Genomic DNA, 51,989 nt, shown 5'->3' with positions numbered 1-51,989 from the left:
GCCCCCCGCAGACCACGGGATCGATAGACCAGACCTAGAAGACTAGTAATAGTCGCAGGGAACTGGCACTAACCGGCCGAAAACTTACACACACCCCAACGGGTAACAAAACCCCAACTGTGGAAATCGTGTGTAACACCACAAACATGCCTCGCAACCACGAAACACGAATCAACGAAACATCACACCCCACCACCAAAAACACCACCACCAAAATGGTGTTTTGACCAAGACACGGGGCTTAATTAAATAGAGTTACGGCGGCAACAGCGGCAGGGAAACGCCCGGACCCATCCCGAACCCGGAAGCTAAGCCTACCAGCGCCAATGATACTACCCATACGGGTGGAAAAGTAGGACACCGCCGAACACCCATTAACCTGTACCCCCCAATTCCGATTGGGGGGTACAGGCATTTCTGATTCAATTCGAATTATCAGTCGAATAGCGTAGCCACTGGAGCAATTCGATTCTTCTCCATTTCGAGCAGGCTCTTCTTGCGGTGCAATCCGCCGCCATAGCCAGTCAAGCTGCCATTCGCGCCTATGACACGGTGGCACGGAACGATGATGCCGATCGGATTGTGTCCATTGGCCAATCCAACTGCGCGGGACGCCGACGGTGAATCGATCTGTTGAGCGATCTGGCCGTATGACCGCGTCTCGCCGTACGGAATGGTAAGCAGTGCTCCCCAGACCCTGCGTTGAAATTCCGTGCCGACGAGATCGAGCTCCAAGTCGAACTCGAGCAATTCGCCTGCGAAGTACGCGTCGAGTTGAGCGACCGCGTCGGCGAACGCCGCGTCGTCGCGCTCCCATCCTTGGCGGCTGGGCTCGTAAGTCTGATCGACCATCCGAAGGTGCTTCAGCCGGCCGTCCGTGCCTGCAAGGGTGAGTGGGCCGACGGGGCTGTCGACGGTGCGAACTTGTATGGCCTCCATTAGTTTTCCTTTCGCGTGGCCAGTGGCGGCCAGTCGTTGACCTCGTGATCGAGGGCGGTCCATAGGTGTTGGGTCGCGTAGGCCCGCCAAGGTCGCCAATGCGCGCTGTGTTCGATGAGTGAGCGGGGCTCACTCGGTAGGCCCAACTGTTTGGCCGCGAGTAACACGCCGAGGTCGCTCGCCGGAAATGCGTCGGGGTCGCCGAGTGCGCGCATGGCGATGACTTCCGCTGTCCACGGGCCGATCCCTGGAATGGCGAGCAGCTGCGCGCGTGCGCGATTCCAGTCGCAGCCCGGGTCGAGCACGACGTCGCCGTCGGCCAGGGCCCGGACGAGCGCGACGAACGTGCGCTGCCGTGCCTTCGGGAACGCGAGCAGCGCCGGGTCGATGTCGGCCAACTGAGCGACGCTGGGAAAGACATGGGTCAGGCCGCCGCTCCCGTCGTGAAGCGGAGATCCGTATGCCTCGACTAGCCGACGGGCGTGGGTGCGCGCCGCCTTAATCGACACCTGCTGGCCGATCACTACCCGTAGGGCGAGTTCAGATTCGTCGACGGTGCGTGGAATCCGTTGTCCCGGTGCCTTCGCAACCACTGCGGCGAGGCGAGGGTCCGCGCTCAGTACGTCGACTGCCGCTTCGGGGTCGGCATCCAGATCCAGTAGTCGCCTGCATCGTGCGATGGCCGTCGATAGATCGCGGAAGTCGTCGAGTACCAGCTCGCAATGGACGTGGTCGGGCCCTGGCGTCAGGCTCACGATGCCGTTGCCCGATGCCAGTCGAAGTGTGCGTCGGTATGCGCCGTCGCGCACTTCCTCGACGCCTGGCACTGCGGTCGCCGCGAGGTGTCCGAACAGTCCCTCGTAGGCGAACGGTGTACGCACCGGCAGTCGTAGCGTGAGGACCCCAGATCCCGTGGATTGATTGCGGCCGAACTTGTTTCGGGATCGCTCGCGCAGTGCCGTCGGCGTCAGCGCACATACGGCGCGGACGGTGTCGTTGAACTGGCGGATGCTGGAGAAGCCGGCGGCGAAGGCGACGTCGCTGAATGGCAGCTCGGTCGTCTCGATCAGCACCCGCGCGGTTTGCGTGCGCTGTGCACGGGCCAACGCGAGCGGATTGGCACCGACCTCGGCCTGAAGTAGGCGTTCCAGTTGCCGGGTCGTATAGCCGACGCGGGCCGCCAGGCCCGTCACTCCGTCGCGGTCGACCGTGCCGTCCGCGATGAGCCGCATGGCCCTGGCCACGACGTCGCCGCGGACGTTCCACTCAGGTGAGCCGGGCGACGCGTCCGGGCGGCAGCGCTTGCAGCCCCGGAAACCCGCCCGCTGCGCCGCCGCCGCTGTGGGATAGAACCGCACGTTGCGGGCGAACGGTGGCCGTACCGGACAGCTGGGCCTGCAGTAGATCTTCGTCGTGAGTACGGCGGTGACGAACCAACCGTCGAAGCGGGCGTCCTTGGACTGGACGGCCCGGTAGCAGCGGTCGAAATCCTCGTACATGCGTCCACACTTACATGTGAGCACCGACATGACTGGCGGAAAACCGACATGGATGTCGAGCGTCCTGCTACAAACACCTCCCGACAATCAGTTCGCGTTGGCGACGTTTGCACCCTCCAGGTAGGTGCAGAGCAGTTCCCGATGGTGGATGGCGTCGCCATAGAGGAGTGCGTTGGTACGCGCGCGGCGCAGATAGAGGTGTAGATCGTGTTCCCAGGTAAAACCAACGCCGCCGTGTAGCTGCAGGGCCTCGCCTGCGACCTTGGGGATCGCCTCGGATGCGCACACCTTCGCCACGCTGACCGCTTGTGCACGATCGGAGGTCTGTGCGTCGACCGCCATCGCCGCGTAATAGCTTGCTGCGGTGGCGGATTGCACCCACATGCGGATGTTCGCGCATTTGTGCTTGACGGCCTGATAGCTGCCCACCGGCCTCCCGAACTGAACTCGTTGGGCGACGTAATCGAGTGTCAGCTCTTGCAGCTTCTTTCCGACCCCAGTCAGTTCGGCGCAGGCCAGCACGAGGTTGACGTGGGATGAGCGCGCAATCTCGGTCTGCGCCACGTCGCCTGCCGCGTACATTGCGTCGTCGGAGACGGTGACGCCGTCGAAGATGACGTCGCAGTACTTTCGCGTGACGTCGAGCGTGTGCTGACGCTCAATGCGTATCCCGGCCGAATCCGCAGGCACGATGAACCGGGCGGGCTGGGCGTCGACGAGGGCGTCAACCAGTAGCCACTGCGCGGAATCGGCATCCTGCACATTGGCTTTCGTACCGTTGAGTACGTAGCCCGTCGACCGCTTGTCCGCCGTGGTCTGGATGCCATCGGGAGACCACGGCTGCCCGGGTTCGGCGAAGGCCCACGCTGCCGTTGCCGAACCTTCGGCGATCGACTGAAGCATCTTCGACTTGCCGGAGATGTCGGATCGAGCGACTGCGTCGGCAACCACCACAGTGGGGATGAAGGGGGTCGGCGTCAGACTGCGCCCGAGTTCGTCGGCCACCAGTGCAAGGTCGACGAGTTGCTGGCCCAGACCGCCGTCGGCCTCCGGGATCGCAAGCGCCGGCCAACCGACTTCGACGCCGAGCCGCCACAACTCGGGGTCGAAACCGGCTGTCCCCTCGATGAGCTTGCGCGTGGCCTCGAGTGGGGCCTTGGCGGCAAGTAGGGATCGGGACGATTCGACGAGTCCGCGTTGCTCGTCGGTGAGCTCGAAGTCCACGCAATGCTCCTTGGATGAAGGACGGAATCGGCAACCGCATTGCCAAGATAACAGTACACTGATTAAGGTGATACCCAGTGCCACGGCGGTCGAAAGGGGGAGGAATGCGCCTTAATCAGGACAGCGAGCTCGTTGACCTGCGGCGACGGGTTCATGACCTCGCCGCCCGATATGCCCCCAGTCAGCACGACCGAACGGGCGTCCGCGCTCCAGAGGCACACGAAGTCCCAGCGTTGCGCGAATGGACCGCCAGGCTGTTCTCCGAGGGACTTCTCGGCGCGAATTGGCCGACCGAGTACGGCGGTTTGCTGAAACCGCACCCGCTTCACCAGTCGGTGGTAAGCCAAGAGTTGATCCGCGCTGGCGCGCCGGGACCCGTCGGGGGCGGTCTGCTCGCTGCGTCGGCGATCATCGACTTCGGGACAAAGGCGCAAAAGGAGCGCTTCCTACCGAGGATACGGTCGGGTGAAGACATCTGGTGTCAACTGTTCAGTGAGCCCGACGCCGGCAGCGATCTCGCCAGCTTGCGAACGCGAGCGCGCCGCGACGGCGACGCCTACGTCGTCGACGGGCAGAAGGTCTGGACCACCAACGGCCAACACGCCGACTTGGGCTATTTGCTTGCCCGCACCGATCCAGACGCGCCCAAGCACGCGGGTATCACCGCCTTCGCAATGGACATGCACGCCCCGGGAGTCGAGGTACGGCCACTGCGCGAGATCACCGGCACCTCGGACTTCAATGAGGTGTTTCTCGATGGCGTTCGGATTCCCGCCGACCGCGTGATCGGGGTTGAGCACGAAGGGTGGGCGGCGACCACCGCGAGCTTGGCCAGGGAAAGGTCCGGCGCGGGAGCCGGTGTCGCGTTGTTCGGCGCCATCGAGCGGCTGCTCGGGCTGGCACGCCGAGTGTCCAGGGACGGGAAGCCGGCCATCCAACGGCATGACGTGCGTCAGGCGATCGGCGGGCTCGTCGCCGACGTCCACGTGAACTCGCTGGTCTCGGCATTCGGCGAATCCCGGGCACTGCATGGGTCAGGTGATGCCGGCGACGCCGCGGTGTCGAAGATCCTCTTCAGCGAGGTCAACTTGGCGCTGCACGAGTACGGCATGACCCTGCAGGGCCACGACGGCATACGCGTCGAAGGCGACCGGCACGCGTACGACGACGGCTGGTGGCAGGACGCGTTCCTGTACGGCCGGGCGTACACCATCGCCGGGGGCACCAACGAGGTACTGCGCAACGTCATCGCCGAGCGGGCCCTGGGGTTGCCGCGCGGATGATGGGGACACACGGGCTCGTGTGTCCAACTAGCTCAAATGAATTAGCGAACAAACGAATTGGCGAACAGTAGACAACCCGCTGGAGGAACTTATGCCGCTGCAGGACTGGATGAAGATCATCTCGGTCGACGACCATGTCATCGAGCACCCTCAGGTCTGGCAGGAGCGGCTGCCTGCTGAACACCGTGAGCATGGCCCCCAGATCATCGAGACGTCGGCGGGTCACCAAGTGTGGCGCTACGAAGGCCAGATCTACCCGCAGATCGGCCTGAACGCGGTCGCCGGGAAGCCTCCGTCGGAGTACGGCATGGAGCCGGTTCGCTACGACCACATGATCCCGGGTTGCTACGACCCCGTCGAGCGGGTCAGGGACATGGACATCGACGGCGTGCATGCCGCGTTGTGCTTCCCTTCGTTCCCTGGCTTTGGAGGCGGCGTTTTCCAGCGGTCCAACGACAAAGACCTTGCCCTGCAATGCGTCCGCGCATGGAACGACTTCCAGGTCGAGGAATGGTGCGCGAGCGCGCCCGATCGATTGATACCACTGGGGATCCTGCCGACATGGGATCCGGCGTTGGCCGCCGCCGAAGTCCAACGGCTGGCTGGCATCGGCACCAAAGCGGTGTCCTTCCCCGACAGCCCGGTGCCGCTCGGGTTGCCGTCCTTCCACCATGAGACTCACTGGGAGGTGCTGTGGGACGCGCTTGAAGCCGCGGACATGCCGGTGTGCCTGCACTTTGGCGCAGGCGGCTACGTACCGGGGTTCTCGTTCGCCAGCCCCCAGTCACCCGAGGACACCGCCCCGTTCGCGGTCGCCATCGCGACGTTCTCCACCAACTTGATGTGGTCAACGGCAGACTTGGTGTATTCCGGTATGCTGCAACGCCATCCGAACCTGAAATTCATGCTGTCCGAGGGCGGTGTCGGCTGGATTCCCTACCTGCTCGAACGTTTGGACTACACGTGGGAGCGGCACCGTTGGTATCAAGACATCAGCAGTACCGATCGGCCATCTGACCTCTTCCGTCGACACATCTGGGGATGCTTCATCGATGACGTCCACGGAGTGGCGTCCCGGGACGCCATCGGCATCGACAAGATGATGATCGAAGTCGACTATCCGCACTCGGACTCCAACTGGCCCAACAGCCGCAAGCGAATCGCGGAGAACCTCATTGATGTGCCGGATGCGGATGCTCACCGCATCGTCGAACTCAACGCGCGCGAGCTACTGCACTTCGGCGACGGTGGCTCGTGACAGCTGGTCATCCGCACACCGATCAGCCCGTCGAGCGACCGGACGGCGACGACTACGACCTGTTGACCTTCGGCGAGGTGGCGGCCCGGCTGGCCGAGGAACTGGCGGCAGAACAGCATGAGCTGAACCAATTACGCCGCCAAGGGGATCCGGACGCGCGGCGCATTCAGTTGCTCGAAGAGCGGATCGCACTGCTTACGGCCAGTGAGGCCCGATATCGCGAGCAGGAGCACGCCAATACTGCCTATGCCCGCCGATTCGGGACCACGCCGCCGACTGCCAGCGCCGACGCGCAGCCGAACTGATCGAGTCGAGACGAGGCCACGGAGTCAATGACGACGCCACCCAAGACGGTAACCGAGTCATCAGTCGGGCTGGCCGACCCCACGCCACCCAAGACGGCGACCGAGGCACCACCGGTTCCGGACGAGGCCGCGGAATCGACGACGACGTCGCCCAAGCCGGAAACCGAGTCGGCGACCGGTGAGATCGGCGAATGGGCCCGCGGGTACGTCCGTCGTCACCCGATCGCATCGCTGGAAACCGTTGGTGGCCAATGCATATTAGGGCTTCGGGCATTGCAGTACCTGTTCGTCGACATCGTGAGGTGGCGATTCCCCTTCGGTGAGTTCGTGCATCAGGCGGCGTTCATGGCCTCGACGGCGGTCCTTCCGACGATGTGCGTAGCGATACCCATCGGCGTCACGCTGCAAATCCAATTCGCCCTACTCGCGGGGCAGGTCGGGGCAACCTCGTTGGCCGGCGCGGCCAGTGGACTCGCCGTCATCAAGCAAGGTGCGCCACTTGTCGCCGCGCTGCTGATGGCCGCCGCCGTCGGTTCCGCGGTGTGCGCCGACCTGGGCTCCCGCACGATCCGCGAAGAAGTCGACGCCTTGGAAGTACTCGGCATCTCGGCGATACGTCGGTTGGTTGTTCCGCGGCTGGCCGCCGCGATCGTGGTGGGGCTGTCGTTGACCGGTCTGGTCTGCTTCATCGGATTCCTCGCGGGCTATCTGTTCAACACCTACGTCCAGAACGGTGCCCCCGGCAGCTTTCTGATGACGTTCGCGTCGTTCGCGACGGTCGGCGATCTGGTGCTTACGCTCATCAAGGCGGTGGTGTTCGCCGCGATCGTCGCGGTGGTCGCCTGCAACAAGGGATTGAGCACGAAGGGCGGGCCTGCCGGGGTGGCCAACTCCGTCAACGCCACCGTCGTGGCGTCCATCTTGCTGCTGATGATCACCAACGTCGTCTTCACCGAAATGTATGTCCTGCTCTTCCCGAAGGTGTCGCTCTAGATGGCCGCGCCCTACTACCCGCGCGGCCTGCGGCCCCTTGTCCTGGCGACCCGACCGGTCGTCGACGGTGGTGTCCGGCTCGGCCACATGTTCTCGTTCTTCTGGCGCGCCGTCGCCTCGATACCGCTGACGTTGACGCGTTATCGACGGGAGTTCCTACACACGCTCTCGGACGTCACCTGGGGTAACGGCTCGATCGTGGTGGGCGGTGGCACGGCCTGGGTCATCATCCTGCTTGGTGCGTCGGCGGGCGCGATCGTCGGCATCGAGGGATACCAGGCGTTGCACCTGCTCGGCCTCGAGCCCGCCACCGGGCTGGTGTCGTCGACGGTGGCGACCCGTGAACTCGCTCCCATCATGGCCTCGCTGGCCTTCGCGTCGCAGGCGGGCTGCCGGTTCACCGCCCAACTGGGCTCGATGCGGATCTCCGAAGAGATCGACGCGCTGGAATCACTGGCCATCCGGCCCATTCCGTATTTGGTGACGACTCGCTTGCTGGCATCCTCCGTCGCGATCATTCCGCTCTACATCGTCTGCCTGGTGGTGAACTACCTTGCCGTGCAGACCCTCGTGACGTTCTCGGGTGGAATGTCCAGCGGCTCCTTCGAGCATTACTTCCGCTTGGTGCTCAACGGCACTGACATCGTGTATTCGGTGATCAAGGCGGAGATCTTCGTCATCATCACGTCGACGATCCAGTGCTATTACGGCTACTTCGCGACCGGTGGCCCCCAAGGCGTCGGGATCGCGGCCGGCCGGGCGATGCGCGCCAGCATCTCGGTGATGATCATCGCCAACTTGCTACTCACCGTAGGTCTTTGGGGCATCGGTTCCGGCGCGAGGCTAGGCGGCTGATGACCCAGAGACTCGAGTCGGCGGGCAAGGAGGTCTCGACGGCGCAGCACTTCCTGCGGGGCGTCGTGTTGGTGGTGGCGGCCGCGCTCCTGACCGCCTTCGCGGTGGCCAAGTCCGAGGGCGTGTTCAACAAGTCGGTCGGCGTGACCGTGCTGCTCACGAACATCGGTGACGGGCTGCCCGCCAAGTCCGATGTCAAATTCCGCGGCGCGCTCGTCGGTGTGGTCGATGACGTCACCCCCGCGACGAGCGGGCAGCCCAACACCGTGCGGGTCAACCTCGACCCCCGATACGCCGACATGATTCCGAGCTCGGTGACCGCACGCGTGGTGCCTAGCAACGTCTTCGCCGTATCGTCGATCCAGTTGATCGACAACGGCGCTGCCCCGGCGTTGCGCCGCGGCGCGGAAATATTCGAAGACCAGAGCCTGGCCACCGTGCAGTTCCAGACGGCGCTGACGAAGCTGCGCGACATCGTTGCCGCGACCAGTCGGCCGGCTCAACACAACACCTTGGGCATTCTGGCCGCGGTTGCCGAGGCGACCAACGGCCGTGGCGACTCGATAGCCGCTGCCGGCGGGGGCGCCAAACGGATTGTGCACGAACTGAATGCAGTGATGGCGTCCGACGGAACACCGTCTACCCTCGGCACGCTGTCGGAGGCTTTGCAGGGCCTGCAGACCTCTGCGCCGGACCTACTGGACAGCCTTCACCAGGCCATCGTGCCGATGCGCACGATCGCCGAGAAGCGGGACGAGCTCGCCAATTTCTTGTCGACTGGGCTGAATACGCTCTCCACCGCTGCCACCGCGTTCGAGAACAACACCGACCACCTCATCGTGATCACCTCGCAGCTGTCGCCGGTACTCGGTGTGATCGCCGACGGTGGAAGCCAATTCAGCACGATCGGCAGCCGGATCGAGCACGTGTCCAACAAGTTCATGGAGGAGGTCTGGAAGCCAGGGAGGAACGTCGCACTTGGCAAGTTCATGGTCGTGTTCACGCCGAACCGGATGTACACCCGCCAGGACTGCCCCCGTTACGGTCAGATGGAAGGCCCAAGCTGTCGGACCGCACCGGAAACGGCCCTGCCGCCCGCGATGCCACAGGGACTGAATCCCCGGAACTATCCCATCCCGCCCGAGATCGCCGGAGGCAACGTCGGCTCGGTGGGCAGCCCGGAGGAACGCCAACAGCTGCAGCAGATACTGGGTCCGGATACCAACCCCGCCTCCGAACTGCTGCTCGGCCCGGTAGCGCGCGGCAACACGGTGCAACTCGTGCCCGACCAAGGCGTGCCGCCGGACCCAGGGCCAGCGCTGCCCGCCGAGGCGCCGGGACCCCCGCCCGATCCGCTCGCCACGCCGCCCAATCCCGGACAGGGGTAACAGATGTCGTATCGCAAGCCACTGATCGGGCTGTGTGTCTTCGTGACCATCTGCTTCGCGCTGATCTGGTCGGTGTTCGTCACGCTGCAACGAAACGTCGACGGCGCCACGAAGTCCTACTCCGCTGTGTTCACCGACGTGTCAGGTCTGAAGGTCGGCGACGAAGTACGGATGGCGGGGGTTCAAGTAGGCCGGGTCGATTCCGTGAAGCTGGACGGCACCCTGGCTCAGGTGGGGTTCCGCGTGCAATCCGAACAGACGCTGTACGGCAACACCAAGGCCTCGATCACCTATCAGAACATCATCGGACAACGCTATGTGGGCCTTTCCCTCGCCGACTTCGGCGCACCCAAGCCCCTGCCTGCGGGAGCCCAGCTCCCCGTCTCGCACACCGAGCCGTCCTTCGATATCTCCGGTCTGCTCAACGGTTTTGAACCGCTGTTCACACTGCTCAATCCGCAACAGGTGGACAATGTCACCACCGCGATCGTGCGGGCGCTCCAGGGTGACACCGGGTCGATCACCACGCTGATCGCCCAGACCACCCAACTTGCGGAGTCGTTTTCGGGTACCGACCAGATCCTTGACGGGGTGCTCACCAACCTGAACACGGTCGTGCATTCGATGGCCGAACGCAGCAGCGACCTCGACGGCACGATCACCCAGGCCAAGGCGGTCTTCGACGGATTGGCGCAGCGCCGCAACGAATTGGTGAACAATCTTGATCAGGTTTCCATCGTCGCAGGCAGGATCGCCAACGTAGTCGGCGATGTACAGCCCGATCTCGATGCGTGGCTGAATCGGCAGCCGGGCTTCGCGCAGCACTTCATGGACAACAAGCAGGGCTTCGCATACCTCGGCTACAACGTCCCGCTGCTGCTGAAGGGGTTGTCCCGGTTCAGCCAGAACGGGTCATACCTCGACGTGTATGCCTGCGACCTGAGGATCACCTTGTTCCCGCGCCTGACCAGATTGATCCCCTGGATCGTGGAACACGCAACTCCCGGTGGCCAAATCAAACACAGCCCGATCTGTCGATGAGGATGGCGATGGACAAGATCAAGCACTTCCTTCACCGCCCGATCGAGCAGTACGGCGCGCTTCGACTCGGGATCATCACCGTCGTCGCCATCGTCGTGACGCTGGCTACCGCACTGGGTCTTTCGTCGATCGGGATCGGCAAGACCAGTTATCAAGCGGAGTTCGCCCAAGCGGCCGGACTGAGCGACGGCGACTTGGTCACCGTCGCGGGCATTCATATCGGGGCGGTGGAAGGTGTTGCGCTCCACGGCGACCGCGTTCTGGTGACGATGAAACTTCAGGACGACGTGCACATCGGCGACCAGACACAGGCCTCGATCAAAATGACCACGCTCCTCGGCTCCCGTTATGTCGAGCTGCGGCCAGCCGGCGCTAAGGACCTTCCGAATCGGCGGATCCCGTTGTCCAACACCGTCGTTCCCTACGATCTGCAGCAGACGCTGCAGGACGCCACTACGACGTTCGAAGCGGTCGACGCCGAGAAGATCGCCCAATCCCTGACCACGTTGGCCGACCAGGTGAAGGGCACCCCCGAAATCCTGCCCGAGGCCCTGCGCAACGTCGAACGCCTCGCGTCCGTCATCTCGGGACGCCGCGACCAGGTCGGTGCGCTGCTGACGAGCAGCGAACAGATCACCGGCCTACTCGGCAGACAGCAGCAGAGCCTGGGCGTCCTTGTCAGACAGGGGCACGAGGTGGTGGGCGATCTGGCGGCGCGCCGCCAACTCATCGTCCGGCTCATCGACGCCACCACCAAACTGGTCAACCAACTGCAGCCGATCCTGGTCGGGGATCGGCATCAGATCGACGAGCTACTGGCCAACCTCAACGGAATGTTGCAATCGTTGGGAAAGAACGACGCGCTGTTCCGCAGCATGCTGCAGATGACTCCGGTGCCGTTGCGGAACTTCGCCAATGCGACCGGCAGCGGCAACGAGTTCGACTTCACCTCATCGGGAGGCGAATTGCTGGACTCGTGGATGTGCGCGATCAGCGGACGGGCCGAGCAGTTCAACCTGCCCACCTACTTCCAGGACTGCAAATGAGCCGTATCGATCGCATCGTCAAGTCGGTGGCGCTCATCGTCCTCGCGGTGGTCGCCGCAGGCTGCTCCAGCTCCCCGCTGGCGGGTCTGACCGCTCCGGGAATGACGCTTACCGCTCAATTCGACAACGCCAACGGGCTTTACGAAGGAAACTCGGTGGCGATCCTGGGCATGCCGGTGGGAAAGGTCACCAAGATCGATCCCAAAGGTGCCTACGTCGAAGTCACGATGCACGTCGATGGAGGGGTCAAAATCCCGGCCGACGCCCAGGCGGTGACGGTGTCCACGTCGATCCTGACCGATCGGCACATCGAATTCACCCCCGTGTACAAGGGCGGACCGACACTGTCCGACCACGACACTCTGAGTCTTCGGCGAACCAAGACGCCCGTTGAGTTCGACCGGGTGCTGGCGATGGCCGACCGGTTGGCCGTGCAGCTGCAAGGCGACGGGCACGGACAAGGACCGATCGCGGATCTGCTCAACGTGGGTGCGGCGATGACGAACGGCAAGGGTGTCGACATCAAGAACTCGCTCGGCAAGTTGTCCGAGGCGTTGAAGCTGAGTGCGGATCGAGGGGCGCCGACCAAGGACGCCATCACCACCATCGTCACCAGCCTGGACAACCTGAGCGCTGCCGCGGTCGCAAATGACCAGACCATCCGCGAATTCGGTACCTCCATCAGACAACTCAGCGCGGTGCTGGCTGACGAGCAGTTGGGCAGCGGGTCCACCGGTGCGCGGATCAACACGATATTGACCCAGACCGCGGACCTACTCGAAAAGAACCGCGACACACTGCATTCAACGGTCTCCAACACTCAAACGGTGACGAAGGCGATGTCGGACTACCGCCGAGAGCTTTCCGAGACGCTCGACTTGCTGCCGATGTTGCTGGACAACGTCTACAACATGGTCGACCAGGGCAAGGGGGCCATCCGCGCTCATCCCACACTCGACAAGATCATGCTCAACGGCCAACTCACGAAGGAAATGTGCAACCTGTTGGGAATGCGACAGCTGGGCTGCGCCACCGGGACGATTCAGGACTTCGGTCCCGACTTCGGCCTGACGAGCATGCTCGAGGGCCTGGCGGGACTACCCAAATGAGTACACCAGTCTTCTCCGCGGGGATCCGTACGAAGCTCGCGGCCTTCGCGGCGATATCGGTGATAGGTACTGCCACAGCATGTTCAGCTGGCCTCGAGAGCCTGCCGCTTCCGGCTCCGACCGCGGGTTCGGACACCTATTCCCTGACCGCAACCTTTGCGAATGCGCTCAATTTGCCTGCCAAGGCCAAGGTGCGGTTGGCCGGCGCCGATGTGGGCGAGGTCGACTCCATGACGGCGCGGAACTACACCGCCGTGGTCACCATGAAGATCAGATCCGATGTCGAGATTCCCGTTGGGACAACGGTGGAACTGCGCTCGGCCACTCCGTTGGGCGATGTGTTCGTGGCGCTCAAGGCGCCGCCCCGGGTCGCGGGGGCGCCGATGCTCCGCTCCGGAGACTCGATTCCGCTGGAGGGCACGAAGTCGGCCGCGACCATCGAAGAAGTGCTGTCGACGTCGTCGCTCCTGGTCAACGGGGGCGCCGTGCGCAATCTGACGAAGATCGTCAACGGGCTCGGTGCGGCGTTGGGGGGGAAGGGCGAAAGCCTCGGCCAGTTGCTCGATGAGTCAAGGGTCCTGCTCGACAACCTCGCGGCCCGATCCGAGGCGATCAAGGGCGCGCTGAGTCAGACGAGTGATCTTGCCGCGACGCTATCTGCTCGGCAGCAGACCATCGATGACGCGCTCAATGCCTCCAACCCCGCGTTGAGTACCATCTCCGACAACACCGGCCGAATCGTCGATCTCGTCGCGCAGGTGAATCGAATCACGTTGCAACTGGCCAAGTTCCCATCGATTCGCGGCGAGAAATCGCGCAGCATGATGGCCGACCTCAATCGACTGTCGAGTGAACTCAACGATGCGGCGACTGCGCCTGGCGAATCGGTGGCAGCGATCAACCGCATATTCGGGCCAGTCGTCAAACTCACGAACGCGACATCGGCTCACGTCGACATCGACCTGCAGGACGTTGCGGTCGGCGCCTTTGCCGATCCGCACCATCCCATCGACCCCGGCAGCCGCGGACCGGATCGCAGCGATGTCCGCAACTTCATCGGCAGCATCAGCTATGAACTCATGAGGCTGCGCGACAAGGTGTGGGGGCCACCGACCCCGCCGCCGGGCACGGTGCCCCCGCCGGACGCCGCGTTGCCTGGCCCGGCGCCGGTGCCGAATACGTTGCCTGGCCCGCCGGTGTTCCCGCCGCCACTCGAAGGCAGCAGCGACGTACCGCCCCCAGCGTCAGGCGGAACGCCATGAGCAATCCGGTCGTCGAGCGGGTGGCCCGCTGGATCATCACCGCCGTGCGCGCGGTTCGCGTCAGGCGGCTGTGGGTGTCCGCGGGCGCACTCGCGGCGACGCTGGTGTTCGGTGTCGCCTACCTGGTGTTCGGCACGCTACGCGTAAACCCCGCCGACACACCGAAACTCGTCCGCGTCCATCTTGCGGAATCCGGTGGGTTGCTGCCCGGACAGGACGTCACGCTACGTGGCGTGCCCGTCGGGAAGGTGCGCTCCATCGACCTCACACCCGACGGCGTCGTCGCCGTCGCGGCAGTGGACTCCGACGTCGACATTCCGGCGAGCAGTGACATCAACGTATCGGGATTGTCCCCAGCGGGAGAGCAGTACCTCAACTTCGAGTCGACCAGCGAAGCGGGGCCCTACCTCGCCAGCGGAGCCGAAATCGCAAGGGAGCGAACAAAAACGCCGGTCACGCTGGCCTCCCTGCTCGGCGACACGGACGGCACGCTGGCCCAAATCGACCCCGCACAGCTGAATACGATCATCACCGAGCTCGGTGTCGGACCGGAGGGCCCCAAGAAGCTTCAAGCGCTGCTCGATGGCGGCACCTTCCTGGCGTCGACGTTGGACTCGGTGCTGCCTCAGACTGTTCGCTTACTGCACAACAGCAAGGTGGTGCTCGCGACCCTCAGCGATGTCAGCCCCGGGCTGCAAGCGACCTCGAAGAACCTCACCAAGGTGCTCGGCGGGGTCGAGCGGATGGACCGCGGGTATCGCACGCTGTTGGATCGCGGGCCAGCGACATTTCACGGTATCGACAACCTGTTCGCAGACAACTCGCCGACGATGGTGCAGCTGCTCGGCAATTTGACCACTGTTTCCCAACTCTCCTACATGCGCGTGCCGGCCTTGGAGGAGTTCTTCTTCCCGGTAAATCGAGAGGGGTCCGCCCTCGAGGCGCTCGGCAGCACGTTCCACGACGGCGGCGTGTGGGGCGCCGTCAGCCTCTATCAGCGGTACTCGTGTGACTACGACCTGCCTCACGCGCCACCTTCGGTGGCCGACTTTCCCGAGCCCTATCTGTACACGTACTGCCCGAATCCGGATCCCAGTGTGCTGGTGCGTGGCGCCCGAAATGCCCCACGTCCGCCGGGTGACGACACCGCCGGGCCACCTCCTGGCGCCAACCCATTGCAGCGAGCGGATCCAACCCCGAAGGGTCCGTTGACGATTCCCACTCCCTACGCGGGGCCGGACTTTCCCATGCCGCCGCCGCCGAGCGGACCTTGACCGAGGAGAATGAAGGAGTATCAGCATGACGAGTAATGGCCAAGCCATATCGGCGCCCACCGATTCGGATGAATCCCCAGCGGACGACGGCCAACCCGACACGCCCGACGAACGGATCGACGCCGAGTCCGACGCGGAGTCCGATTCGGAGGACACTGCCGAGCCCGAAACGGATGGGGCAGAAGACACTCCGCCTGCGCGCCGACGGTGGACGCGGTGGGTCGCCCGTGGCGCGGTGGTCGCAGTGGTGATCGGTTCGCTGGCCGCGGCAGGCGTGCTGGGCTGGAAGCTGAATTCGGAGCGCGCGGTCGCCGAGGCGGGTCAACAGGCGCTCGCGGCCGCCCAGCAATACGCGGTGATCCTAACCACGGTGGATGCGAACAAGCTCGACGAAAACTTCACGGCCGTACTGGACGGTGCGACAGGCGAATTCAAGGACATGTACAGCCAGTCCAGCGGCGACCTCAGGCAGCTGTTGATCGACAACAAGGCCAATAGTCAGGGCAAGGTGGTCGGGGCGGGTATCAAGTCGGCCACCAAGGACAAGGTGGAAGTCATGCTGTTCGTCGACCAGGCCGTCACGAACCAGCTCAACCCCCAGCCGCGGATGGATCGCAGTCGCCTCGTGATGACGATGGAACGCGTCAACGGTCGGTGGCTGGCCAGCAAGGTAGACCTTCCTTAACCGGAATTGACGTGAGGTTGCACATGTTCGCTCGAATCGCGATGGCGTCCTGCTTCGCGGCGGTCTTGGTATTCGGCTCGGTGAGCATCGCCGCTGCCGATTCGGTGTCCAACGGCGTGATTTACACCGTGGTACCGGACGAGCTTGCCGGTGGCAGCCCCAACGGGCTGGGCGACTGGTCGGTGAAATACCAGAAGATCGCGGGCGGCGACCCTGCGATCACCGACCAGATCAACCAAATCCTCGATGACGAGGCAAACGGTCAGGTCTGGTTGAACGCTGCAAGTTCGAGCAGGACGGAGCGGTGGACGTTTCACACCACAGGCACGCTGGACTTTCGGCCACTGACGATTTCGGAGCTCTTCTCCGGGCAGTACAACGCCCCAGACCTGCCCAACATGCCGTTCGACACCGTCGGAACCCGCGTCTTCGATGCCCGAAGTGGCGTTCAAATTGTATGGGACAACTTGTTTGTCGATAAGCGCGCCGGCCTCGCCCGGCTGTCGGATTTGACGAAGGTGATCCTGCCTGCAACGTATCCGAACCCGCCGCTGGGCGGATGGGCCGAGTACGGCCCGTCGATGGCGCCCCTCGAGATCAACTTCAAGTTCTGGATTCCGACCGCGCGCGGTATCGAACTGCACTTCGGAGATTACCAATTCGGGCGTGGCTTGCGGCAGATCACCATCCCGTGGAAGCAGGTCACCGACCTGATTGCGCCCGAGTTCGTGGCGATCACGCAGTGAGTTCCGGTGGCGCTCAGTCGATCACGTCGTCAGGGCCACCAGGGTTGCACACCGAGGTGACCATCACGGTGCTGGTGACGATCGGCCGCCACGGTTCGAGCTTCCAGCTGCCGATCTTGCCGGGGTTCGTCAACGACGACATCTGCCAATAGCAGAGGAATTGATTGAGCATGGACTGCGTGTTGGCGTCCGGGGCGTTCGCGAGCAGTTCGTTCCACGCGTCATAGCTTTGCGCCCCATTGGTGAGCACGCCCGAGTACAACCAGCCCAGATACGTCGGGAAGATCCGCAGCGTGGATCTGTCGCCGTTGCGTACCCATTCGACGTGATCGATGTACTGCCAGGCGCCGGGCGGACGCGGGGGAGGGTCACCGTGGGCCGGCGTGGCCACGAGCATCGATGCCGCCAAGGTAATCGTCGCGGCCAGTGCGCGTTTCGCCTTCATTCGGTGACCGCGATCGCCTGCAGCGGACACTCGGCTGCGCCCCGGCGAGCCGCATCCTCCATGTCGGCCTCGACGGTGACGTCGTCGATCGTGCTGTAACCGTCATCGTCGACGTCATAGACCTCGGGCGCCACGGCGAAGCACCGGCCATGACCCTCACACCGCTCGTGGTCCACTGTTACCCGCATCGCTGAACTACCTGACCGGCCACTGAAGGGCCTTGTGCTGCAGGAATTCCGAGAGTCCGAACTCGCCGAACTCACGGCCGATGCCGCTGCTCTTGTACCCACCGAACGCAGCACTGGGATTCAGCCCACCGCCACCCCCGTTGATCACGACCATGCCGGTTCGCAACTGGCGTGCCACCGTCGCCGCTCGCACCGGGTCGGCCGACCAGACCCCGCCCGACAGGCCGTACTCGCTGTCATTGGCGATGCGGACGGCTTCGTCGTCGTCGGCGAACGGGATCACCACGCCCACCGGTCCGAAGAACTCGGTGCGCGCGATCTTCATCGAGTTGTCCACTCCGACGAACAGCGTCGGCTCAAGGAAGAAGCCCTTGTCGAGATGTGCAGGGCGGCCACCCCCGAACGCGAGCTGTGCGCCTTCGCCAACACCGACCGCAATCAAGGCCTCGACGCGCTGCCGCTGAACTTCCCGGATCAGCGGGCCGACGAGGCTGGCCGGATCAGCGGGATCCCCGACGGTGATGAAGTTAAGCGCACCGGTGATCCGGCCGACCAGCTCATCGTGCAACGACTCGTGCACCAGGATCCGCGTGAGCAGCGCGCATCCCTGACCGGCGTGGGTGATGAATCCGCCGAGCACGCTCTCCAAGACGTTGTCGAGGTCGGTGTCGTCGAGGATGATGTTGGCCGACTTGCCGCCCAGCTCCAACACCACCTTCTTCAGGGTTTCCGCGCCCTGCGCATATACCTTGCGCCCCACCGTGTCTGATCCGGTGAAGCTGATGATGTCCACTCCGGGATGTCGGGTCAACGCCTCGCCGGCGGCCACGTCGCCGGTCACGATGTTGAGCACGCCCGGCGGCAATCCCGCGGCCTCGGCGATCTCCCCGAGCACGAGCGCCTCCAACGGTGTGTACGGCGAGCACTTCAGAATGGCGGTACAACCCGCCGCCAGCGCCGGACCGACCTTGGCCAGGTTCAACAGGAACGGGAAGTTGAATGCGGTGATCAGCGCGGCGACACCGTACGGCTCGCGCACCATCACACCCTGTCCGATGCCGTGACCGACGATCGGGCGCACCGGCTCTTCGAAGGCGAAACTCGGCATCACCCGGTGAATCAGGTCGTTGAAATGGTCGATGGGCGTGCCGACTTGGAGAAACTCGGCCAGCATCCGGGTCGAACCCGCTTCGGCGATGTTCAGCTCGACGAGTTCGGCTCGCCGACGGTCCAGCTCCGCGGCCATCGCGCCGAGGATGGCGGCGCGTTCCAACGGTTGCATGCGCGGCCATGGCCCGGTGTCGAACGCCCGACGCGCAGCGCTCACGGCGAGGTCGATGTCGGCCGGTGTTGCTTGCGGGACCGTCGCGATGAGCTCCTCGGTCGCCGGATTGACGACGTCCAGAAGCTCGTCGCTGCTGCCGTTGACCCAGTTGCCGTCGATGTACAGCCGGTGGGTCGCTGCGTGCGCCATTGGTGCGTCACTTTCTACCGTGGGGAATAGAGGACTATTATTTAGGTAATGGATGTGTCAACGCAAGAGCCCATCCGTTGATACGATATGGACTCTTTGCCGATGACCCTGGCGCCACTCGTTGCCAAGCACTTGCCGGTCCGGAGAGAGTGCAAGGAGTGAGATGACCGATCCGAGGCCAAACGGCGGTTCGTCGCGGTTGGTGCGCGCGCCCAAGACCGCCGAGCTGATCGCCGACCAGTTGCGCAGCCAGATCGTTCGGGGTGTGCTCAAGCAGGGTGACGCGCTGCCGACCGAGGTGGAGTTGGTGCGCCAGTTCGGGGTGTCACGGCCCACGCTGCGCGAGGCCTTTCGCATCCTGGAAAGCGAATCACTGATCGTGGTCCGGCGTGGCTCGCGAGGTGGGGTGCTGGTGTCCTCGCCGCAGACGTCGGTCGCTGCGCGCGATTTCGGGCTGCTGCTGCAGATGTCCGGCGCGACATTGTCCGATGTGTACGAGGCCCGCAAGGTTCTGGAACCCGCCGCCGTGCGTATGCTCGCCGCGCGACGAACCCCCGTCGACATCATCGAGCTGAACGCCGCAGCGGGCGCGTTGGCGGTGCTGGTCAATGAGGGCACCGAAAGCGCAGACTTCGGCGAATGGTCGGCGGGAGCGTTCCGGTTCCACGACATGATCATGGAGCGCTCGGGCAACACCACCATGGCGCTCATCGGAGCGGTGCTGCGCGAAGTCACCACCCGCCACATGTCGCGTGCGGTCATGACCTCCACCGACCGCGGCGAGATCGAAAGCCAGTTCAAGAAGACCATTCGTGCCTTCACGAAGTTGACCTCCTTGCTCGACGCCGGCGATGGCGCGGCGGCCGACGAATTCTGGCGCGGGCACATGGAGCGCGCCGGAAAGGGCATGTTGTGGGGCGATTTGGCGACCGAAAGCGTGATCGACCTGTTCGTGTAGGAGCGCATCGCTCAGCCCAGCGTGCCCCTGTCACGGTGCTCGGATATCTCCTCCCAGGAGTACCCGCACTCGACGAGTAGCTCCTCGGTGTGTTGGCCGATTTCGGGGGCTGGTCCCCGCGGAATCGCTGGGGCGCCATCGAATTGGTACGGAGGCGAGACCAACTGAAATGGTTTGCCGTCGGTGCCGACCACCTCGGGGAGGTACCCGTTCTCGGCTACCTGCACGCTGTTGCGGATCTCGTCGAACGTGGCCGCCGCCGACCACACCCCGGAGAATCCCGCCAATGCACTCTGCCATTCGGACAACGTGCGGGAGCCGAACGCGGCCTCCAGCTCGGCGATGCACTGCGCGCGGTTGACGTATCGGGCGCCGGCACCTGCGAATCGCTCGTCGTGGGCCAGCTCGCCGCGGTCGATCAGTTGGCACAACTCGGGCCAGAACCGATCGGACTGCAGGCAAACGAGATTCAGCCAGCGGTCGTCTTTCGTGCGGTAGCTGTTGACGATCGGATTGGCGGCATCGAGGCGGTCCTGGCGCGGGAGCTCGCCGGAACTGGTCGCAGAGGCCGCCAGATCGGGGCTCATGGTCCACATGCCGGTGTTGAGCAGCGAGACGTCGACGACCGCGCCATCGCCTGTTCGTTCGCGGCGCAACAACGCCATCGCCACCGCGCCCGCGATCGCGCTGGACCCCTGGAGGTCGTAGAACGCGGCCGGCTGGGCGACCGGAGCGGCCGACCCCGGTGCGGTGAGCTTGTACTGGGTGCCCGCCGCGGACCACGCCGCCGCGGCGTCGAAGCCGCCGTCGCCTGCCATCGGTCCCTTGCTTCCCCAGCCGGAGCCACGCACGTAGACGAGTTTGGGGTTGACGCTGCGCATGTCGTCGACGTCAATGCCGAGTTTGGCGCGAACCTTGGGCAGATAGCTGGTGAGGAAGACGTCGGCCTCGCTGGTCAGGCGGCGCAGAATGCCCACCCCGTCCGAGGTTGCGAGGTCGAGCGTGATGCTGCGCTTACCCCGGTTGGGTACCTGCAGGAAGGGGTTGGCGGCCGAGTCGTCGGCGTTGAGCGCGTTGCGCAGGCCCCGCTGCGGGTCGCCGGTTGGCGGCTCCACCTTCACCACGTCGGCGCCAAGGTCAGCCAGGATCGCGCCCGCGCCAGGTACGAAAGTCCATGCGGCCACCTCGATGACGCGGATTCCGTCGAACGGCAGATTCATCAGTCCTCCGGTTGGTCGGCTCGCAGCGCGTTGAACATCGCGGCGAAATGTTTGGGACGCCAGACGTCTTGGTCTTCGCCCCACCCGATTTCGCCGTCGAACTCCCATCGCATGAGCGCGGTGCTGCCCGCGTCGTGTTCGCAGATGTGGCTCACGGTGAACCCCTCGGCGTCCATGCTGCGGCCGGCCACGTCGGTGAGGCGGGCCTCCATGTGCGCACTCCACCCGGTGTTCGGGTCGCGGAAGTTCTTCATCGCGCTTGCCGAGCGGTCCAACCGCTCGAACCGGCCGTCTTTGAGCAGCCAGCCGTGGTTGAGCGGTGACCATCCGCTGGCATCGCCGTCCTGCGGACGGGCAAATGCCAAGAAGCCGGTGGTGGGTCCGGAATGGCCGAAGATGTACTGAATTCGACCTCGGCCGCGCTCGCGCTCGACCTCGCGCCAACGCGGACCGCCGGGCTTGCGCACCCGGTCCTTGTCGCTGGATGCGCTCGGTTTCGGGCCGGTCTTGGGCTTGGGAGGTCCGCCGCGGGGTCCCCATGTGCGGTCGCGGATCGAGTAACAGTCCAGTGGGATGCGTTCGCCGCGCAGGACCAGTTCGCCGGTGATGTGCCCTAGCTGGTCGAGGTGCGGGGTGAACATGATCGGCGGCTCGCCAGGGGTGTAACGGCGTGGGGGATGTACGGCGCGATATTCGAACCCGACGGCGAAATCTGCGTCGCGGTCGGCGTAGCTGATTTCATAGTTCATCAGTGGATCCAGCATCTTCACCCCGAAGCCGCCGCCGGGAAAAGTGATGTCGCGCAGGTCATTGTCCGTCGACGCCAGTGGTGTCTCTGGCGAGATCCGGTAGTAGGCGAGCTCATCGGGCCGAGCGCCGCTGGGATCCCAGACGTACACCCGCCACGTCACGGTCCCGCGGGTGGTGTGACACGTGGCGTGCAACCAGCCGCCGATCTTGCGCTCCGGCACGTTGAACGACCACCACGTCGTCTCTGCCCAGTACGGATCGTCGCGGTCGGGTGGGGTGTGGAACGTGTCGTCGGCGGGGGTGAACGGGGTGTCCGCGGTTATGTCCGCCCGTTGTGCCTGCGCCGGTGTCACCATGACGCCACGGTAGCATAGAGGACACTCATTTATTTAATAGCCGACGGCGTTGCCACCGCGTCGGCGGGGCAGTTCTTGGCGTACAGCCCGTCGGGGTCGTAGACGACGGTGTCCTGGTACGGCCACGGGCACGCGACCGATGTCGGGGTTCCGGAGAGCCGCACCAACGCAAAGGCGCCGGTGTACAAGGCGGTGGCAAGCGTGATCACGACGAAGGACAGGATGAACTCACGTAGCAGCGGCCGGTGCGGTAGCCGACGCCACCGATGCGCGATCGTGTGGCCCGCGTCGTCTTCGTAGACCGTCAGCGCGGCGATGCCGAACATGACGAAACACAAGAACGGTTCCCAGAAGATGTTGGACTGCCACGTCGTGCCTGGCCGAAACGCCGCCACCGCAATCTGTGAATACGTGATGATCTCGAATCGGGTGGCGATGTAGGCCTGGATGGCATCGAAAATCGCCGCCCAGACTCCCACCACCAGAAACAGGGTCAGCAGGGGTCTGCGCTCGATGAGCGCCCCTGGCCGTGCGCGGCGAGTGAGCAAGCGGTGCAACAGAAGTCCCGGGACCACTGCACTGACAAAGAACATCGCGTAGCCCGGCAGCGTCGCAAGGGGCTGCACGGTCGGGACGATGTCGTAGAGCGGCCAGGTCTCGGGCACGTGCAGAAGCCGCGGGTCGTAGGCGGTGAAGGCGGCCCAGCTGATCAGCGGATCCCACAGCGGGGATATCAGTGTGCCGACGATCAACATGACCAGAACGGGCTGAACACGCCGCTGGCGCCATGACCTCCACCCGTACCAGCCGTACATTGCCAAAGCCTGTGCCAACACTGCAATCTCGGCGACCAGCGGCCAGTGCTCGAAGCCCAGGAACGGCGGGTTGGCATACACCCCGCTGCCGACCTGATAGCCAGGACGGGGCGGTGACACCCCGATCCGCTCGCCCGGCCCCCTCGTCATGCAGGCCAGCAGTGCGACGGTCAGTACCAGCCACAGCAGACCGAGCGCGAGCGCCAACCACCTGCGGGTACTCGGGGTGAGCCGCTGTTCGGTGCTGCTGCCCGGAGCAGGTCTCACGAAATCAGGATCGGGGACTGCCTGCTTCACCACTTGCTCAACGTATCAAATTAAGGACACTGAACCCAAGGATTGAACATACTGCCCGAAGTTTCACCCCTAAGGCCCTCGTCGTCGGTGACGCCCCGCCCCATTTTCGGTGCCCCACCGTGCGAGTAAGTCGGCGGCCACCATCGCCACGGGGTCGGCAGCCGGGTCCTGCGCTGGCTCGGCCGTCGAAAACCGCGGCGCGGCGGCTGGATACAACGCGCCGTTGGATTGCATCAGTCCGGCACGGGCGGAGATGTGTGGATGTTGCGCGGCTTCTTCGAAGGTGAGTACCGGCGCCACGCAGGCGTCGGTACCGGCAAACAGCGTGGCCCACTCGTCACGGGTGCGTTGCAGGAAACGTTCTGACAACAGGGCGCGGAGTTGCGGCCACTGTGTGCGGTCATTCTGGTCGGGGGCGTCGTCGAGGTCCAGAATGCGCATCAGTTCGGCGAAGAATTGCGGTTCGATCGCCCCGACCGCCATCCACCGATCGTCGGCGGTGCGGTAGACGTCGTAGTACGGGGCACCGGTGTCCAAGATGTTGGTGCCGCGTTCGTCGGACCATTGGCCTTCATTGCGCAAGCCGAAGATGAACGACGCGAGCGACAGCGTGCCGTCGACGATCGCGGCATCGACCACCGCTCCTACGCCGCTGCGTTCACGCTGCCACAGCGCGGCGAGTATCCCGGTCAGAAGGAACATGGTGCCTGCGCCGAAGTCCCCCAACAGATTCAGCGGTGGTTGGGGCGGCGCACCCGCCCGGCCGATCGCGTGCAGCACGCCAGTGATGGCGATGTAGTCGATGTCGTGGCCCGCGGTGCTGCTCAACGGACCGTCCTGGCCCCATCCGGTCATGCGGCCGTAGATCAGCCCCGGATTGCGCTGCATGCACGGCTCGGGGCCCACTCCGAGTCGTTCGGCGACGCCGGGCCGATACGGGTCGATCAAAACGTCGGCCCGCTCGGCCAGCGCGAGCACGGTCTCGACGCCGCCGGTGCTCTTCAGATCGGTGACGACATGTCGGCGGCCACGCCCGACGACCGAGTCCGCTCGGCGAGCGGCTTCTCCGGGCCGGATGAGCAGCACGACCTCGGCCCCCAGCTGGGACAACAGCATGCCTGCGTAGCGGCTCGGCCCAATGCCGGACAGTTCGAGCACGCGAATCCCGTGCAGCGGCAACGGCATCGGGCTATTTCCCGTCGGTGCCGCGCTCGGTGTCGAACAGTGACTCCTGGGCGAGGCTGGCTACCAACGTCCCGGCCTGGTCGTAGAGCTGGCCGGTGTAGACGCCGCGGCCGCCGCCGGTCGCCAGCGGTATCAGATCGGCCAGCAGCCAGTCGTTGGGTCGCCCGGCCCGATGCAGCCACACCGCGTGGTCAAGGCTGGGGAGCAACCCGGCGAGTTCGACCTGAGGTGCCCGCGAGAGCCCGGTGCACAGATCGGACAGGAACACCACACCGCAGGCCTGCACGTTCGGGTCGTCGTCAAGTGGTTCGCGAATCCGGAGCCACAGCCGTGCCGGCCAGCGGTACCACGGCTCGGAGTCCTCGGGGATACGCGCCTCGAGGTCGAAGGTGCGCGCGGTGTTGAGCTCGTAGGTCTGCAGCTCGGCAGGCGACTGCACCGCGGGCATCGTCACGGCCTGGAACGGGTCGCCTTCCTTGGCGCGGGTGAAGGAACACGACATGGAAAGGATGATGGCCTCGCCCTGGGTTGCCGTTACCCGGCGGGCCGAGTAGCGGCCGCCGTCGCGGTCGCGTTCGACGTGCAGCGCGATCGGCTTGCTCGCGTCGCCGGCTTGAAGGAAGTAGCCGTGGATCGAATGGGCCACGCGGCCGTCGTCGACGGTGAGGCTGGCGGCCCGCAGCGCCTGTGCTGCGACCTGTCCGCCGTAGAGCCGACGGCGGCCCGAATCGCTGACCGCAGGCGCCAGGAAACGGTTGCGGGACAGCGAGACAAGGGTCAGTGCCTCGGCGACGGTGGTCGGCGCCTGATGTTCCTCGACCGCGGTGTCGTCGAGCGCGCTCACAGCAGCTCCAGGATCGTAGCGTTGGCGAGTCCGCCGCCCTCGCACATCGTCTGGAGCCCGTAGCGGATGTCGTCGCGACGCATCCGGTGGAGCATCGTCGTCATCAGACGTGCGCCCGATGCGCCGAGTGGATGGCCCAACGCGATGGCGCCGCCGTCCGGGTTGGTCAACATCGAGCTGGCGCCGGTTTCCTTGAGCCAGGCCAGCACCACGGACGCGAATGCTTCGTTCACTTCGAAGGTTCCGATGTCCGCCAGTGAAAGGCCGCTCTTCTCAAGTGCTTTCGCGGTCGCCGGGATCGGACCGGTGAGCATCGCCACCGGATCGTCGCCTACCACGACGGCGGTGTGGATCCGCGCCAACGGCGTCAGACCCAACGAAGCCGCGCGTTCTGACGTGGTGATCAGCAGCGCCGCCGAACCGTCACTGATTTGAGACGACGTGCCCGCGGTGATCGATCCGTCGGCGCTGAACGCCGGTTTCAAGGTCGCCAGCGTTTCGGCTGAGGTACCGCGCCGAACGCCGCCGTCGGTGTCGACCACCGTGCCGTCCGGCAGGCGGACCGGCACGATCTCGTCGGCGAACGCGCCCGCGTCGATGGCCGCAGCAGCGCGCCGGTGGGACTCTACGGCCAACTCGTCGAGCTGGCCGCGGTCCAATGACCAACGCTGCGCAATGAGTTCGGCGCCAACGCCCTGGTTGAACTGCTTGACCCCGTACCGTTCGCGCACGACGTCGGTCATTGGTTCGCCGACGTCTACCCCTCGTGACGCGCCCATCGGGACCCGGCTCATCAACTCGACACCACCGGCGACCGCGAGGTCGTACTGGCCCGCAATGACGCCGGCCGCAGCGAAGTGCACCGCCTGTTGTGACGATCCGCACTGCCGATCCACCGTGGTGGCCGGAACGGATTCTGGCCATCCGGCCGCGAGCACGCCGCTCCGCCCGATGTTGCCGGTCTGTTCGCCGACCTGTCCCACGCACCCCCACACGACGTCGTCGACGAGGCCGGGGTCGATTCCGGTGCGGGTAGCCAGTGCATCGAGGACCTTGCCGGACAGCACCGCCGGGTGCACGCCTGCCAACTGGCCGTTGCGCTTGCCGATCGGAGTCCGTACCGCACCGACGATCACTGCGTCACGGGCATGTGAAACCACTTCGGACCCCTTTACATAAAACCGGACACTCTTTTTAATGATTAGATACCAACTCCAGTACCGTAGGCAACTTCACTTGGGGTAGGTGGCCTCAACAGTTAGATGATTGAGAAACGAGGTGACGTGTTGAATCGCGATGTCGTGATCGTCGACGCGGTCCGCAGCCCGGTCGGTAAGCGCAACGGAGCACTGGCCGAAGTGCACCCGGTCGACCTTTCCGCCGACGTGCTGAACGGCTTGCTCGGCCGCACCGGCGTCGACCCCGCGCTCGTTGACGACGTGGTGTGGGGGTGCGTCTCACAGGTCGGTGACCAGTCCAGCAACATCGCGAGGTTCGCCGCGCTGGCGGCCGGTTGGCCGGTGGCGATCCCGGGTACGACGGTCAACCGCGCCTGCGGGTCCAGCCAACAAGCCGTCGACTTCGCCGCCCATGCCGTGGCAAGCGGTGCCTACGACCTCGTGGTGGCCGGTGGTGTGGAGTCCATGAGCAGGCTCCCGTTGGGGGTGACCCGACAGACCGGATTTCCCTATGGCCCTCGCGTGATGGAGCGATTCGGCGACTTCTCGTTCAATCAGGGCTTGAGCGCCGAGGCGGTAGCCGACAAGTGGGGCCTGAGCCGCCGCGACCTCGACGGTTTCGCCTCTTCGTCCCACGAGCGGGCGGCGAAGGCGGTCGACGCGGGTGCGTTCACCGACGAGATCCTGTCGATCACAACGCCTTCCGGCCAATTCAGCGCCGACGAAGGCATCCGGCGGGGGACCAGCATCGACACGCTCGCTGCGCTCAAGCCGTCGTTCCGCGAGGACGGTGTCGTCCATGCGGGCAACTCCTCGCAGATTTCCGACGGTGCGGCCGCACTGCTGCTGACCACCGAGGCCAAGGCTCGCGAACTTGGGCTGACCCCAATGGCGCGCTACCGCGGCGGTGCGGTGGTCGGCGCCGATCCGATCCTGATGTTGACTGCGCCGATCCCGGCGACGGAGCAGGTCTTGCGACGCACCGGGATCGCCTTGGCCGACATCGGCGTCTTCGAGGTCAACGAGGCGTTCGCGTCCGTGCCGCTGGCCTGGATCAAGGAGTTGGGTGCCGACCCCGACAAGGTGAATCCCTTGGGCGGGGCCATCGCGCTGGGTCATCCGCTCGGTGGCTCGGGTGCCATTCTGATGACCCGGATGCTGCATCACATGCGCGCGAACGATCTTCGGTTCGGCCTGCAGACCATGTGCGAGGGCGGCGGCACCGCCAACGCCACCGTCGTCGAGTTGGTGGGATAGCCATGCGCAGAACGCTGTTCGGCGAAGAGCACGCTGCGTTTAGGGACAGTCTGCGGACCTACCTGGCGCGCAAGGTCGTTCCTGCCTACCCGAATTGGTTGGCGCAGGAGCGGGTCCCACGAAGCTTCTTCGCCGAGATCGCCCAGCTAGGAGTTCAGGGGATGGCCTTCGACGCCGCCTATGGCGGCGCGGGCATCCACGACTACCGCTACAACGTGGTGGTGCAGGAGGAGGCCGCCCGCGCGCAGGTGACGCTCGGGACGCTGCGCACCCAGACCGACGTCATTGCACCGTACTTTCTCGAGTACTGCAACGCCGAACAGCGCGACCGGTGGTTTCCCGGCCTGGTGTCGGGTGAGCTACTGACGGCGATCGCCATGACCGAACCCGGTACGGGGTCGGATCTGGCCGGGGTGCGCACGCGTGCGGTCCGCGACGGCGACAGCTACGTCATCAACGGCGCCAAGACCTTTATCACCGGAGGCGGGCTGGCCGACCTGGTCATCGTGCTGGCGCGTACCGGCGACGCCTCCGAGGATCGCCGCGCGGGAATGTCCTTGATTGTCGTGGAAGCGGGGACCCCAGGCTTCGAAAAGGGCAGGCACCTACCGAAACTGGGGCTACAGGTGCAGGACACCGTGGAGCTGTCATTCACCGATGTCCGCGTTCCGGTGGCGAACCGGCTCGGCGAGGAAGACGTGGCGTTCTCCTATCTCGGGCACAACCTGGCTCAGGAGCGATTGGCCATCGCGGTCGGCGCCATGGCGCAGGCCCGCTCCGCCGTCGAGTTGACTGTCGAGTACGTGTCGAATCGGGAGTTGTTCGGCACTACCGTCGCGCACTTCCAGAACACGAAGTTCGAATTGGCCTCGATGAGTGCCGAAGTGGAGGCCGCGCAGACGATGATCGACCGCGCGGTACTCGACCTGGTCGACGGCGAACTCGGGCAGGCCGACGCGGCACGGACGAAGCTGTTCGTCACCGAAATGCAGGGTCGTGTCGTCGACCGCTGCCTGCAGTTGTTCGGCGGGTACGGCTACATCACCGACCTGCCGATCGCGCGGCTCTACGCTGACGCTCGAGTGTCCCGAATCTATGGCGGCACAAGCGAAGTCATGAAGACCATCATTGCCAAGTCGCTCGGCCTACGCTAAGGAGCAGTCATGAGAATCGACGGAATTTCCACGCTGGTAACGGGCGCCGCTTCAGGATTGGGACTAGCCACCGCGACCCGACTGGTCAAACTCGGCGCCTCGGTCGTCATGGTCGACCTGCCATCCTCGGAGGGAGCGCTGCGCGCCGAGGAGCTCGGCAGCGCGGCACGGTTTTCGCCTGCCGACGTCACCGACACAGACGCGGTGAACGAGGCGTTGGATGAGGCCGTCGCGTCCGGCCCGTTGCGGGCGGTTGTGCACTGTGCAGGACGCGGTGGCGACCGGCTCCGCATCCTCGACAAGGAACGGAACCCGGCCGACGTCACGACGTTCACCGAGGTGATCCGGGTGAATCTGATTGGCACGTATAACGTCTTGCGATTGGCCGCGGCTCGAATGGCGGACAACGAACTCCTTGACGGCGACCGGGGCGCCATCGTGATGACGGCCTCGGTCGCAGCGTTCGACGGCCAGATCGGCCAGACCTCCTACACCGCCGCGAAGGCAGGCGTGCACGGGATCACGCTGGTGGCTGCCAGAGACCTTGCGTCCTACCAGATCAGGGTCAACACCATCGCGCCAGGCACGTTCGATACCGCGATGCTTGCCCGACTCCGCGACGACATCCGACAGAGTCTCGCCGAGGCGATACCCCACCCCAAGCGGCTGGGTGACGCGACGGACTACGCGCACCTTGCCGTGAGCCTCGTCGAGAATCCATTCATCAACGGGGAGACCATCCGGCTCGACGGCGCGCTGCGCATGGCGCCTCGCTAACGGTAGGTGCCGGCCGTTCGAAGACCACCATGCAGGCCTGCTATCGGTCGAATACGCACTGGGCGCTGTCGATTTCGAGTTCGGTCCCGTGCGGATGCGGATTGAACCGAGCCAGCCCGAGGGCGGGGCGATCGACTCACGTGTTTGCCAACAACGGCTAATTGAGTATACCGTTGCGCACACCATACAGGCATGTATGGTGTGCTAAACGGAGCGATCGGTAACTGGTCGGCCAGAACGGAACGGCGGTGCGATGACGACGAAGAGTGCTCCGGACGCTTTCTCCGAGGACGTGAGGGAACAGAGTCCTAAGAAAATGATCGGCACCGATTCACCACGCGTTGTTTGGCTTGCCCGGCTCGGTGCGGCCATTCTGGTGCTCGAGCTCTACATCTTCGGGCGGTGGGTCACCTCGGACAGATTCCAGCGGGTCATGCCGGGCCCCGACGACGGAACCAACATGTTGTGGATTCGCTTCTGGGACGTGCTGAGCATCGGCGGGAGCATCGTCTTCGTCGCCTGGATCGTGCGTAAACGACTGCGGGAGCACAAGCTTCCGCCAGTGGCGATAGTAGCGATGGCGTGGATGCTGACCGCCTGGCAGGACCCACTGGTCAATGCCCTTCGCCCGGTCTTCTCCTACAACTCCCACTTCCTCAATTTCGGCAGTTGGGGCGAGTTCATTCCAGGATGGATCGACAACGGTGGTGTGAACCCGCAGCCGATCTTTTGGTGGATCGGCATCTACCTGTTCTTCGTGCCGCTCAACATGATGGGTGTCGATGCATATCTGAACTGGGTACGTCGTCATCTGCCGCGGATCAACCGCGCCGGGCTGATCGCCTTCCTCATGATTCTGATGTTCGCCCAGGACGTTGTCGGCGAGTTGATCACGCTCCTTCAGGGCGTGGATCGCTACCTGTGGGTCGGAGCGAACATCTCGTTGTGGCCGGGCACGAACTATCAGTTCCCGCTGTACGAGGGGCTTGGGTGGGGCTGCGGCATGGTGGGGTTGAGCGCCATGATCTATTACTTCCGCGACTCTCGTGGCCACATGTTCACCGACCGTGGCCTCGATCGACTGAAGATCCGAAGGGGCCGCACGTTCATCCGCGTCCTTGCGTTGGGCGCAGTCTTCAATGCGGCGATGATCGTCTTCAACCTCGGCTACGTCGCGGTCAACCAGCACGCGGACACCACACAGCCGACGGTGCCGAGCTACTTGCAGAACGGGATGTGCGGACTCGGCGATGGACCGCCTTGCGTCAGGGACTGGTCGCCGGTCTTGACCGACACCGGCCGTAGCCGTTAGGCGGCCCGCCGGCGGGTCGCCATGCGGCGAATCAGCTTGCGGTCCAGACCGGCTCGCGCTTCGCGGCGAAGGCCGCGGGCCCCTCTTTGGCATCGGAGCTCTGCTTGAGCAAGGCGTATTCGTGGCTGGTCCGCGCCCAGCCGGCGTCTTCAGCCTCGATGACGCCGTCGGTCGCGCCCAGCGCGACCCGCTTGCTGGCTTGCACGGACAGGGGCGCGTTGACCGTGATTCGCTCGGCCAGCTCCAGCGCCGCTTGCAGCGCGGACCCGTCGGCGACGGCGTAGTTGATCAATCCGGCTGTGGCGGCGTCGTCCGCGGATATCGGTTCACCGGTGAAGATCAATTCGAGCGCGCGTTTGCGTGGCATCTGCCCGAGGATGCGGAACACACCTCCGGCCGCGGCCAGCAGGCCGCGCTTGACTTCGGGCAGGCCGAACGTGGCACCCCGGTCGGCGACCGCGAGGTCACTGGCCAAGACGAGCTCGGTACCTCCGCCCAGCGCGGTCCCGTTCACCGCGGCGATGGTCGGCTTGTCGATGAAATGGCGGGCGTAGCCGGCGAAACCCCACTCGGGGTGCTCGGGGTGATAGAGGTTCTCTCCGCGCCCGATCGCCTTCAAATCCGCACCGGCGCAAAACGATTTGTCACCCGCGCCGGTGAGTACGACCGCCCACACCGAAGGGTCCTGCTGGGCCCGCTGCAACGCATCCCCAACCGCAGTGCTCACCGCGCTGTTCACCGCGTTGCGCGCGTCTGGCCGATTGATGGTGACGACCAACGTGTGGCCGTGTCGCTCGACGAGCGCGGCTGCTTCGCTCACGCCGCTTTTTCCAGGATGTGAATCCCGCAAGCGGAGCCCAACCCGATGACATGCGCCAAACCCACTCGCGCGCCTTCGATCTGACGCGCACCGGCTTCCCCGCGCAGATGCTGGCAGACCTCCCAGACGTTGGCGATGCCAGTGGCGGCGATCGGGTGGCCCTTTGATTGCAGGCCGCCCGAGACGTTGACGGGCAGGCTGCCGTCGCGCCACGGGGCGCCGCTGTTGAAGAAGTCGACGGCGCCACCGGGCTCGCACAGTCCGAGGTTGTCGTAGTGGACGAGTTCGGCGGTGGCGAAACAGTCGTGCAGTTCGACCAGATCGAGCTCGGTGGGTCCCACGCCGGCTTGCTCGTACGCCCGTTGGGCGGCATTGCGGGTCAGGGTGTTGACGTCGGGCAGCACCTGGCAGGCCTCTTCCCAGGGGTCGGTGGTGAGCACCGATGCGCTGACCTTGACGGCCCGCCTGCGTTGCTCGGCCGAAAGCGTCTTCAGCCGTTCGTCGCTGACCAACACCGCGGCCGCGGCGCCGTCGCAATTGGCCGAACACATCGGCCGGGTGTTCGGATAGGCGATCATCAGGTCGGCCTTGATCTGCTCGGCCGACATGGCTTTGGTATGGGCAGCAAGCGGATTGAGCGTCGAGTGGAAGTGGTTCTTCTCGCTGATCTTGGCGAACAGGTCAAGCGGAGTGTCTTGGTAGTCATGGCGATGCAGGTATTGCATGCCGATCTGGGCGAAGACCCCCGGCATCAAGTCGGTGCCGATGCGTCCCTCCAGCCCGGTGACCGCCCCCTTGCGGCCGTGCGGCTCCCAGGTCTTCGCACCGGAGCGCGACTTGCCGCCCGCGCCGAGGAGTCCGGCGCCTGCGAGTTTCTCCGCCCCGACGGCCAACCCGAGTTCGGCCTCGCCGGCCTTGATCGCGAGAATCGCCGTGCGCAGCGCGGTGGCACCGGTCGCGCAGGCATTCGCCACGTTGTATACCGGGATGCCGGTCTGACCCAGCTGCTTCTGCACTGCTTGCCCGAATCCGGGTTGGCCCAGCAGGTTACCCGCTGCGAATACGTCGATGTCGGCGATGGATACGCCCGCGTCGAGCAGTGCCGCGTGGGCGGCATCGAACCCCAGTCCGACGACGTCGCGCTCGGGGCGCTTGCCGAACTTCGTCATATTGATCCCGAGGATCCAGACATCGCCAGCCATCAGTTGTCCTTCCCATTGGAGTCTGGTTCAAACCCGAAACCCACCGCGGTTACGCCGTTGTCATCGACACCGATGGGAAAGGTCGTGAGCCGCAGTTGCATCCCCAGTTGGACCGCATCCACCGTCGGCTCCACGTTGACGATGTTGGCGCGCACCGAGATCCCTTCGCAATCAACGACACCGGCCACGAACGGCACCTCAACACCCGGGGCGGCCACTGCGACGATGGTGAACGTCTCCAACGTGCCGGAGCTGCCCACCTCGGCGGTGGTGAATTCCGTACCGAAGCACGACGCGCACGCGTCGCGGCGATCGAAGAAGTGCGCCCCGCAGTTGGTGCACTTTTGGGCGGCCAGATGAGGCCGATCGTCGAGCACGAGGTACTCGACAATCGGTACCGATGTCGTCATTAGTGGTTGTTACTCCCTTGCGTTCAGATTTGCCGGGCTGCTTGAGCCCAGTACCGGTCCCGGATATTGCGTTTGAGCAGTTTGCCTGCTTCAGTGCGGGGTAGCTGCGGCTCGAAGTCCACTGATCGTGGGCACTTGAACCCGGCCAGGCGCTCGCGGCAGTAGGCGATCAGCTCGTCGCCCAGCGCTTGCGTCGGTGTGATTCCGTCGGCCACCTGGACGACCGCCTTGACCTGCTCGCCCCACTCTGGGTCGGGAATCCCTATCACCGCCACGTCGGTGACGGATTGGTGGCCCGCCAGCACACCCTCGACCTCGGCCGGGTAGATGTTCACGCCACCACTGATGATCATGTCCTTCGCGCGGTCGCAGATGAAGAGGTACCCGTCGTTGTCGAGGTATCCGACATCACCGATGGTGAACGCGTGCCCGCGAAAAACCGAGGCCGTCAAGTCGGGGTCGTTGCGATACTCGAACCGCTCGCCGTCGACGCGCTCGATGTAGACGTTGCCGATCCCCTCGGGCGGCAGCTCGGCTCCCTCGTCGTTCAGTATCCGAACCCGCATCCCCCGCACCGTGCGCCCCACCGTTCCCGGCTTTTCCAGCCAGCGTTGGGGTTTGGCGATGGTCGCGGCGCCCTCGGTGCCGCCGTAGGTCTCCCACAGCACCGGCCCCCACCAGGCCATCATGTCCATCTTGACCTCCAGTGGGCACGGCGCCGCCGAGTGGACCACTGACTTCAGGCTGGACAGGTCGAATTTGTTGCGGACCTCCGGCGGTAGTTTGAGCATGCGGACGAACTGCGTGGGAACCATGTACGCAGTTGTCACAGCATGCGTTTCGATCGCCGCCAAGGTCTGTTCGGCATCGAAGCGGCCCATGATCGCCAGCGCCTGACCGACATTGAGCGCGCCGAGGTAGAAGCTCTGGCACCCGCCGTGGTGCATGCCCGTCGAGACCAGGTGTACGCCGTCGAAGGGCAGGAACTCGAAGGCGCGGCCAAAGACCGCCATCGCGTTCGCCGCTTCGGATGGATCGCGATCGCTGAGTGCGCGCACGATGCCCTTGGGCTTGCCTGTGGTCCCAGAGGAATAGCGAATGGAGTCGCCCAGTCGACGATCGGCCGGAGGCGTCGACGGCGCATCTGCGAGCAGTTCGGCTTCAGTGAGGTAGCCCGCGGGTGACGCACCGTCGGAGCCGACGATCACCCGCAGCGTGGTGGCAGCGGGTTCCGACCCGACGAACCGCTCGAGATAGTCCACATGGGCAACCAGCACCGCAGCACCGGAATGGTCCAGGATCGAGGCGAACTCCTCGGCCGACAGCGCCGTGTTGAACGACACGTAGCGCAACCCGATTTCGCTGGTGGCCAGTTGCCAGATGACGGCGTCGACATCGTTGGGCAACGCGTAGGCCACGACGTCACCGTCACGCAGTCCGCGGGAGCGCAGCGCGTTGGCGACCCGGTGTGCGGCCGCTGCCAGTTCGGAATAGGTGAAGGTCCGTCCAGTGGGCGAGTCGACGATCGCCGGGGTGTCCGGGTGATCCTCCGCGATCCACCACACGCCCAGCCGTTGGTCCCAGGGGTGACGCACGAATTCCTCCTCAAGCAATACCATCCGCTAGAACAGTATCCTTAATTTGATGGGATCGGAAGTCCTGCGAGGGTGGCGCTGGTTACTTCGCGCTGGGGGAGGTGGCAGCCAGGTGAGTGCGCATACGCATCACGGCCAGGTCCTTGTCGCCGGCGAGCAATGCCTCGGCGACGCCGCGGTGGGCGGGCTCGACCTTGGACGGCTGCGAAAGCTCGAGCACCGCAGGCGCCGCTTCCGCGAACCGCGAAAAGAACAGCCAGCCAAGGCGCATGGTGACGCGATGCACCAACTCGAGGGCTCGATTGCCGGTCAAGGCAGCGAGTGACGAGTGGAAATCTTGTCCTTCACCGAAAGCCCGATAGAAGCCCACCGCGGATTCGGAGTCCAACGACCGCTCGATGGTGTCGGCGTCTTCCGGCTTCAGCCTGGCCGCAACGCGTTCGACGATTGCCAACTCCAAGCCGGTACGGACCTCGCTCATGTGGTGCGGGCCGACGCCGCGGCGGCGCAAGTAGATCGCGATGATGTCGGTGACGGCAGACGCGTCGGGAGCGGCCACGAACAATCCGCCCCCGGGCCCACGTCGCATCAATGCGATCTGGTGATACTCGAGAATGCGCACCGCTTCGCGCAGAACCGCCCGACTGGCCGAATAGTCCGCCATCAACGCAGCTTCCGAGCCGATGAACGCCCCTGGGGGTTTGCCCGTTTCGACGATGTCGGCGAACAAGTTGCGCGCCAATGCTTCTGCTCTCTTGTCTCCGATCGCGCCCGCGACTGCCGACGACGCGTCGAGCCGCTGGACGGTGGCAGGCTGGTTGCGGATGAAGCTGGCCTCGGCCTCCAAGTGACGCCGCATTCGTTCGCGTGCCAATCCCGGATTCCCGGCAAGCACCGCGGTGGCGATGCGCTCGTGGGCACGGTGCACTTCGAGATGAATCTCCGGTGACAACGCCGCAGCGTCGCTGAAGTAGTAGAGGCTGACGCGATTGAGAATCTCGACGAACAGTTCCAGCACCGGATTGTGGGTCATCGCGGCCAACCGGCTGTGCAGCAGCCGATAGTCGGGCGAGGTGCCCGCCGACTCCTCGCTCAGCGTCTGCCGAATCGCCGCGATATCGGCTTCGTCGAGCTGTTTTGCCGCGATCTCAGCGGTCAACTCCTCGAGCACGTCGCGGGCGTCGAACACCTCATCGAGGGTGGCGTCGACCCGCAGTAGATACAGGATCGCGGGGCTGATCACTGCGTCGATGTCTGGCTCGTCGATGACCAGCCCGCCCCCTGGGCCACGCCGCATGCGGGCGACGTGCTGGTGCTCGACGAGTCGCACCGCCTCACGCAGCACCGCGCGGCTGACGCCGTAACGTTCGAGAAGTTCGGCTTCGGAACCCAGGATTTGACCCACCGGCCAGCCCAGTTCGACAACGTCGGCGATGATCTGCTCGGCCGCACGCCCGGCGAGTTTCGCGCGGCGAGAGTCGACGGGCGGTGCGATCGCGTCCGGGTTCACGAGCTACCGGTAGCTCGGTTGGCCGTTGCGCCTTGGCGTGGCGCGGCGCTCTGCGAGGGGTGGGTTGCCGATGTGGGTGTAGGCCATCCCGTTTTGGAGTGCCGCCGACCGGGTCATGTCTAAAGACTCCCATATCGCGCGGATTGTGCCCTGGATCGCGCTGGGGTTGCGCGCCGCGATGGCGGCCGCGATCGCGTGAGCCCTGGCGCGTAGGTCATCGGTCGACACGATCTCGGTGACGAGCCCGAGCCGCAGCGCGGTGGCTGCGGTGATGCGTTCCTCGACGCCCATCAGTGCCCAGCGCAGCACGTCACCGAGTGGCACTCCGCGCGAGAGCATTCCGATGGGCTCCAGCGCCGAAACGATCCCCGCGTTGGCGTGCGGGTCGAAGAACAGGGCGTCGTCGGTACAGATGACGATGTCGGACTCGTTGATCAGGTACTGGGCCCCGCCGGCCGCCAGCCCGTGGACCGCCGTGACCACCGGTTTCCAGCAGCGATGGTGAAGCTTCGGCGAGATCGTGACGCCGGGGTCGAAGGTGTTCCAGATGTTGGATTTGATGAACCATGGCGTGCCGCCCCCCGATACGTCGGCACCCGTGCAGAATGCGCGATCGCCGTTGGCCTGCACGACTACTGCGTGAATGGAATCGGTGTCCCGCGCCGTCTGCCATGCCCACGCGAGCTCGGCGGCCATGCGGTCGTTGAACGCATTCATCGAGTCCGGGCGGTTCAAGGTGATGGTCGCTACGTGGTCGTCGGTGACGACGAACTCGATGTCGTGGAGCTCGCGGTTGACATCCGGACCGTCGGCGGGGGTAGCTTCAATCATAGTATTGAGTGTACTTTAAATTGGCTACGCCGAGACGGTATTGGTCCACGAAGGAGTGTGCATGGGAAAGCTGGACGGGCGGGTCGCCATCGTGACCGGGGCGGGTCGCGGCATCGGGCGTGAACATGCGCTGTTGTTTGCGGCTGAGGGCGCGAAGGTCGTGGTGAACGACCTCGGTGGCGGCTCCGATGGCTCGGGCGACGACGTCACCCCGGCTGAGCAGGTGGCCAAGCTGATTCAGGCTCAGGGCGGGGAGGCCGTCGCCAACCATGACGACGTGGCCAGCTGGTCTGGCGCCGAGCGGCTGATCTCGACGGCGGTCGAGCACTTCGGTGACCTGCACGTGTTGGTCAACAACGCGGGGATCCTGCGCGACCGCACCCTGGTCAACATGACCGAAGACGAGTTCGACGCGGTCGTGCACGTTCACCTCAAGGGCCACTTCTGCCCGACCAGGCACGCCGCCAACTACTGGCGGGACCAGGCCAAGGCCGGCCGCACCACGGGGCGCGCCGTCATCAACACGTCATCGACCTCGGGACTTTTTGGCCAACCCGGTCAAACCAACTACGGCGCAGCCAAATCCGGGATCGCGATGATGACGATGATCGCGTCCGAGGAGCTAGCGCGCTACCACGTGCGGGTCAACGCGATCGCGCCTGCGGCGCTGACGAGGTTGACCGCGGGACTGCCCGGCGTACCCGATCCCGAACGGGGTGAGGATGTCGGTGCGATGGACCCGGCGAACGTTTCACCGTTCGTGGCGTATCTGGCGACCGAGGACTGCCCGATCAACGGCCGGGTGTTCTTCGTGATGGGCAGCCGCGTACATCTCTTCCAACCGTGGTCCATCATCGACAAGATCGACAAGCCCGGTGGACGATGGTCGGTAGCCGAATTGCAGGAGCAGGCCGCGCATTTCGCGACCGTGCCGTTCGCCCTCAACCACCCGATGCGGGGCTGACATGACAGTACCGAGATTTCCCGTCGAGGCGGGCCACGTGCTGATGTTCGCCCGTGCCATCGGCGACACCAGCGCGGCCTACTCCGATGAGACGTTCGCCGAAACAGGACTGGCCGGTGCCGCGGCTCCGCCGACGTTTGTCCAAGCGAGCGCCCAGTTCGACCCGGAGTATGTCCTGCGGCCGCACCCAGGTCGGCCATGGCTCGGCTCGACGGACAGCAAGAGCGGCAACGGATCGGCCTCCGGTGGCGCAGGCGCGGTGCTCCACGCCGAACAGCGTTTCGAGTTCGCTCGCCCGGTTCGAGTTGGCGATGTCCTGGTGGCGCATCAGCGGGCCGGTCGGGTGTGGGACAAGGTAGGACGCAAGGGCGGCAAACTGATCTTCACGGAAACGATTACCGAATATCGCGGGACATCCGGCGAACTCGTCGCCACGGCCACCGCGGTCGCGGTCCAGCCTGATCGCATGCCCGGTGCTGCCGCGGAACCCGCCAAGGAGAGTCGATGACCACCGAAGAGTCTGTCGAACTGCGACCGGGCGACGTCCTCGAGATGCGGTTGGTCGACGTCTTGACGCGCACCCAGATCGTCCAATATGCCGGAGCGTCGGGCGATTACAACCCGCTGCACACAGATGAGCCGTTTGCGCGCACCGTTGGCGGCTCGCCGACGGTGTTCGCTCACGGGATGCTCACGATGGGTATGACCGGACGGTTGCTCACGGAGTGGTTCGGAGCCGAACGGATCGTCAGTTACAGCGCGAGGTTCGTCGCGCAGGTTTGGCCAGGCGACACCCTCACGGCCAGAGCCACAGTGGAAGCCGTCGACTCCACCGAAGACACACCTCGGGCCACCCTGGCCCTGCAGACCACCAACCAACGCGACGAGGTGGTGTTGTCGGGAACTGCGGTAGTTCGCCCCGAAAACCACACCGAGAGATCGGAGTCCGATGTCCGGATCGATTGACACAGAAGAGTTCACCAATCTCGGCACAGGCGAGATGTTCGGGAATCCATACCCGCGGTACGCGCACCTGCGGAGCGCGGCGCCGGTGTCCAAAGTCAAGGCGCCGCTGATGTTCCGTGGCACCGGCTACATGCTCACGCGCTATGAGGATGTGCAGCTGCTGCACAGTGATCCGCGGTTCTCCACCGACGCGATCAAGTACGGCGACGCCGGGAAGGTCACCTGGATGCTGCCGGGGACCATGAAGCTGCTGCTCGAAACTATGGTCTTCAAGGACGATCCCGACCACAAACGCCTTCGCAACCTCGTCCACAAGGCCTTCACACCCAAGCTCGTTGCCACCATGGCCGATGACATCGAGCGCATCGCCTCCGACCTGGCCGACCGGCTTGCCGAAAAGCGCGACATCGACCTGGTCGACGACTTCGCCGTACGCCTGCCGCTGGCCGTCATCGCCACCATGCTCGGCGTCAACGATGCCGACCGGGACAAGTTCCACGACTGGTGTCACCGGCTCTCGTCGTCGGCGGGAGGTGGACTCTTCGGCGTACTGCGCAACGTACGCACCGGGCGGCGTTTGATGCAGTTCTTCCAGTACCTGGCCGATGAGGGCCGGCTGCATCCCGACGAGGGCCTCATCTCTCAACTCGTTCGCGCCAACGACGACGGCGACAAACTCAGCGAGCGCGAGATCGTCGCGATGATCTTCCTGCTGCTCTTGGCCGGCCATGACACCACGGCGAATCTCATCGGCGCCAGCGTGCTCTCGCTGCTCGACCACCCCGACGAGTTGGCCAAGGTCCGCGCGAATCCCGACCTCATCGACAGCGGCATCGAGGAGCTGCTCCGCTACACCTCACCGGTGCCATGCGGCGGTACCCGGATCGCGCTCGAGGACGTTGAGATATCCGGCACCCGCATCCCGAAGGGTGGCCAAATCCTCGGCATGATCATCTCGGCCAACCGCGATGAGTCTGTCTTCGAGAACCCAGACGTCCTCGACCTGTCTCGGAAACCGAACAGGCACATAGCGTTTGCCTTCGGAACCCACTACTGCCTCGGACACCAACTCGCCCGCCTCGAAGGCGGCACAGCGCTCAAGACCCTGCTCAAGCGCTTCGACAATTGGGAGATCACCGTGCCCCGCTCAGAACTGCGATACAAGCCCGTCGTCTCATTGCGTGGGCTCAACTCCCTGCCGATGCGGGTGAGCTGACATGACCCAAACCGGAGAAGCCAAGGACTTCGACTACGCCATCAAGGACGAGGACGTCGAGAAGGCCAAGTTGCTGCTTGGTATCGACGTGCCGAACGTCCGCGACGAGTACTACCGGACCGCCACGCCCGACGGGATCCGGAACTTCGCCCGCGGGTACGGCGACGACAACCCGCTGTTCGCCGATCCTGAGTACGGCGTGAACACCCGGTGGGGCAGCCAGATCGCGCCACCGATGATTCAGATCGCCATGTCGAAGAAACTGTACGGCGATCCGATTCCCGCGGAGATTCATGCCGAGACCAAACGCTTGTTCTCTGGCGTGCACCTGTTCGTGTCGGGGCAGGACACCGAGTGGTACCGCCCCGTGCTGCCCGGCGACCAGCTGTACGCGTTCGGTGGCCTCGAGTCGATCGAGGAGAAGCAAAGCGAGTTCGCAGGCCGCTCGATCATCCGCATTCAGCGACAGGTGCACATCAACCAGCGCGCCGAGGTGGTTGCGATCGTGCGCACCATTCTGATCTCCACCGAGCGCAAGAAGTCCCGCGAGCGTGGGAAGTACATGGACATCGAGCCCGCGAAGTACACCGAGGAACAGATCGCCGAGCTCGACGCCATCTACGCCGCTGAGGGACCACGCGGCGCGGAACCCAGGTACTTCGAGGACGTCAAGGTGGGTGAGCAGCTGCCGAAGATGGCCAAGGGCCCGCTGACGCTGACCGACATCATCTCGTTCCACGCCGGGGGCTATGGCTTTGCCCCGTACGGCATCGGGCCTGCGCGGGTGGGTTACAAGAACCGCCAACGGGTTCCGAAGTTCTACATCAACAACGCGGCGGGAATCCCGGACGTGGCCCAGCGCCTGCATTGGGAGAACGAATGGTCCCAGTCGATCGGCAACCCGATGGCCTTCGACTACGGGGTCACCCGCGAATGTTGGCTCACCCACTACCTCACCGACTGGATGGGTGACGACGGCTGGCTGGTGCGGCAGCACGACGAGATGCGCAAGTTCAACTACATCGGCGATGCGCAAGTCATCACCGGGGAGGTCGTGGCCAAGCGCACGGACGGGCCGAACACCGTGGTCGACATCGAGTTCCGTGCCACCAATCAGCGTGGGGAGGTCACGGCGCCTGCCACGGCAACGGTAGCGCTGCCCAGCCGCGAGCTCGGGCCGGTCGTGCTCCCCAGCCCGGGCGACGACCTCGCCCGCAAGGCAGTGTCTATGTGGCAGCGCCACCACGAACTCCGGCGTAGTCGGTGATGACGGCCGACTCGACCACGATCGACACCGGGACGGACACCGTCGTCGCAGAAATCCTCGACGGTGTCGGCATCCTGACGCTGAACCGGCCCGAACGCCGAAACGCGTTGCATCCCGAGATGTTTGATGCGGTACCGGTAGTCCTGGAGCGGTTCGCCGATGATGCCGACGTGGGCTGCGTGATCATCACCGGCGCCGGAGCGGCCTTCTGCGCGGGTGGCGACGTACGGGACGCACCACGTACGCGCGCCGAGGGCGCCGACGGCAAACGCCCCTCGGTGGCGGAGTCCGCGGCGCGATTGGTTTCCGACGCGCGCATGGTGCGGTTGTTGCACGAAATGCCGAAGGTCACCATCGCGGCGCTACCGGGCGCGGCGGTGGGCGCCGGTTTCAGCATCGCGCTATCGACCGACTTCCGGATCGCGGCGCGATCGGCCAAGTTGATTCCGGGGTGGGGCCAATTGGCGTTCTCCGGCGATTTCGGCGGGGCATGGTTCTTGACGAAACTGGTTGGTCCGTCGCGAGCGTTGCAGATTCTCATCGAGGGCACCCCGGTCTGCGCCGACGCGGCGCTGGCCATCGGGCTGGTGAACAAGGTCGTCGAGGATGACGAAATCCGTGTCGAGGCCCTGGCCTGGGCACGGTCCATCGCCGCAGGACCGACCAGTGCCTGGGCGCGGATGAAGGCCAATGTCGCTGATGCGCAGGTGCTTTCACTCGAAGCTGCGCTGCCCCTTGAGGGCGAGCGGATGGTGTGGTCGGGGTTGACCGACGAGCACCGCGCTGCAGCGCGCGCGTGGCTCGAGGCTGCCGCCGCGAAGAAGGCCGCGGTGAAGAACCAGGCCACGAAGGGCAGCCGATGAGCGACGACCGACGGCAGATTCCCGACGAGCTCCAGAGCTGGATCGCATCGGTGACCGGCGCGCAGTCCGTCGAGTGCAAGCAGGTTTCCGGTGGGGCCAGTCGCGAGGCGTGGTTCGTCGACGCCGAGACCGCTGACGGTAGGCGTGAACTGTTCCTGCGTTACGATCGGCGTAAGCCCAAGCCCGGCAGCGCATTCCATCCATTGCAAGTCGAAGCCGAGATCATTGCCGCACTTCATCGTCACGGGGTGACGGTTCCCGAAGTGGTTGCCGCCCATCCCGAGCAGCAGGCGATCCTGTTGAAGAGGGTGAGCGGGGAGACCTGGTTTCGGCTCATCGAGGACGAGGCCGAACAGGTCAGCGTTGCGCAGGACTTCATCGAGAAGCTGGCCGCGATGCATCGCATCGACCCACGCGAGCTCGACATCGCGAGCCTCGGGCCGGTTCTCACGGTTCGAGATCACGTGCTCGAAGAGCTCGCGGCGATTCGGCAGCGGGTCGGCCGCCAGAACGCTCCGGCGCCGCTGTTGTCGTTCTGCATCGACTGGCTCGAACGCAACGTGCCCGACTACTCGGGTTCGCCGGTGCTCGTCCAGGGCGACACCGGTCCGGGCAACTTCATGTACGAGCACGGCAAGGTCACCGCGATCGTCGACTGGGAGCTGGCCCATTACGGCGATCCGATGGACGACATCGCCTGGCTGTCACTACGAACCGTCCAGGACACGTTCACCGATTTTCCGGCCAGGCTGGCCGAGTACGAGCGGCTCTCCGGGCATCGGATCGATGAAGCCCGGGTCTGGTACTACCGGCTGTTCGCCGAGACCCGGCTTGCCTCACTGCATTCCGCGGGAATCGACGCGCGCGTGTCGATTCCCGTTGGATCACCGGATGCCGGAAACAGTCTCATCTACGGGATGCTGCATCGGCGGCTGCTGGTCGAGGCCCTTGCCCACGCCGTCAACCTGCCCGCTCAAGAGCTCGAGTACCCCGAGTCCGGACCCGCCTCGCCGTATCAACAGGTCTACGAGGCAACGCTTTCCGTGCTGAAAGACGTGACGGGCAAGGCCGCCGACGGGCTGGCGGCCCGGTGGACGAAGGGCGCCGCGCGGCTGGTGAAGTATCTCGCCGAGGTCGACCGGATTGGCCCAGTCGTCGACCGGCAGGAGCTCGACGAGCTGACCAAATTGCTCGGCGAAGTTCCAGACTCCGTCGAGGCGGGCCGCGCCGCGCTCGCCGACCGGGTGTCCAAGGGCGACCTCGACGAACTCGACTACGTCGCGCAGCTGTGGCGCGGCATCAAGCGCGACGACTTCTTGATGCGGACTGCGTCGGGCGCGCTGTATCACCGAACCTGGCCACCCCTTAGCTGAGGAGAACTTCAATGGGTATTGCAATCACCGAAGAGCATCGCGAGCTGGAGAAGGTCGCGCGGTCGTTTCTCGCGACGCACAAGTGCCGACTGGTGGCCAGGGAGTTGCTCGACTCACCCACCGAGGAGCTTCCGGTGTTTTGGTCGGAACTCGCCGAATTGGGTTGGCTCGGACTGCATCTGCCCGAGGAATACGGTGGATCGGGGTTCGGTCTGCCCGAGCTCGTCGTCGTCGTCGAGCAACTCGGCCGCGCCGTCGCGCCCGGTCCGTTCGTTCCCACCGTCATCGCCTCTGCGGTGATCGCCGCACACGGAACCGACGAACAGCGGGCCCGACTGTTGCCCGGGCTTGCTGAGGGGACAAGCACGGCAGGCATCGGGTTCGGCGGAGCCGTCGACGTCGTCGATGGTGTGGCGAGCGGAAACGCGGGCATCGTCCTGGGTGCGGGGGTAGCTCAGTTGTTGTTGATCCCCAGCGGGGACGACGTGCTCGTGCTTGAGGCCGCTGGCTCGGGGGTGTCGGTCGAGGTGCCGGCAAACCTCGACCCCACCCGCAGGTCGGGTCGGGTGACGCTCGACGGGGTGACTGTTAGGTCAGCGGACGTGCTGGCAGGCGCCGGGTCGGGCGCACTGGCCATCGCGCGCACCATCATTGCCGCCGAAGCCGTTGGCGGAGCTCAGGACTGCCTGGATTCGGCGGTCGGGTATGCGAAGGTGCGCGAGCAGTTCGGACGACCGATCGGCACCTACCAGGCGATCAAGCACCATCTCGCCAACATGCTCGTCGCAGCGGAGGCCGCGTTGTCGACCGTGTGGGACGCCGCAAGGGCCGCAGCCACCGGCGGCAAGAACTTCGAGCTGATCGCGGCTTGCGCTGCCACGCTGGCTGTTCCGGCGTACGTGCACAACGCCGAACTGAACATCCAGGTGCACGGCGGGGTGGGGTTCACCTGGGAACACGACGCGCACCTTCATCTGCGCCGCGCGGTCACGCTGCGTGCGCTCTTCGGCGCGCAAGGCGCGGCCGAGGACGTCTACGAGATGTCTGCATCGGGCGTGACCCGGGAGAACTTCATCGAGCTGCCACCGGAAGCGGCGGCCCTGCGCGAGCAGGTCCGCGCTGACGCCGTGCAGATCGCGGCACTCGACGAGGGCGCGCAGCGCAGGCGACTCATCGAGACGGGCTACGTAATGCCGCACTGGCCCAAGCCGTGGGGACGCGCCGCCGATGCCGTCGAGCAGCTCGTCATCGACGACGAGTTCGCGGCCGCCGGACTCAAGCGACCCGATTTCGGCATCACCGGCTGGGTGATTCTGACGTTGATCCAGCACGGCACCACCGATCAGATCGACCGTTTCGTCGACTCGGCGCTCAGCGGCGACGAAGTGTGGTGCCAGTTGTTCTCCGAACCCGAAGCGGGTTCGGATGCCGCCGCCGTCAAGGCTCGGGCGGTGCGGGTCGACGGTGGCTGGAAGATCAACGGCCAGAAGGTGTGGACGAGTGGCGCGCAATACTGCCAGCGCGGGCTCGCCACGGTGCGGACCGATCCGGAGGCGCCGAAGCATGCGGGCATCACCACCGTCATCATTGACATGTCCGCCCCAGGGGTCGAGGTGCGCCCGCTGCGGCAGATCACCGGCGGCTCGGAGTTCAACGAAGTCTTCTTCTCCGACGTGTTCGTCCCCGACGCGGACGTGGTGGGGGACCCGAACAAGGGCTGGACCGTCGCCAGGGCGACGCTGGGCAACGAGCGGGTCAGTATCGGCGGCGGCGGCGTCGCGGCCAGTCGCGGAGCGGCAGCCTCGGTGATCAAGTTGACGCAGCGCCATGGCGACGGTTTCGCGGGCGCAACCGCGCGTGCAGGCCGCTTTCTGGCCGACGAACATGCACTGCGCCTCTTGAACCTGCGGCGCGCGGCGCGCAGTGTCGCAGGGGCGGAGCCCGGTCCCGAGGGCAACGTGACGAAATCGCTTCTGGCCGAACACATCAGTGACCGTGCGACGCTGTCGGCGGAATTGCAGGGTCCGGAAGTGGCCTTGGTCGCCGGGAAAGCTGGGGCGACCGGACTCCTGGTGCTGGGAGCTCGCGGCATGTCGATCGCGGGCGGCACCTCGGAAGTCACCAGGAACCAGATCGCCGAGCGAATCCTCGGACTGCCCCGCGACCCACTGATCAAATGACGTCGCTCAAGTGACGTCGCGGGGCGTGAAAACCGGGACGAAAACGTGCTCGTGTTGTTCGAATTCGACGCGCACCGCCATACCGATGGCTACTGCTTCCGGGTCGCAGCCGGCGATGTTGGCGGCGATGCGTAGTCCGGGTTGCTCCGGCAGTTCGACCAGGGCGATCACGTACGGCGGAACGACCGCAGGATGAAACTGCTGGTAGTTCACCGTGTAGGTGAAGACGACGCCGTCCCCGCTGACAGGCGTCGGTTCAAGCGGCCCACCGCAATTCGGACAGTCGGCGACCGGCGGATGCACCCAGCGACTGCAGTCTCGACAGCGGGCGATCAGCAGCTGCGCGTTGGCGCCGCCGGTCCAAAAGGCCTTGGTGTGCAAGTCGAGGCGCGGCAGCACGCGTGGAACGGCGGCCGGATCCTGTTGTACCGTCATACTTAGAAAAGTACACTGAATAAGACGTTTGTTGGAACGGGTTCGGAGGTAGCGGTAGTGCGACATCCCGGTAAGGACGCCGTCATCGCGGGCGCCGGTATCTCGCGCATCGGCAGGCGTACCGGAATCCCGGCGCTGGAACTGACGCTCGAAGCGGTTCGTGCCGCCCTCGACGACGCCGGATTGACGGTCGACCAACTGGACGGCATCACGTCGCTGGGGGACACGCCACCCAAGGAGGTGGCCGCGGCGTTGAACATCGAACCGCAGTTTCGTGGAGGTGGGTTCGACACCGGTGGGCTGCTGTCACCGGTGATGTCGGCGTGCCTGGCCGTCCGCGAAGGGCGCGCCCGCCACGTGCTGGTGTACCGCACGGTGCAGATGATGGGCGGCACGATCGACACGAAGCCGAAATCCGACTCACCGAAGTCCGACTCACCGAAGCCCGACTCACCCAAGCCCGCGCGCGTCAAGGGCCCGAACGTGGTGATGGCCGACGTCGAATATCTCCTTGCCGCACATGCCTATTCGGCCGCCAATTGGCTTGCGATGCAATGTCGGAGCCACATGGAGCTCTACGGCACCACCAAGGAACAACTGGGCTGGGTGGCGATCAACGCGCGCCGCAACGCCGCGCGCAACCCCTTGGCCGTCTACCGCGAGCCCATCGAGATGGAGCACTACCTGGCGGCCCGGCCCGTGTCGAGCCCGTTCGGTCTGCTGGACTGCGACGTGCCCGTCGACGGGTCGATCGCGGTCGTGGTGTCGTCGGCCGAACACCGAAGTGACAGCCCGCACGGCGCGGTGACCATCGAATCGATGGGCGGCGCGTCTGGTGCTGGTAGCTGGACGGGGCGGCCCGACTACCCCAAGATGGCGGCCACCGACGCCGCCACCGAAATGTGGTCACACACCGACCTCGGCCCCGCCGACGTCGACATCGCGGAGCTCTACGACGGATTCACGTTCCTCACGCTGGCGTGGCTGGAGGCGCTCGGGTTCTGCGGCGACGGTGAAAGCGGTCCCTTCGTGGAGGGCGGCCACCGAATCGCACCGGACGGCCAGTTGCCGCTGAACACCTACGGCGGTCAGCTGTCCGCGGGGCGGATGCACGGCTACTGGGTGCTCTATGAAGCGTGCCAACAACTTCGAGGCCGTGCAGGAGAAACCGCGATACCGAAACGGCCCGAGGTTGCGGTGGTTTCGGCCGGCGGAGGGCCCATCGCAGGATGCCTGCTACTGACATGCTGAGCATCCCCGACGAGATCGTGTCCGCCGTCCGCGAGCACCCCGACACGTCCGTGATCGTCCACAGTGACGTGAACCCCACCTCGACCACGCTGGGCGAGCTCTTCGACGAGAGCTGCCGAGTCGCGGCGAGCCTGACCGGACTGGGTATCCAACCCGGCGATGTAGTGGCGGTCCAACTTCCCAACTGGCGAGAGTGTTTCGTCGCCCATGCGGCCGCGTGGCTCTGCGGCGCGGTGCTGTTACCGATCGTGCCCATCTACGGTCCCCGCGAGGTTGCGTTCATAATGCAGAAGTCGGGTGCCCGCGCGTTGATCATCGCCCGCGCCCTACGCAACCGCGACACCTCAGCCACCCTAGACGCAATCGCCGAGCTACCTGATATCGCGCACCGCATCGTGGTCGGCGACCCGACGCCGGGGACCATCCCCTTCGCTGAGCTCACCCGGAGCAGCGCAATCGATTTCGTTGCCCACCAACCGTCCGGCGCCGAGCAGCGGTGCCTGCTGGTCTATACCTCGGGGACGACCGCCGAACCCAAGGGCGTGCAGCACACGCATGCGACCCTGCTTGGCGAAATCCAGGCGATGGACGAAATGCGGGCGGCCGGACCATCTTTGACCACATTGTCGGTGTTTCCTTCGGGACACATCGCTGGCGTGCTCGGCATCCTGCGCATGCTGGGTCGCGCGAACACGACCATCGCCATGGACGCGTGGAATCCGCAGACGGCCGCTCGGCTCATCGCCCGCCACGGGGTCGGCGCGTCGGGGGGTGCGCCGATTCACCTCGGTGGCATCCTCGACATCGCTGAACAGGAGAAGCTCGACCTGTCGAGCTTGCGCGAGTACACCACGGGAGCCGCAGGAGTGGCGGGGTCGTTGATCCGGCGCGCGGACGCACGCGGGGTCGGAGCATTCCGGTGTTACGGGTCGACCGAGCATCCCACCATCAGCTCAAGCGCCGGGGCAGATCCGCTGGACAAACGTGCCGACACCGACGGCCGGATCGCACCGGGCACCGAAGTTCGGCTCGTCGACGACGACGGACACGAGGTGCGGCCGGGCTGCGAAGGCGAAATCCTCAGCCGCGGACCGGAACTGTTCGCCGGCTATACCGACGCACGGCATACGCGTGCCTCCATGGTCGATGGCTGGTTCCGCACCGGCGACGTCGGCCGGCTCGATGGCGACGGCTTCCTGACCATCACCGACCGCAAGAAGGACATCATCGTCCGTGGGGGAGAGAACATCTCGTCCAAGGAGGTCGAGGACGTCTTGAGCGGCCATCCGGCCGTGGTAGAGGCCGCCGCGGTCGGGGCCCCCGACGACAAGTACGGCGAACGCGTGTGCGTGTTCGTGGTGGTCAACCCCGGCCAGCGCTTCGGATTGGCAGAGGCGGCCGACCACTTCCAGCAGGTCGGGTTGGCCCGGCAGAAGACGCCGGAGCGGATCGTCGTCGTCGACGAGTTGCCCCGTACGGCCAGCGGCAAGGTACAGAAGCACTTGCTCAGAGAACAGCTGAAATAACCAGTTGAGCAACGATTCTCAAGCGAAAGGCACTGATATGGGTAGGGTTCAAGACAAGGTCGTTCTGGTCACCGGAGGTGCGCGTGGGCAGGGTCGTCGCCATGCGGTGAAGCTGGCCGAGGAGGGTGCCGACATCATCCTGTTCGACATCTGCCACGACATCGAGCACAACGACTACCCGTTGGCATCGGAGCACGACCTCGAAGAGGCCCGCCTCGAAGTCGAAAAGACCGGTCGCCGTGCGGTAGCCGCAGAAGTCGACGTCCGAGATCGCGCCGCGTTGGAGGCTGCACTGACCGAGGCGATCGGTGAGTTCGGCAAGCTCGACGTGGTGGTGGCCAACGCCGGGATCTGCCCGTTGGGCGCAAATCAGCCAGTCGGCGCATTCACCAATGCATTCGACGTCGACTTCGTCGGCGTCGTCAACACCGTGCACGCCGCTTTGCCGCACCTGTCGGCAGGCGCATCGATCGTGACGGTGGGCTCGGTTGCCGGACTGCTAGCGGAAAAGGCGGGTCCTGGCGCCGCCAGCGGACCGACCGGCGCCGGGGGTTCCGGCTACAACCTCGCCAAGCAGTTCATCGACAGGTACACGATGGCACTGGCCGCGCAGTTGGCGCCGCAGTCCATTCGCGCCAACGTTGTGCACCCGACGAATGTGAACACGCCGATGCTGCACAACGAGCCGATGTACAAGATGTTCCGACCCGACCTCGAACACCCCGGCCTGGACGACGCGTTGCTCACATTCCCGATGATGCAGGGCATGCCGATACCGTTCGTCGAACCCGACGACGTGTCTCACGCCGTCTGCTACCTCGCCTCAGACGAATCCCGTTATGTCACCGGCGTGCAGTTGAAGATCGATGCCGGCGCGAGCCTGAAGTTCTGAGCGCCCACCGGTGATCTCGTGAAGTGGGGTATGCCGTGGCCGGGCGCGGCCGTGGCCGAGGAATGCGAGGAGGCAGGCGCTTCCGCGTTCTGCAGCGGTGAGTTCGCCGATGCGAACGCTTATGTGGCGGCGGCCGAGATGGCGCATGCGAGTTCCGCCGCGATGATTGGTCCTGGAATCGCCTACGCCTTCGCCCGCTCACCGTTTGTCCATGCTTCGGCGGCCCGGCACCTGAACCGGATCGCCCCCGGCCGAGTCTTCCTCGGGTTGGGGTCTGGCACCACACGAATGAACCGCGATTGGTTCGGTGTCGACTCGTCACATCCCGCTGCCAGGATGGCTGAACTCGTCGAGGTGATCCGCGCCTTCCTGCGCGCGGAGAACGATGAGAAGGTCACATACTCGGGCGATTTCTACTCCATCGACGCGCGCGTCCGGGCTCCGGTGCTCGGCCGCATCGATGTGCCAATCCTCATCGGCGCCTTCAACGTTCACATGCTGCGCACCGTGGGGCGGACCGCCGACGGGATTTTGGGGCACCCGCTGCTCACCGACCGTTGGTGGGACGAAGTGGTCGACCGCGAGATCCAGACTGGCGCTACCAAGGCCGGCCGCGACGCCTCGGGATTGTTGCGCTGGGGTTGGGTGACCACCGCGGTCGACGATGCCGACCCGAAGCGTGCGGTCGAAGAAGCCAAGAGACAAATCGCCTTTGACATGACCGTGAAGGCCTACGACCCGCTCATCGCGCTACACGGCTGGCAGGACGACGTGGCCTCCATCCGCACGGAGTTCGCCAACGGCGACCCGCGCGCCATTGGCAAGCACGTGACCGACGAGATGCTGTGGTCGATCGCGGTATGCGGTGACAGCGCCCAGGCCAAGGAGATGCTGGCCAGCCGCCGCCGCCTTCCCGACACCGGATTCTTCTCCCCTCCGGGATACCTGGTGAGCCAGCGGCGGCGGGCTCACTATCGCGCCGAGGCGACCAGGTTTCTCGGTGAAGCGATTGCGGGGCACCCATGAAAGTTGTCTTGGAGCAATCGAAGTGCACCGGCCACGCGCGCTGTCACGCGACCGGTCCGAACCTGTTTCCGATCGACGAACAGGGCTACTCGACGCTGGTATCCCACGTCGTCGCACGGTACGACGAGCCGGCCGTCCTCGAGGGTGTGGCTGCCTGTCCGGAGCTGGCACTGCGCATCGAAGAGGCCTGATCCGGGCTGCGGCATCGGCCTGCTCCACGTTCGCCACCGACCTACACCCGCGCAGGCCCATTGGCGGGGCTCTTGCGTATCCGGAGGATGGCCCGCTAGCGTGTTGAACGTGTTCAGTGAACGGGTTCAGTCAAGGGCGGATGCGAAGGCCGACACCCGTCAGCGCGTACTCGCCGCCGCCGATCGACTCTTCCGCGAGCAAGGCTTCGCCGCGACCACAGTGCGTCGAATCGCGGCTGAGGCGAGCGTGAGCGTCGGCACCGTCATGGGCGTCGGCGACAAGGACGGTCTGCTGATCGCGATCGTCGACCATTGGATTGCGGCGGTGCACGCGGCCCGCGATCGGAACGCGCG

Annotated in this window: 51 protein-coding genes and 2 rRNA genes (1 of these 53 running past the window's edge); 34 read left to right on the top strand and 19 right to left on the bottom strand. The window is 65.1% G+C overall.

Translation table 11 applies throughout. From position 1 onward, the window contains the following. Together SLQ30_RS19775 and rrf are read left to right on the top strand one after the other, a co-directional pair. Positions 1 to 92: ribosomal RNA gene (locus tag SLQ30_RS19775) — 23S ribosomal RNA — on the top strand; the annotation flags it as partial. 164 nt (positions 93 to 256) lie between these two features. After that, positions 257 to 369 (top strand): 5S ribosomal RNA (gene rrf, locus SLQ30_RS19770). A 66-nt stretch (positions 370 to 435) separates the two neighbouring features. Here rrf and SLQ30_RS19765 read toward each other — a convergent pair. The 3 genes from SLQ30_RS19765 to SLQ30_RS19755 all read right to left on the bottom strand — a co-directional run bounded on the left by SLQ30_RS19765 (position 436) and on the right by SLQ30_RS19755 (position 3,662). Continuing rightward, positions 436 to 939, bottom strand: coding sequence for a methylated-DNA--[protein]-cysteine S-methyltransferase (locus SLQ30_RS19765; RefSeq protein WP_319447688.1), 504 nt, complete (start codon positions 937 to 939; stop codon positions 436 to 438). Continuing rightward, positions 939 to 2,438: a DNA-3-methyladenine glycosylase 2 family protein gene (locus SLQ30_RS19760; protein ID WP_319447689.1), complete on the bottom strand. Its 1,500-nt coding sequence runs from the start codon at positions 2,436 to 2,438 to the stop codon at positions 939 to 941. The genes SLQ30_RS19765 and SLQ30_RS19760 overlap by 1 nt, the downstream gene beginning before the upstream one ends. 87 nt (positions 2,439 to 2,525) lie before the next feature. Continuing rightward, positions 2,526 to 3,662 carry an acyl-CoA dehydrogenase family protein gene (locus SLQ30_RS19755; RefSeq protein ID WP_319447690.1) on the bottom strand — a complete coding sequence of 379 codons (1,137 nt, stop codon included), beginning with the start codon at positions 3,660 to 3,662 and terminating at the stop codon, positions 2,526 to 2,528. A 104-nt stretch (positions 3,663 to 3,766) separates the two neighbouring features. Between SLQ30_RS19755 and SLQ30_RS19750 the strand changes: the two genes are divergently transcribed. The 13 genes from SLQ30_RS19750 (at position 3,767) to SLQ30_RS19690 (ending at position 16,907) form a co-directional block, all read left to right on the top strand. After that, a complete protein-coding gene (locus tag SLQ30_RS19750) occupies positions 3,767 to 4,945 on the top strand; it encodes an acyl-CoA dehydrogenase family protein (protein WP_319447691.1) in 1,179 nt (392 codons plus the stop codon). Between the two features lie 91 nt (positions 4,946 to 5,036). Then, on the top strand, positions 5,037 to 6,203 hold the full coding sequence (locus tag SLQ30_RS19745) for an amidohydrolase family protein (protein WP_319447692.1): 1,167 nt from the start codon (positions 5,037 to 5,039) through the stop codon (positions 6,201 to 6,203). Continuing rightward, a complete protein-coding gene (locus SLQ30_RS19740; protein WP_319447693.1) occupies positions 6,200 to 6,508 on the top strand; it encodes a hypothetical protein in 309 nt (102 codons plus the stop codon). Before SLQ30_RS19745 ends, SLQ30_RS19740 begins: the two co-directional genes overlap by 4 nt. A 27-nt stretch (positions 6,509 to 6,535) precedes the next feature. Then, positions 6,536 to 7,501: an ABC transporter permease gene (locus SLQ30_RS19735; protein WP_319447694.1), complete on the top strand. Its 966-nt coding sequence runs from the start codon at positions 6,536 to 6,538 to the stop codon at positions 7,499 to 7,501. After that, complete coding sequence (locus SLQ30_RS19730) at positions 7,502 to 8,356, top strand: ABC transporter permease (RefSeq protein WP_319447695.1); 855 nt, start codon at positions 7,502 to 7,504, stop codon at positions 8,354 to 8,356. Then, entirely contained in the window at positions 8,356 to 9,744 is a 1,389-nt protein-coding gene (locus SLQ30_RS19725) for an MlaD family protein (protein ID WP_319447696.1), read from the top strand. Before SLQ30_RS19730 ends, SLQ30_RS19725 begins: the two co-directional genes overlap by 1 nt. 3 nt (positions 9,745 to 9,747) lie before the next feature. Beyond that, positions 9,748 to 10,785, top strand: a complete 1,038-nt coding sequence (locus tag SLQ30_RS19720; RefSeq protein WP_319447697.1) for an MlaD family protein — start codon at positions 9,748 to 9,750, stop codon at positions 10,783 to 10,785. 8 nt (positions 10,786 to 10,793) lie between these two features. Then, positions 10,794 to 11,831, top strand: a complete 1,038-nt coding sequence (locus tag SLQ30_RS19715; protein ID WP_319447698.1) for an MCE family protein — start codon at positions 10,794 to 10,796, stop codon at positions 11,829 to 11,831. Continuing rightward, entirely contained in the window at positions 11,828 to 12,940 is a 1,113-nt protein-coding gene (locus tag SLQ30_RS19710) for an MCE family protein (protein WP_319447699.1), read from the top strand. The genes SLQ30_RS19715 and SLQ30_RS19710 overlap by 4 nt, the downstream gene beginning before the upstream one ends. After that, positions 12,937 to 14,202 (top strand): MCE family protein, encoded by a 1,266-nt coding sequence (locus tag SLQ30_RS19705; RefSeq protein ID WP_319447700.1) that lies wholly within the window; start codon positions 12,937 to 12,939, stop codon positions 14,200 to 14,202. The genes SLQ30_RS19710 and SLQ30_RS19705 overlap by 4 nt, the downstream gene beginning before the upstream one ends. After that, positions 14,199 to 15,476, top strand: coding sequence for an MlaD family protein (locus SLQ30_RS19700; RefSeq protein ID WP_319447701.1), 1,278 nt, complete (start codon positions 14,199 to 14,201; stop codon positions 15,474 to 15,476). The genes SLQ30_RS19705 and SLQ30_RS19700 overlap by 4 nt, the downstream gene beginning before the upstream one ends. Before the next feature lie 25 nt (positions 15,477 to 15,501). Continuing rightward, positions 15,502 to 16,161 carry a DUF3329 domain-containing protein gene (locus SLQ30_RS19695; protein ID WP_319447702.1) on the top strand — a complete coding sequence of 220 codons (660 nt, stop codon included), beginning with the start codon at positions 15,502 to 15,504 and terminating at the stop codon, positions 16,159 to 16,161. Between the two features lie 23 nt (positions 16,162 to 16,184). Continuing rightward, a complete protein-coding gene (locus SLQ30_RS19690; RefSeq protein WP_319447703.1) occupies positions 16,185 to 16,907 on the top strand; it encodes a DUF3298 domain-containing protein in 723 nt (240 codons plus the stop codon). A gap of 13 nt (positions 16,908 to 16,920) precedes the next feature. On the opposite strand, the gene SLQ30_RS19685 is transcribed toward SLQ30_RS19690, so the two are convergent. From SLQ30_RS19685 to SLQ30_RS19675, 3 genes are all read right to left on the bottom strand, one after another. Next, on the bottom strand, positions 16,921 to 17,352 hold the full coding sequence (locus SLQ30_RS19685) for a DUF2599 domain-containing protein (protein ID WP_319447704.1): 432 nt from the start codon (positions 17,350 to 17,352) through the stop codon (positions 16,921 to 16,923). Then, positions 17,349 to 17,486 (bottom strand): ferredoxin, encoded by a 138-nt coding sequence (locus SLQ30_RS19680; RefSeq protein WP_413468090.1) that lies wholly within the window; start codon positions 17,484 to 17,486, stop codon positions 17,349 to 17,351. Before SLQ30_RS19680 ends, SLQ30_RS19685 begins: the two co-directional genes overlap by 4 nt. 61 nt (positions 17,487 to 17,547) lie before the next feature. Beyond that, a complete protein-coding gene (locus SLQ30_RS19675; RefSeq protein WP_319447706.1) occupies positions 17,548 to 19,014 on the bottom strand; it encodes an aldehyde dehydrogenase family protein in 1,467 nt (488 codons plus the stop codon). Between the two features lie 163 nt (positions 19,015 to 19,177). Between SLQ30_RS19675 and SLQ30_RS19670 the strand changes: the two genes are divergently transcribed. Next, a complete protein-coding gene (locus tag SLQ30_RS19670; RefSeq protein WP_319447707.1) occupies positions 19,178 to 19,972 on the top strand; it encodes a FadR/GntR family transcriptional regulator in 795 nt (264 codons plus the stop codon). Positions 19,973 to 19,983: 11 nt separating this feature from the next. Here the strand turns inward: SLQ30_RS19670 and SLQ30_RS19665 are convergent, their stop codons facing one another. The 6 genes from SLQ30_RS19665 to SLQ30_RS19640 form a co-directional block, all read right to left on the bottom strand. Then, positions 19,984 to 21,192 carry a CoA transferase gene (locus SLQ30_RS19665; protein WP_319447708.1) on the bottom strand — a complete coding sequence of 403 codons (1,209 nt, stop codon included), beginning with the start codon at positions 21,190 to 21,192 and terminating at the stop codon, positions 19,984 to 19,986. Continuing rightward, positions 21,192 to 22,298 carry a hypothetical protein gene (locus tag SLQ30_RS19660; protein ID WP_319447709.1) on the bottom strand — a complete coding sequence of 369 codons (1,107 nt, stop codon included), beginning with the start codon at positions 22,296 to 22,298 and terminating at the stop codon, positions 21,192 to 21,194. Before SLQ30_RS19660 ends, SLQ30_RS19665 begins: the two co-directional genes overlap by 1 nt. A gap of 29 nt (positions 22,299 to 22,327) precedes the next feature. Continuing rightward, positions 22,328 to 23,380: a spirocyclase AveC family protein gene (locus SLQ30_RS19655; RefSeq protein ID WP_319447710.1), complete on the bottom strand. Its 1,053-nt coding sequence runs from the start codon at positions 23,378 to 23,380 to the stop codon at positions 22,328 to 22,330. 99 nt (positions 23,381 to 23,479) lie between these two features. Continuing rightward, positions 23,480 to 24,595, bottom strand: coding sequence for a CaiB/BaiF CoA-transferase family protein (locus SLQ30_RS19650; RefSeq protein WP_319447711.1), 1,116 nt, complete (start codon positions 24,593 to 24,595; stop codon positions 23,480 to 23,482). Between the two features lie 4 nt (positions 24,596 to 24,599). Then, positions 24,600 to 25,439: an acyl-CoA thioesterase gene (locus SLQ30_RS19645; protein WP_319447712.1), complete on the bottom strand. Its 840-nt coding sequence runs from the start codon at positions 25,437 to 25,439 to the stop codon at positions 24,600 to 24,602. Next, complete coding sequence (locus tag SLQ30_RS19640) at positions 25,436 to 26,599, bottom strand: acetyl-CoA C-acyltransferase (protein ID WP_319447713.1); 1,164 nt, start codon at positions 26,597 to 26,599, stop codon at positions 25,436 to 25,438. Before SLQ30_RS19640 ends, SLQ30_RS19645 begins: the two co-directional genes overlap by 4 nt. 123 nt (positions 26,600 to 26,722) lie before the next feature. Here SLQ30_RS19640 and SLQ30_RS19635 point away from each other — a divergent pair, with 123 nt between their 5' ends. The 4 genes from SLQ30_RS19635 to SLQ30_RS19620 all read left to right on the top strand — a co-directional run bounded on the left by SLQ30_RS19635 (position 26,723) and on the right by SLQ30_RS19620 (position 31,117). After that, positions 26,723 to 27,874 (top strand): thiolase family protein, encoded by a 1,152-nt coding sequence (locus SLQ30_RS19635; RefSeq protein WP_319447714.1) that lies wholly within the window; start codon positions 26,723 to 26,725, stop codon positions 27,872 to 27,874. Positions 27,875 to 27,876: 2 nt separating this feature from the next. Further along, a complete protein-coding gene (locus SLQ30_RS19630; RefSeq protein ID WP_319447715.1) occupies positions 27,877 to 29,028 on the top strand; it encodes an acyl-CoA dehydrogenase family protein in 1,152 nt (383 codons plus the stop codon). A 9-nt stretch (positions 29,029 to 29,037) separates the two neighbouring features. Continuing rightward, on the top strand, positions 29,038 to 29,805 hold the full coding sequence (locus SLQ30_RS19625; RefSeq protein ID WP_319447716.1) for an SDR family NAD(P)-dependent oxidoreductase: 768 nt from the start codon (positions 29,038 to 29,040) through the stop codon (positions 29,803 to 29,805). A 316-nt stretch (positions 29,806 to 30,121) separates the two neighbouring features. Next, positions 30,122 to 31,117 carry a spirocyclase AveC family protein gene (locus SLQ30_RS19620; protein WP_319447717.1) on the top strand — a complete coding sequence of 332 codons (996 nt, stop codon included), beginning with the start codon at positions 30,122 to 30,124 and terminating at the stop codon, positions 31,115 to 31,117. Positions 31,118 to 31,148: 31 nt separating this feature from the next. Here the strand turns inward: SLQ30_RS19620 and SLQ30_RS19615 are convergent, their stop codons facing one another. From SLQ30_RS19615 to SLQ30_RS19590, 6 genes are read right to left on the bottom strand one after another with little or no spacing between them, the layout of a single operon-like run. Next, positions 31,149 to 31,937, bottom strand: coding sequence for an enoyl-CoA hydratase-related protein (locus tag SLQ30_RS19615; RefSeq protein WP_319447718.1), 789 nt, complete (start codon positions 31,935 to 31,937; stop codon positions 31,149 to 31,151). Then, positions 31,934 to 33,139, bottom strand: a complete 1,206-nt coding sequence (locus SLQ30_RS19610) for a thiolase family protein (protein ID WP_413468089.1) — start codon at positions 33,137 to 33,139, stop codon at positions 31,934 to 31,936. Before SLQ30_RS19610 ends, SLQ30_RS19615 begins: the two co-directional genes overlap by 4 nt. Beyond that, positions 33,139 to 33,549: a Zn-ribbon domain-containing OB-fold protein gene (locus SLQ30_RS19605; protein ID WP_319447719.1), complete on the bottom strand. Its 411-nt coding sequence runs from the start codon at positions 33,547 to 33,549 to the stop codon at positions 33,139 to 33,141. Before SLQ30_RS19605 ends, SLQ30_RS19610 begins: the two co-directional genes overlap by 1 nt. A gap of 23 nt (positions 33,550 to 33,572) precedes the next feature. Continuing rightward, on the bottom strand, positions 33,573 to 35,168 hold the full coding sequence (locus SLQ30_RS19600) for an AMP-binding protein (protein ID WP_319447720.1): 1,596 nt from the start codon (positions 35,166 to 35,168) through the stop codon (positions 33,573 to 33,575). A gap of 58 nt (positions 35,169 to 35,226) precedes the next feature. Next, positions 35,227 to 36,654: a FadR/GntR family transcriptional regulator gene (locus tag SLQ30_RS19595; RefSeq protein ID WP_319447721.1), complete on the bottom strand. Its 1,428-nt coding sequence runs from the start codon at positions 36,652 to 36,654 to the stop codon at positions 35,227 to 35,229. Between the two features lie 3 nt (positions 36,655 to 36,657). Then, positions 36,658 to 37,485 (bottom strand): enoyl-CoA hydratase/isomerase family protein, encoded by an 828-nt coding sequence (locus tag SLQ30_RS19590; protein WP_319447722.1) that lies wholly within the window; start codon positions 37,483 to 37,485, stop codon positions 36,658 to 36,660. 61 nt (positions 37,486 to 37,546) lie between these two features. Here SLQ30_RS19590 and SLQ30_RS19585 point away from each other — a divergent pair, with 61 nt between their 5' ends. The 8 genes from SLQ30_RS19585 to SLQ30_RS19550 are packed head-to-tail and all read left to right on the top strand — an operon-like array spanning position 37,547 to position 46,314. Beyond that, positions 37,547 to 38,449, top strand: a complete 903-nt coding sequence (locus SLQ30_RS19585; RefSeq protein WP_319447723.1) for an SDR family oxidoreductase — start codon at positions 37,547 to 37,549, stop codon at positions 38,447 to 38,449. A gap of 1 nt (position 38,450) precedes the next feature. Further along, complete coding sequence (locus tag SLQ30_RS19580; protein WP_319447724.1) at positions 38,451 to 38,957, top strand: MaoC family dehydratase N-terminal domain-containing protein; 507 nt, start codon at positions 38,451 to 38,453, stop codon at positions 38,955 to 38,957. Beyond that, positions 38,954 to 39,415, top strand: coding sequence for a MaoC/PaaZ C-terminal domain-containing protein (locus SLQ30_RS19575; protein WP_319447725.1), 462 nt, complete (start codon positions 38,954 to 38,956; stop codon positions 39,413 to 39,415). Before SLQ30_RS19580 ends, SLQ30_RS19575 begins: the two co-directional genes overlap by 4 nt. Beyond that, positions 39,399 to 40,631 (top strand): cytochrome P450, encoded by a 1,233-nt coding sequence (locus tag SLQ30_RS19570; RefSeq protein ID WP_319447726.1) that lies wholly within the window; start codon positions 39,399 to 39,401, stop codon positions 40,629 to 40,631. The genes SLQ30_RS19575 and SLQ30_RS19570 overlap by 17 nt, the downstream gene beginning before the upstream one ends. 1 nt (position 40,632) lies before the next feature. Then, positions 40,633 to 41,898 (top strand): MaoC family dehydratase N-terminal domain-containing protein, encoded by a 1,266-nt coding sequence (locus tag SLQ30_RS19565; RefSeq protein ID WP_319447727.1) that lies wholly within the window; start codon positions 40,633 to 40,635, stop codon positions 41,896 to 41,898. After that, the gene (locus tag SLQ30_RS19560) at positions 41,898 to 42,761 is read left to right on the top strand and encodes an enoyl-CoA hydratase-related protein (protein WP_319447728.1); all 864 of its coding nucleotides are present in this window, start codon (positions 41,898 to 41,900) and stop codon (positions 42,759 to 42,761) included. The genes SLQ30_RS19565 and SLQ30_RS19560 overlap by 1 nt, the downstream gene beginning before the upstream one ends. Continuing rightward, positions 42,758 to 44,134 carry a phosphotransferase family protein gene (locus SLQ30_RS19555; RefSeq protein ID WP_319447729.1) on the top strand — a complete coding sequence of 459 codons (1,377 nt, stop codon included), beginning with the start codon at positions 42,758 to 42,760 and terminating at the stop codon, positions 44,132 to 44,134. Before SLQ30_RS19560 ends, SLQ30_RS19555 begins: the two co-directional genes overlap by 4 nt. A gap of 11 nt (positions 44,135 to 44,145) precedes the next feature. Continuing rightward, on the top strand, positions 44,146 to 46,314 hold the full coding sequence (locus SLQ30_RS19550) for an acyl-CoA dehydrogenase (RefSeq protein ID WP_319447730.1): 2,169 nt from the start codon (positions 44,146 to 44,148) through the stop codon (positions 46,312 to 46,314). A 6-nt stretch (positions 46,315 to 46,320) separates the two neighbouring features. Here the strand turns inward: SLQ30_RS19550 and SLQ30_RS19545 are convergent, their stop codons facing one another. Beyond that, the gene (locus SLQ30_RS19545; protein WP_319447731.1) at positions 46,321 to 46,749 is read right to left on the bottom strand and encodes a Zn-ribbon domain-containing OB-fold protein; all 429 of its coding nucleotides are present in this window, start codon (positions 46,747 to 46,749) and stop codon (positions 46,321 to 46,323) included. Positions 46,750 to 46,806: 57 nt separating this feature from the next. On the opposite strand from SLQ30_RS19545, the gene SLQ30_RS19540 reads away from it, so the two are divergent. The 6 genes from SLQ30_RS19540 to SLQ30_RS19515 form a co-directional block, all read left to right on the top strand. Further along, on the top strand, positions 46,807 to 48,000 hold the full coding sequence (locus tag SLQ30_RS19540; RefSeq protein ID WP_319447732.1) for a thiolase family protein: 1,194 nt from the start codon (positions 46,807 to 46,809) through the stop codon (positions 47,998 to 48,000). Further along, positions 47,979 to 49,526 (top strand): class I adenylate-forming enzyme family protein, encoded by a 1,548-nt coding sequence (locus SLQ30_RS19535; RefSeq protein ID WP_319447733.1) that lies wholly within the window; start codon positions 47,979 to 47,981, stop codon positions 49,524 to 49,526. Before SLQ30_RS19540 ends, SLQ30_RS19535 begins: the two co-directional genes overlap by 22 nt. 37 nt (positions 49,527 to 49,563) lie before the next feature. Then, a complete protein-coding gene (locus tag SLQ30_RS19530) occupies positions 49,564 to 50,418 on the top strand; it encodes a mycofactocin-coupled SDR family oxidoreductase (RefSeq protein WP_319447734.1) in 855 nt (284 codons plus the stop codon). A 30-nt stretch (positions 50,419 to 50,448) separates the two neighbouring features. Continuing rightward, on the top strand, positions 50,449 to 51,444 hold the full coding sequence (locus SLQ30_RS19525) for an LLM class flavin-dependent oxidoreductase (RefSeq protein ID WP_413468098.1): 996 nt from the start codon (positions 50,449 to 50,451) through the stop codon (positions 51,442 to 51,444). Continuing rightward, positions 51,441 to 51,635, top strand: coding sequence for a ferredoxin (locus SLQ30_RS19520; RefSeq protein ID WP_319447736.1), 195 nt, complete (start codon positions 51,441 to 51,443; stop codon positions 51,633 to 51,635). Before SLQ30_RS19525 ends, SLQ30_RS19520 begins: the two co-directional genes overlap by 4 nt. 109 nt (positions 51,636 to 51,744) lie before the next feature. Further along, on the top strand, positions 51,745 to 51,989 hold the beginning of the coding sequence (locus SLQ30_RS19515) for a TetR/AcrR family transcriptional regulator (protein WP_319447737.1). It continues 355 nt past the right edge of the window; only the first 245 of its 600 coding nucleotides appear in the window; the start codon lies at positions 51,745 to 51,747; its stop codon lies off the right edge, out of view.

This window comes from Mycobacterium sp. RTGN4, assembly GCF_033804635.1.
GTDB lineage: Bacteria > Actinomycetota > Actinomycetes > Mycobacteriales > Mycobacteriaceae > Mycobacterium.
The sequence above is the reverse complement of the archived record's forward strand: the minus strand, read 5'-3'. Positions and strand labels throughout refer to the sequence as shown.

Coding starts and splice junctions, on each gene's coding strand:
- SLQ30_RS19620 (WP_319447717.1), top strand. CDS start 30,122: ATGATCGGCACCGATTCACCACGCGTTGTTTGGCTTGCCCGGCTCGGT.
- SLQ30_RS19685 (WP_319447704.1), bottom strand. CDS start 17,352: ATGAAGGCGAAACGCGCACTGGCCGCGACGATTACCTTGGCGGCATCG.
- SLQ30_RS19600 (WP_319447720.1), bottom strand. CDS start 35,168: ATGGTATTGCTTGAGGAGGAATTCGTGCGTCACCCCTGGGACCAACGG.
- SLQ30_RS19725 (WP_319447696.1), top strand. CDS start 8,356: ATGACCCAGAGACTCGAGTCGGCGGGCAAGGAGGTCTCGACGGCGCAG.
- SLQ30_RS19545 (WP_319447731.1), bottom strand. CDS start 46,749: ATGACGGTACAACAGGATCCGGCCGCCGTTCCACGCGTGCTGCCGCGC.
- SLQ30_RS19565 (WP_319447727.1), top strand. CDS start 40,633: ATGACCCAAACCGGAGAAGCCAAGGACTTCGACTACGCCATCAAGGAC.
- SLQ30_RS19525 (WP_413468098.1), top strand. CDS start 50,449: ATGCCGTGGCCGGGCGCGGCCGTGGCCGAGGAATGCGAGGAGGCAGGC.
- SLQ30_RS19605 (WP_319447719.1), bottom strand. CDS start 33,549: ATGACGACATCGGTACCGATTGTCGAGTACCTCGTGCTCGACGATCGG.
- SLQ30_RS19560 (WP_319447728.1), top strand. CDS start 41,898: ATGACGGCCGACTCGACCACGATCGACACCGGGACGGACACCGTCGTC.
- SLQ30_RS19720 (WP_319447697.1), top strand. CDS start 9,748: ATGTCGTATCGCAAGCCACTGATCGGGCTGTGTGTCTTCGTGACCATC.
- SLQ30_RS19585 (WP_319447723.1), top strand. CDS start 37,547: ATGGGAAAGCTGGACGGGCGGGTCGCCATCGTGACCGGGGCGGGTCGC.
- SLQ30_RS19550 (WP_319447730.1), top strand. CDS start 44,146: ATGGGTATTGCAATCACCGAAGAGCATCGCGAGCTGGAGAAGGTCGCG.
- SLQ30_RS19700 (WP_319447701.1), top strand. CDS start 14,199: ATGAGCAATCCGGTCGTCGAGCGGGTGGCCCGCTGGATCATCACCGCC.
- SLQ30_RS19730 (WP_319447695.1), top strand. CDS start 7,502: ATGGCCGCGCCCTACTACCCGCGCGGCCTGCGGCCCCTTGTCCTGGCG.
- SLQ30_RS19675 (WP_319447706.1), bottom strand. CDS start 19,014: ATGGCGCACGCAGCGACCCACCGGCTGTACATCGACGGCAACTGGGTC.
- SLQ30_RS19760 (WP_319447689.1), bottom strand. CDS start 2,438: ATGTACGAGGATTTCGACCGCTGCTACCGGGCCGTCCAGTCCAAGGAC.
- SLQ30_RS19690 (WP_319447703.1), top strand. CDS start 16,185: ATGTTCGCTCGAATCGCGATGGCGTCCTGCTTCGCGGCGGTCTTGGTA.
- SLQ30_RS19750 (WP_319447691.1), top strand. CDS start 3,767: ATGCGCCTTAATCAGGACAGCGAGCTCGTTGACCTGCGGCGACGGGTT.
- SLQ30_RS19715 (WP_319447698.1), top strand. CDS start 10,794: ATGGACAAGATCAAGCACTTCCTTCACCGCCCGATCGAGCAGTACGGC.
- SLQ30_RS19530 (WP_319447734.1), top strand. CDS start 49,564: ATGGGTAGGGTTCAAGACAAGGTCGTTCTGGTCACCGGAGGTGCGCGT.
- SLQ30_RS19670 (WP_319447707.1), top strand. CDS start 19,178: ATGACCGATCCGAGGCCAAACGGCGGTTCGTCGCGGTTGGTGCGCGCG.
- SLQ30_RS19555 (WP_319447729.1), top strand. CDS start 42,758: ATGAGCGACGACCGACGGCAGATTCCCGACGAGCTCCAGAGCTGGATC.
- SLQ30_RS19575 (WP_319447725.1), top strand. CDS start 38,954: ATGACCACCGAAGAGTCTGTCGAACTGCGACCGGGCGACGTCCTCGAG.
- SLQ30_RS19570 (WP_319447726.1), top strand. CDS start 39,399: ATGTCCGGATCGATTGACACAGAAGAGTTCACCAATCTCGGCACAGGC.
- SLQ30_RS19630 (WP_319447715.1), top strand. CDS start 27,877: ATGCGCAGAACGCTGTTCGGCGAAGAGCACGCTGCGTTTAGGGACAGT.
- SLQ30_RS19625 (WP_319447716.1), top strand. CDS start 29,038: ATGAGAATCGACGGAATTTCCACGCTGGTAACGGGCGCCGCTTCAGGA.
- SLQ30_RS19710 (WP_319447699.1), top strand. CDS start 11,828: ATGAGCCGTATCGATCGCATCGTCAAGTCGGTGGCGCTCATCGTCCTC.
- SLQ30_RS19745 (WP_319447692.1), top strand. CDS start 5,037: ATGCCGCTGCAGGACTGGATGAAGATCATCTCGGTCGACGACCATGTC.
- SLQ30_RS19705 (WP_319447700.1), top strand. CDS start 12,937: ATGAGTACACCAGTCTTCTCCGCGGGGATCCGTACGAAGCTCGCGGCC.
- SLQ30_RS19650 (WP_319447711.1), bottom strand. CDS start 24,595: ATGCCGTTGCCGCTGCACGGGATTCGCGTGCTCGAACTGTCCGGCATT.
- SLQ30_RS19695 (WP_319447702.1), top strand. CDS start 15,502: ATGACGAGTAATGGCCAAGCCATATCGGCGCCCACCGATTCGGATGAA.
- SLQ30_RS19590 (WP_319447722.1), bottom strand. CDS start 37,485: ATGATTGAAGCTACCCCCGCCGACGGTCCGGATGTCAACCGCGAGCTC.
- SLQ30_RS19765 (WP_319447688.1), bottom strand. CDS start 939: ATGGAGGCCATACAAGTTCGCACCGTCGACAGCCCCGTCGGCCCACTC.
- SLQ30_RS19665 (WP_319447708.1), bottom strand. CDS start 21,192: ATGAATCTGCCGTTCGACGGAATCCGCGTCATCGAGGTGGCCGCATGG.
- SLQ30_RS19520 (WP_319447736.1), top strand. CDS start 51,441: ATGAAAGTTGTCTTGGAGCAATCGAAGTGCACCGGCCACGCGCGCTGT.
- SLQ30_RS19610 (WP_413468089.1), bottom strand. CDS start 33,139: ATGGCTGGCGATGTCTGGATCCTCGGGATCAATATGACGAAGTTCGGC.
- SLQ30_RS19580 (WP_319447724.1), top strand. CDS start 38,451: ATGACAGTACCGAGATTTCCCGTCGAGGCGGGCCACGTGCTGATGTTC.
- SLQ30_RS19735 (WP_319447694.1), top strand. CDS start 6,536: ATGACGACGCCACCCAAGACGGTAACCGAGTCATCAGTCGGGCTGGCC.
- SLQ30_RS19535 (WP_319447733.1), top strand. CDS start 47,979: ATGCCTGCTACTGACATGCTGAGCATCCCCGACGAGATCGTGTCCGCC.
- SLQ30_RS19660 (WP_319447709.1), bottom strand. CDS start 22,298: ATGGTGACACCGGCGCAGGCACAACGGGCGGACATAACCGCGGACACC.